Origin of the sequence: Nonomuraea spiralis (assembly GCF_014648435.1) — a bacterium.
Classification (GTDB): domain Bacteria; phylum Actinomycetota; class Actinomycetes; order Streptosporangiales; family Streptosporangiaceae; genus Nonomuraea; species Nonomuraea spiralis.
Genome location: NZ_BMRC01000050.1, coordinates 1 through 51,129, shown reverse-complemented (window position 1 = coordinate 51,129; position 51,129 = coordinate 1). Strand labels below are relative to the sequence as shown.

The following is a 51,129-nucleotide window of genomic DNA, read 5'->3' as shown; positions in this document are numbered from 1 at the left end:
ATCTGCCGGCGGAACTCCGGCGGATAGTTGTTCGGCACAGTGGACTCCTTCCGGGAACCAGGGTTCCCCAGAGGTCAGGTGTCCACCAAACCGGGCCAACTTCATTCACCTTCCCCGGCATGCCCTTGGACACCCGGTTCTTCGCCGCGCCCGGGCTCAGCGGCGACGGCAAAGTGCTGGCTCTGCTCCGGCAGGACCGCACCATCGCCCTGTTCGACACCGCGACCGGACGGCCGCGGCCGGTGACCTTCCGCGCCCCCACGGTGTTCTTCGGCCTGGACACCACAGGCGAACACCTGCTTCTCGCGGAGAGCGACGCCACGGGCCTATCCGGGGCGAAGGCCAGCGAGTTGAGTGAGCTGTCCCCAAGGAGATCTTCCGGGTGGAAGAAGCCGCTGAGCGGGAGCCCGAGGGGCTGGCCGGCAGTGACATCCCACAGCTGGATTTGGTCGGTTGCGTCTGCCACGGCCAACAGGCGTCCGTCGGGTGAGAAAGCCGCAGGGGAGCCGCCGACGCTCCCGCCGTCGCACGCCAAGGCGTGCGACGGAACGCGGGTCACGCGCCGCCTCGGGTAGCCGGACATGCGATTTGCTCACTGGTCCACGAGCTCGCGGGTGACGCCGAGAATACGGACGCGGCTGTCGGTGCTTGGTCGTCTTCCCGTTCAGCATGGCGTCGGTGGCGGAGCTGTCAGGTCACACCCCGGAGGGTCACCCGGCGCGCGACCTTTCTTGATTCACACATGAGCGGCGCCGGTGCCCCTCTTTCCGTTCCAGGGTTCACTCTGCTCGTTCGTCGGGGGACTCGACCGTGGGAGGCAGACTCCTGGCCAGCCCCTTGCTGGTCTGGACCTCGACGTCGGCGGCCTTCTGGACCTCCCAGAAGTTGTATTTGAAGACGCGATGGACCTCGGGGTCCGTGATCCGCAGCATGGTCTCGTCGTTCTCACGGAGCGATGATGAATTGAGATTCATGCTGCCGGTGAAGACAACCTGCTGGTTGATCTTGCCGTTGTACGTGCCGTCGATCAAGAGGTCCTTTTGGTGTGTTCCAGGGGCGTCCCTGAACGTCCGGATTTCCGGACCGTGATAGCCGTTCGGCGGCTTCAGCAGTGCTTGCAGGGCGGCCGTGCCGGCGTGCCGGTACACGATGTCGACGTAGCAGCCCTGCTGGTCCAGGTCCCACAGCCGCCTCGCCACGGCCTCCTGGGCGATGTGCCAGGTGGAGACCCTGATGATCGTGCGATGGTCGCCGGTGGTGCCGCCCTCCGTGTTCCCCTCGCATTTCACGTGGCCGAGGATGTTGTACATGGTGTCGCCGTCCTTGCGGGGCGAGTGATAGACCTTCATGATCGGCGTCTCGACTGGTGGATGCGTCTCGTAGTAGTCGGGGATCAGCTTCATCTGCACCATGTCGTCGAAGTAGGCCAGGTAGGCGTCGTAGACGGCCGTGTCGGAGAGGGTGTACGAGCTGTTCCACTGGCCCGTCCCGGAGCCGCCTTGCTTGAGGTTGGCGCTCGACTGCATGACGACGTTGGAGCTGCCGAGGGTGTTGGAGAACAGGTAGAACTTGTTGTGCATCTTCGAACCGTCGTCGCCAGGGACGTTGCCGATGCAGGCGGTCGAGGAATTGGTGTCGTGCCGGCAGTGGGTCGCCCAAGACGACTTGCCGATCTCACCGCCAAGCGCCGCGGCGAGATCCTTGAATTGAGCGCTGTCCTTGGCGCCGCCGTCGGCCAGAACCTTGACGTTGACGCCCCTGGCATGCGCGGCCTTCAGGGCGGCGAGTACATCGGGATCGGTGAACTCGAACACCGTCATCCGGATGTCCGAGCCCGTCTCCGCGCCGTCGATCAACACGATCAACTGATTTACGATCTTGGTCTTGTCCGCCGTGTTGGGGTTGTTGAACACGGCGCCGAGCGGCGCCTGCCGCACGGCGTGCGCACCGGCCGTGCTCGGCCACAGAAGGGGCAGGGCGATGGCCGTGGCCACGATTTCACGCAAGAGCATGGTGATGAGTCAACTCGGTACCGATATAGACCTGCTTCAGATCAACTTTGTCACGCCGGGTAAGCACGTGCCGCTGCGCAAGGCTGAGCGCCGGTCCTGCCCCACGGAGATCGCGAATTCCCTCTCCGCCAGACCGCTGTGAGATATGGGATGAACGAGTCTTTCTTATGTTAAGCAGGGCGAGACTGGACGATCGAGACAGGTGTAGGTGACCTGCTTGGGCTGGGCCTGGCCGGCCAGGATGTTGACGTACAGCTTGACGCCGGCGGCCACGGCGTAGGCGTGCCAGGCGCCGGTCCGCTTCCACTGCCATGCCTCGAACTCGGGGTGTGGCCAGATCTTGCCCTTGGCGAAGGAGAGTTCGCCGCCGAGGCGCGGAGGAACCCGAAGACCTTCGTCGTGGCCGTGGCCCGCGCCGGCGCGACCGGCATCACCAGCCCGAGGAGGACGGCTGGCAGGACGATTACGTAGCTTCGTGCCCGCCATTCTCTCCCACTCAAGTTCATGCCCCTTCGGTAGATCCATAGTCAAGATTCCGATATACCGTCGCGCGTGTGGACTTACGCCGATTGCAGTACTTTGTGGTCGTCGCGGAAGAGGGCAGCGTGGGACGCGCCGCCCGTCGCCTGCTCATCTCCCAGCCGCCGCTGAGTCAGCGCATTCGCGAACTGGAGGCGGAGCTGGGATGCGCGCTGTTCGTCCGCACCGCGCGCGGGATGATCCTCACTATGGCCGGCGAGGTGCTGCTCAGGGAGGCCCGGGAACTGCTCGCCGCCGCCGCGGGCGCGGTCGAGCGAGTACGGCAGGCGAACGGTGAGCCGGTACTGCGGATCGGTGTGCTGGGCCCGGCCGAGTCGGCCTTGTCGGCCGAGGCTGCCCGGAGCTTCACCCAGCGGTATCCGGCCTCGCGGGTCCAGCTTCGCCAGGGCAACGTGGCCGATCCCACGATCGGGCTCAGGCGCGGCGAGGTCGATGTGGCGATCACGTTCACGCCGTTCGACGAGACCGGGCTGGCGGTTCACGCGGTCCGGGCGGAGCCGATATACGTGGCGCTGCCCATGGACGACCCGCTGGCCGACCGGCTCTCACTCGCCTGCGTCGAGCTGTACGGCCACCGGACCGTCCGGCTGCCCAGCGAGGCGGACCCCACCTGGGTGAAGTTCTGGCAGATTCCGGGCGACGGTCCGGTGGTGCGATCACTCGGCGAGGGGTTACACGCGGTCCTTTGGCAGCAGGCCGCGATCTTCGTTCCCGAGCGGACGACCCGGACGAATCCCGTCCCGGGCGTGCGCTACGTCCCGCTGGCCGATCATCCCTCGACCCACCTCGTCCTGGCCAGGCGAAGCACCGATCACTCGCCCCTGGTGACCGGCTACATCGCCGCGAGCCTCGCCTGGGCCCAGAACTCCGAGTCCGCCTGACGGTTACCGGTCAGTCATCGATCAGCTTGATCCAGCCCGAGACATTCCAGGCCGCGGTCGAGGGGCTGTAGATGGCGAAGTCGGTCGCGCCGCCGATGGTCGTGTAGCCGCTCTTGCCCTTCCAGCTCACCCCGACGCCGGTGTCGGTGCTGTTGGCCCAAGCCCAGGGGTCGACCTGGCCCCGGCAGTTGTAGATGCTGCCTCCGATCGAGAAGCCGAGGAAGCTGACGGAGATGGGCTGCTGCCGGCAGGGCTCGAAGAACTGCGTCCACTTGGGGTCTTGGTCGACGATCGCGTTGCCGGGCGGGACATAGGTCCACTGCCAGGTCTGCTTGATCTCCGTGCCCTTCGCCAGGTCGTTGGCGCTGTGCCAGATCTGGCCGAGGACTCCCCAGTTCCCGGCTCCGTCGTTGTGGACCAGCCAGTAGCCGTACCAGCCGTAGATGTGGGCGTTGCCGAACCAGTAGTCGGCGACCAGGGCCCAGTCCGGGTTCCGGTCCACCGGGGTGCTCAGGGCGGCGGCGGTTCCGCTGGTCGCCGGATCGGGGACGGAACCGGCGTACTTCAGCAGTTCGGACTTGCTGAGGTTCGGGCCGGTGATGGACAGGCCGACCGCTCGGCCGCCGGCGAGCTGCGCGGAAGGGTTCACACCGGGGACCTGAGACGCCGCGTGGACGACCCGGACGGTGCTGCCGGGCAGCACTCCCTGAAGCCTGAGCTTCGCGCCGGTGTTCGAGGTCCAGGTGATGGTCCGGACTCCGATGGCATCCGCCGCGCTGACGGACTCGGTGAAGGTTTCGCCCGCCTGATCGGAGACGATGGTGACCGGCTTGTCTCGGCCGGGCGGCGGCGACTGAGCCGCTGCCGGACTCGTCGTCAGGGCCAGCGTCACGGTGACCGCGGCCAGGATGTGCAACGACCTCATGGTTCTCCTTCCGGTGCCGGAGCGGGGTGACGAGGGGAGGTGCGGCTCCAGCTCTTCCAGAAAACGATTTCAGTAACCGCTCGTCCAAGACTTTTTTGGGATCACCGGGACAGTTCTCGATATGGCTGACTTCCGCGTAACTGTCAATCCCTCAAGCCGTGGAGACGGTCCTATGCCACAGCGGCCCTCAGCAGGACCGTTGATGCCTGCCGCTTCTTGATCATCAGGCGCTCGAATGTGACAGGCGGCACCCCGTCGTTGGCACTGTGCCTGCGCTTGACCATGTCGCCATTGAAGCGATCGGGACGAGGAGGGCATTCGCGCAGCGCGGGCCGGGCGGGTTCTTGCCGCTGCCCGGCGCCGCCCACTACGCCGCATCCAAGGCCGTCCTCGAACATCTCACCCGCAGCTGGGCGCTGGAACTGGCCGGCGACGGCATCCGCGCCAACGCCCTGGCCCCCCGGCCCCACCGAGAGCCAGGCTCAGACCGGCGCCGGCCTGCCCGAGACCGTCGTCCAGCAGATCAAGCGCGAGGAGGCCGCCCGCATCCCGCTCGGCCGCCGCGGCGAACCCGAAGAGGTCGCCACCTGGATCCTGCGCCTGGCCGACCCCGCCACGACCTGGCTGACCGGCCAGGTGCCGGCCATCGACGGCGGCCTGAACCTCACCTAGCCCACCCAGCCCGGCACAGCCTCTCCAGCCGCTCGGCGCCGGTCAGCCCCACAGATCGGCCGCTGCTGACGAATCCCCGCCCAGCAGAGCGCACGCGGCGTCGCCCGCACCTTGGCGCGCTGACAGGGCGTGAGCCTGGCCTTGCTCTCACGGTCCGGGCCGGGAATCAAGCACGGCGCCCATCCGCGGTGGTGGGCCCCGCCCTGATCTGACTGTCGAAGTGTCTGGCCAGGGTCGCCTGGCGTCGGCGAGGTCGGCGAGCGCCCTGTCTCGGCCGAGCAGGGCGATGGTGCGGTCGATGGCTGAGGCGTAGGCGCGGTGCATGTTGGGAGTGGCGGTGGGGCCGTGGCGAGGAAAGCGTCGAGGGCCGGATGGCCGGTGCCTCAAGGCGACAAGCAGCCTACTTGCCTTACGTGCCTGACAAGATCACATCTCCCTGACCTGTGAGAAGGCGTCAACCACCCAAGATGACGATGGAGGGCACTGGTGATCAACGCGTCTTACCCGCATCACCTCCACGACGACATGGGCCGGGAGTATCCTCCGGGCTCATGTCGTGTGCAGGGGTTGTTCGCCCGGGCGGTGGCGAGGTCAGGAAGAGACGTGGCCGACCCAGTCGATGTGCCAGCCGAGCCGCTCGGCCTCGTCGAGCGTCATGGGCACGCCGTCGCGCCATCTGAGGACAACACTGAAGCCGGTGGCAGTGGCGTTGTAGATGGCAGTGGTACGGAGGTCATGCTCGCCGTAGAAGTCACCTCCGAGAGCGATGAGGTAAATGGGGCAGCTGGTGAACCCGGCCGCGGAGGTGTCGACGGTGATGTCGTAGTAGTTCCCTCCTGTCGGCCTCCAGCCATACCGTGGGGTGCTCCGTCCTGAGGCCGCTCCGTTAACGTTGCGGGCGTACAGGGTGCCCGGGTCGTTGGAGCCGAGTGCGCTCCAGAGTTTCATTCCGCCTGTGAGGAACCTGATGTCTCCGTCGCCGTCGTTGGGTCCGCTCACGTAGTCGGTTCTGATGCCGCTGACGTACAGGGTGCCCAGGTCGCTGGAGCCGCCTGCGCTCCAGACTTTCACCCCGCCCTGGGGGAAGGTGATGACTCCCTCGCCGGTATTGGGCCCCTCCACATATCTGGCCTGCATGCCGTCGGCGTACAGGGTGCCTAGGTCGTTGGAGCCGCGTGTGCTCCAGACTTTCACCCCGCCCGAAGCGAAGGTGATGTCTCCCTCGCCGGCGTTGAGCCCCTTCACATACTCGGTGGCCACGCCGCTGAGGGTGGCATCGCCGGCCGTCAACGTCCCCTTCACGCCGGAGGTGTCGGAGATCGCCGCCCCTGTGCCGTTGATGGTGAGGCCCCAGTTGGTCGTGGTCCCCTGGACCCGGGGTGTCTTGATCTCGGTGGTGGCGGTGAGGGTGTCGAGTTCGGGGTTGCGCACGTGAACGGTCGTGGTGAGGAAGTGCTGCTGCTGCGTGGCGGGGTCGGTGGCGATGAGGATGTAGGTGGTGGCCCGCTTCGGGGCGGGCGGTGACCAGCTGCCTCCGGAGACGGGGACGGGCTGCGGCGCGCCCGGGTACATGATCTGGTAGCTGAAGCCGGCGGAGCCCTGCCAGTTCAGCGTTACGTTGGTGCCGGCATCCACCATGGCGTTGTTCGGATGGAAGCTGTGCGGCGGGAGCTCTTTCGCAGCGGTCTTCGCCAGCGCCACCGCCGCGAAGCGGTCGACCTTCTTGGCGCTCTTGGATCCGCCGTTCTCGGTCACCGTCAGCACGACCGGCCCGGCGGTGGGGGCGACGGTGACGTTCTCCAGCGTCAGCACCATGGAGTCGCCGGGGGCGAAGGCCCTTTTGCCGACCGGGGCGGTGGCCTGGAAGCTGTTGGAGCCCTGGACCCGCTGAAGGGGCACCGGCGTCCGGGTGCCTGGCGGCGTGCCCGGCGGGGTGCCCGGTCCTGTGCGGTGCTCGCCCTTGGGCTTGATCTTGTTGAGGTCCGAGGCGGGGGTGAGGTCGCCGGCGCCGTTGCCGACGGGCACGTCCACCTTGATCGTGGACCAGTTCACCTGCTGCTGCCCGCTGTTGGTGATGACCAGGTACACCGTTCCCGTGGACTTGGGCTGCTGTCCGGCCGCTGACGCTTCCAGGGGCGCCGGGTCGGTGAGGACGGTGTAGGTCAGCAGGGTCATGGTCACCATTCCTTTTCGTGGAGGACGGCGCGGGCCGATGGCCTGCCCGCGGCAAGAGGACCGGGCCTGGCAGGGCAGGCGGTGACATGGGTGACGCCTCGGCAACCCGCCTTGACGCACCGGAGAAGATCACCTCTTGATCCAATCGCCCAGCGTTGGAGCGTGACAATGCCACTCAAGGCGGCCATAACAGGACGGTCCGGCAACATCATCAGCGTCTTGACGAGCATGGAGCTCGGGCATGTTTTGCACCACGGCAAACGCCTTACCTTCCTGGATGACGACCCGGCCAAGGACGCTGGTCAATCCGCCGAAGAAGATGAGGCCAACCGTTTCGCCGCCGACACGCTGATCCCCCTGCATCTCAACGCGGACTACCAGCGCTTGCGCGCCCGCCCCACGCCGTTCACCAATATCGAGGCGTTCGCTGCGCGAGCCGGCATCGCCGAGGGCATCGTCGTCGGCCGGCTGCAGTATGACCGCGCCCTGCCTCCCAGCCAAGGCCATCGCTACCTCAAGCGCTTCGAGTTCCTCGCATACACGGGCCGAGCGCAAGCCAGGTACCTGCAGTGGTGCGCCGCAAGCAGCGGAAAGAGCGCGTCTGGCACGTGCATGGATCGGGCGTCGTGCGCAGCCCGTCGCGACGCCGACCATGCCGCCGCGCTCCAGTCCGCGCGCCCGCCGCTACCGGCCGTCCCGACGCAAGAGGGCCCGAATGGGACAGCACCACCAGGCACACCCCCGAACGGACCGGACGACGGCTCCCGCACCGCTCGCAAGGCCCCTGTCAGCGCCAGAAAACCACCGGTACGCGCCGCACCCGGATGGCTACCCTGACGGGATGCAGATCCGCAGCCAGGTCCTGAAGCTGTTAGCCACCCCGGGCACCGCCCCCCGATGCTTCGACGCCTACCTGCCAAAGGCGATCCGCGCCGCCACCGGCTGCCGTCCACACCAGGCATGGGGGGCCTGTACGGGCTGCTCGCCGACGGGCTGGTCTACATCGACCCCGAACAGCAGGCCCCCGACAACTGGCGCTGGAAGCTGTCTGAGCGCGGCCTGAAGGTCGTCAGTGGCGGCCCGTGGGAGCTGGTGAGTCGAGACCAGCCTCGGGGAACAATGCGCGTCCTGGCCGACCCGGGCTGGGTGAAGGGCCGCAGCAGGCGAATCAGGTCCTTTCGTTCACTTCTGGGTCGGCTGGAGAGGTGTGCGGGCGCAAGGTCTGGGTCGAACGATCAGCAATCCAGTCGCTGACCTGACCATCAGCGTCAGTGACCCGGACCGACATGCGCTCTCCTGCAGGGGAATCGGAGAAAATCACCAAGGCGCGGTTATCGCCAACATGTCCCGCGCCGACAGCGTAGGCCGTCCCTTGGAGCTCCGCCGCCGCCAGCAGCACCGGCCGCGCCTCGACCCGTGCGCCGAGTACGGCGTCGAAGTCGGTCAAGCGTAGTAATTGCCCGTCCCGGGTGCCGATGAACACCTCGATTGGATCGCCGCCCTCGTCACGGCGAAGCACGAAATCGGACACCTGTACGCGCAACTCCACGGATTGGCCGGGAGCCTGAGCCACCACTTCCCGCAGGTCCGCGCCATCCAGAAAGATCCCCACCAACTCGGCGACACTGCACAGCGCGATGCCCTCAGCGTCGAAGACCGCAGCGCCCGCAGGCAAGGGAATGGTCTGACTGTCCCCATTCCGGCTGACCTGGCCGGAGACGGAGATCAGACGTTCTCGAATCAGGTCGCGAAATTCTAGGTGCGGCTGCCCCAGCCGACCGAGAGGCCCGTCCGCGGGGATCGGCCTTTCCGGCGTCACCAGCTCAATGCCGTAGTAACGGGCTTTGGCGACCGCGCCCGCAGTGAAACCGCTGGAAGAGACCATCACCATCTGATCCAGCTCCAAGTCCGCCTGCTTGGTGACCACCTGCTCGACCCAGGTAATGTCCGGCTTCTGGGCGTGGTCACGGCACTCGACCCCGATCCGCACCTGCCTGCCATCACGAGCACGGCTGGTGATGAGGACGTCGACTTCACGCAGGCCCGCCCCTGTGCGGTCGGGCAGCATCGCTGACTCGGTGACCACGGCGTCGGCATCGACATGTGATCGGATGAAGTAGACGACCGCCTGAAAGTCATTCGACCGTGCGGGCATGCGAACACGGTAGCGGTGGAGGCCGACGGTTTCTGGTCGCCACGGTGCGCGCAGTCGCGAGGGGCGAGAATGACCGCCGCGATCAGTGCCGGCGGCGGGGTGGAGCAAGGTGCTCGGTGACCTTGGCGATGGCTTCGGCTCCGGGTTTGACGTAGCGCATGGCGGTGCGGGGGTTCTTGTGCCGGGTCTTGCCCATGATGAGCTGCAGCGGGATCTCGGCGTCGCCGAGGTGGGAGGCGGCGCTGTGGCGTTGCTGGTGCAGGTCGAGTCCGGCGTGCTTGTCCGGCAGGACGCGGGCGCGGTCGTAGCCGAGGCGGGCGCGGCTGGTGTGCAGGCAGATGTCAAGGCCCGGTGCTCGGGTCCGTGTCACCAGGGGCAAGGTAGAGCGTTGCCGCAGGCCACACAGGGTGATGGTCGCGGTGCCCGACTGTGGGTTTCGGTCCGGACGTTCGGGGATGAGTCCGACGCCCGCCGCCCCGATAACGGCGGCGGGCGCGTTTCCGCAGGTCGCGTTGCTCGCTAACGGGTCTTATGTCAACCCGCCCGGGAGCTCCCGGTTACTCACAGCTACTTTGCGTCTGGTGACACGGACCCGAGCGCCCGGCCCCCGAGCGTCGCATCGCAGCCACCGCCGGCACCGTCGCTGAGGACTACCGACAGCTCGGCGCCGAGATCCTGCAGCTCCTGGCCGCCGCAGAGCAGCAGTCATGAACCAGCCCAACATCGACACCCTCGGCAGCCTCGGCAACGTCTTCGGAGCCAGCGCCGCCGGCGGACTCGGCGGCCTCCCGCCCACCCGTCAACAGCCGGGTAAGGACACCAGTACACCCGCCGCCGACCCCACCCCCTCAATGCCTTACAGCAACATTCCACTTACAAAAAGTGACTGACCCCTTGGGCGATGAGACCATCGCGTTGACGTTCCGTAGTCGCTCAGTTACACAAGGAGGATGTGTTGTTGACGACACACCGAAGCCGCACCGCGCGCGGCCTCATCAGGACCGCCCTGGCCGCAGCCCTGCTGCTCTGCTCCTGGGCGATGAGCGGCCTGACCGCCGCAGCCACCGCCAACAGCGCCCAAGCCGCGGCCTTGGTACCGGGCATCTACCAGATCATCAATGTGGCCTCGCACAGCACGCTGCGGGCCTACAACGCAGGTGAAGCGGCCTTCGTCTCCAGTACCCGGGAGTACCCAGGCCCGTTCGCGCACTGGAAAATCACCCGCAGCGGAGACGGATACACGATCCAGAACGTCGGCATCAACGGCTACGCCGCAGTGCGGTGGACAGAGGAGGGGGCATCGGTCATCACCAACAACGACGCCATGGTCTGGACCATCGCGCCGGCCGGCGGCTACACCTGGGTCATCCAGGCTCCCTACCGTGACCTGCTCTGGAACGTCGAGCCTCCGGTGATCCCGCGGGGCGACGTGAAACTGCGCCCTGCAGATGGATCCGTCACCCAGCTCTGGCGCTTCGAGTACGTGTCTGAATGAACCATCCACGCACCCTGCCCTGACCACCCGGGACATGCGCTCCCCAGCGGGGAGCCCCGCGCGTAACTCCCTCCCGAAAGTCCCCGAAACTCTCCCCGCGTACGCGCGCGTGGACCTGTCGGGAAAGTCCGGAAACCTCGGTCCTGATGGGGAGAGCCGCGCACGGAGAGAGCCCCCGGCCCCCTCGCAGTTCAAGGGGGGCCGGGGGCTCTCGGCGGTGCAGGTGGTTGGATGCTGGAGGCGTCCGGGGCCGGTAAGGACGGTCCCGGACGCTCTACTTCGTCAGGTCCCGGGGCAGGTGCGCGTGCCGGTGGTCGACGTCGACCGCCTGGCCGTGCTCGCGCAGGCGGGCGGCCAGAGATGACGGCCTGCCCCACCTCCAGGACCTCGCGGTACTTCTCCCCGCCCTGGCGCAGTGCCCGGGCACACAGAGAGCCCCCTGTCCCTCACAGTTGCCTGGGGCCGGATGGCCGGCCCCAGACAATCGGCCCGGCCGAGCTGGCTACGCCCCGGCACCTGGTCGACGAAGGCGTGAGCGTTACCGAGGCCGCCCGCACGTTGCAGATCGGCCGATCCACCGCTTTACCACGCCCTCCGGCGCGGTGTCGCCTGACGCTGTCTTCCGTCGCGCGAAGGCGAACCGGACGGCGCCTGGGCTCGCTGGACGCGAGGGACTCGACCGGTAAGACTGGGCCGCCACCGGGTACAACGCGCTCAGCCGACCTTGCCGCCATTGGCCGTACGGTTGCTGCTCAGCCCCGGAGTCTTCCTGTCGCGGCCGATGCCCCAGTCGACCTCGGTTGCGGCAGGGCCCGGTGCCGCTGCCCCCTTTCCTGGAATTCTCTTCGGCGCGGATGTCGAGACTGACACTGTTGTTACGACTCCGCTGTGAAGCGCTCCCATCAGGGGAGCGGCCGATGGCAAGGAGTTGACATGGGAACGTTGGAGAAGAAGAAGGCACTGGTGACCGGCGGGTCGCGGGGGATTGGGCGAGCGATCGTGGTGAGGCTGGCTCGTGAGGGCGCGACAGTGATGTTCAGCTTCAACCGGGACCAGGCGGCGGCTGAGGACGTGGTGGCTGAAGTGGCGGCTTTTGGCGGGCAGGCGATCGCGGTACGAGCGGACCAGGGGCGCCTGGAGGACCTGAAGCACCTCTTCGGTGAGGTCGACCGGAGCCTGACCGGTTTGGACGTGGTGGTCAACAACGCGGCGATCAATCCGATGGGGAACATCTGCGACGCCACCGAGAGCGACTTCGACGAGGTGATGGCCGTCAACACCAAGGGGCCGTTCTTCGTTATCCAAGCCGCCGCCGAAAGGCTCGGCGAGGGTGGGCGGATCATCAACATCTCCTCTTCCGGTGCGGTGCCGGGTCTGGCCTTGTACTTCGCCAGCAAGGCGGCGCTGGAGTCGATCACCGCGGTCGCCGCCCGCGAGTTCGGCCCCAGGGGCATCACGGTCAACAGCGTGACGCCCGGTGCCACCGACACAGATACGATGCGCGCCGCAGCCGGGGAGAATCTGGAGCAGGCCATCGCGCATGTTGTGGGCCTGACGCCACTGCAACGGCTGGGACGCCCGGAGGACATCGCCAACGTCGTTGCCTTCTTGGCCGGGCCCGACTCGCAGTGGATCACAGGTCAGAACCTGCGTGTCTCCGGTGGCCTGATGATCTGACCGGCGGTCGGCGGCGAGCCGGACGCATCACGGGGCCACTGCGCCTTGAACAAGCCCGGCCGGTATCGGCTCCGAATCTGCCTGGTCAGTACACGTAGAAGGCCGCTGAAACCCTTGCTGGCGGAGGGGTATCTCGGAGCTGGGATGCCCCTCGCCGCTACGCCCATGCACCGGCAGAGGTGATCACCCAAGTGCCGTTCATACGGGTCAGTCCGAGGTTGATCAGGGTGCGGAGGTTGAGGGCGGCGGCGCGGGTGTGGAGCCAGGCGTCGTTCTTGATGGCACCGATGTAGCGCAGCCTACGGCTACCGCGCGCCACGATCCAGGCGACGCCGCGTTCGACCGGTGGTCTTCAGCGGCGGTAGTCGGCTCGCCAGGTCGCATCGGTGGCGGCCCGGCGGCGGGCGTCGGCCATCAGGTCGTGATGCGGGCGGATGGTCAGGGTGCGCCAGGCCTTGGCCGTGGTGCACCGCTCGCGCAACGGGCAGCGGGTGCACCTGCCGCCGAACAGCGCTTCGCGCTGGTCCGGATGATGTAACCGGATACATACCGGAGTCGCGCAACATCCTGGCGAGAGGTTCTCCTGGTCGGCGCGCCGCCATGATCGCTCATGTACGCGATAATGGGCAATTATCCCGTACATGAGCAGGTGGACTGCGCTCGCACGTCTTTGCGCGGACAGGGTCGATCCGTGCCTGCGGTGCCCTCCAGTGTCTGGCTGCGCTGATCACCCAGCCCCTCACCCTGCACACAGACACACCAAGATCGGCGGCGCCCCGGTCAGGTCCAGGCGGGTGGCTTCAGCTCTGCGCTCGGGCGGATGAGCGGAGAGCGGCGGCGTCGCGTGAGGCCATCGCATCGAGGAGGTAGGTGCCGCGCTGGTGGAGCAGGCGTACGGAGCGCCAGCTCGTTCAGTACCCGCTGCGGCGAGGGGCGGCGGTCGGGCGGCGGGAGAGATTGGTCCGGCCGGTGGGCTTGAGGTCGCGCGCCGGTTGGTCGTGCCGGTGCGGCGATCGGGCCTGATGCTCGGCCTTGGCCTGGGTGATCGTGGCGGGGAATTTGATATGCATGCTTCCTCCTTGGGTGCTAAGCCCTGGTGAGCCAGGTGACCTGGGCGCCGTTGTCGAAGGTCTCGCGCCGGGTGGGGGCGAACGGGGTGGGGCGGAACTGCCCGGAGAACATGGGGATGCCTGCGCCCGCCACCACGGGGTAGCTCTTGAGGATGATCTCGTCGATCTCCGGGAGCAGGGTGGCGGCGAGCTTGCCGCCACCGCACAGGTAGATGTCCATGCCGGTGTCCTCGGCTTTCAGCCGCCGGATGAGCTCGATCGGGTCGCCCGTCTCCACCTGCACGGTGGGGTCGTCGATCGTCAGCGTGCTGGAGACGACGTACTGGCGCAAATGGGCGTACGGGCTGGTGATGGGAGTGCCCAGGACCGGCTCGTAGGTGCCGCGGCCCATCACCAGGGTGTCGAAGACCTTGTTGGGCACGCCCTCGAGGCCGACAAGCTTGCGGATGTGGGTGGGGACCGTATCGGGGTAACGGTCATTCATCCAGGCGGCCATCTGGTCCGACACGGGGTAGAAGTCGAACTCGGCGTTGGGGCCCGCGATGTAGCCGTCGAGCGAGACGCCGACGTAGTAGACAAGCTTTCGCATTTGATAACTCCCGATGTAGTACTCTGTTTGGAGTGGTCAAAACGTAGTACTACAGACGGAGTGGTGTCAAGTGCGGAGAAATCCCGAGCGGCGGCAGGCGCTGATCGACGCGGCCATCGAGGTGCTGGCCAGGGAAGGAGCACGGGGGCTGACCTTCCGGGCCGTCGACACGGAGGCGACGGTGCCCCCGGGCACGGCCTCCAACTACTTCGCCAACCGCGACGACCTGTTCACCCAGGTCGGCGGGCGGATCTATGAGCGGTTGCTACCCGACGAGGCCACGATCGCCCGCGGCCGGGAGGGCGTGCAGGACGAAACCCGTTACGCCGAGCTCATGCACGAGCTGGTGGATCGGGTCTCCGCCTTCAGCTCCGGCTACCTGGCCCTGCTCGAGCTCCGGCTTGAGTCCACTCGCCGCCCTGAGCTGCGCGCCGTGCTGACCAAGCGCATCCGCGAGGACATCGACGCCAACATCGGTTACCACGCCGCCTCGGGTCTGCCCGGCGACTCGACCGCGGTGGTGCTCCTCTATCTCACTCTGAACTGGCTCATCGTGGAGCGGCTGACACTGCCCGACATCTTCACCGAGCAGGAGATCCACGAGCTAGTGGACGCCGCCGTGCAAAGATCGCTGAATGTCTGACTGCTGAGGCCGCCCGGCGAATCGCGGTTCCCGGGATCGAGGAACGCGGGGACAGCCATGAGCGGTACGGGCTGTTCGAGCAGGTCAGGACGGTACACGGCCAACAGGGTCGACCTCCCGACGGATGCAGTCGGTCGTCGACCGGCGAGAGCATCAGCGGCGCCAGGGCCGGGGACGCTGAGCGTTCTTCGCACCGTTGACACCCCGGTGACCGGCTATGGGGCGTTCGTGCCGTCGCGCGCCTCGATGGCCGCGGCCATGAAGTCCTGGAAACGCGCGAACTGCTGCTGATCCATCTTCAGCTGCACCCCGTTGACGATCCGGTCCTTGTACCGGGTGCCGATCGTGACCTTGAAGCCGTCACCGTGTGGTTTCGCGTCCACTCCGAGGAACGCCACGTGGTAACGCCTGGCCTCCGCCAGGCAATGGAAGATTTCGAAGGTCCTGCCGTCTTGCACCAGGATGTACTCGCCGATCGCGAACTCCGCTGCCATGACTTCCCATTCATGTCGCTTGATGTGTCTGGGGTCAGGGGTCATCCCAGGGCACTGTCGCCAATCTACGAGCCCCCACCCGTCCTCTGAGGGGCGGGCAGGGGCTTCTTCACGTACGGCTACCTCACGCGCGCTTCCACCGCCATTGGTGGTTGCTGTACTCGCTGCACTTGTACCTGCGGTTCGTACCCTTGGCATACCCGTTCTTGTTGCGTGCCGCCTTGGGGCAGTAAGCGCCGGGCGTGACACAGGCCCAGTGCGTCCCGACCTGCCTGTAACAGGACGTAGCGGCGTTGACGTGCACGGCTGCCGAGGCGGGCACGGCGGCCACCGCAGGGCTGACCAGAGCAGAGCCGACAAGGGCAGCGGACACGAGCAGGCGTCTGAGCACAAAGACTCCTAGGCGAGGAGCGCGCCCACGAGCATGCCCGGCGCCTACGCCCTGCTGACCAGGACCTACAACGGGATCACGCTGTGCGCGACGTTCAACAGGCGCGAGGAGTCAGGCTCCCCCGACTTCGACGCCTTCCTCGACGAGCTCTACGAGGCTGCTCAGACGATCAGGTCCTGGCCCGCCGGCGACCTGTCCGGGCAGTACTTCTGACCCGGGAAGGCCGGCACCGGCGAGGCCGCTGAGGTTCGTCCGTCAACCCCGTGTCAACCGGCTGTCGATCATCGGGTTCTTGGATCGGGTGATCGTAACGACCTGGGGGATGACTCGTGCAAGAACCACCGCGGCTTCCGTTTCCCGGACTCCATCCGTTCGAACTGGCCGCCGGATACCTGGAAGGTCCGGCCGTCCGCAGGGTGACGACCCAGGCAGGGGACCCTGCCTGGCTGGTGACGGGCTACGCCGAGGTTCGCGACCTGCTGTCGGACCGGCGGCTGGGCAGGTCGCACCCGTGCCCCGAACGTGCCGCCCGCCTGTCCGGCTCGATCAGGCTGGGCGGCCCGGCGGGCGGCCACGCGAGCGAGCGGGCGGATCACGCCGCCATGCGGCGGCTGCTCAATCCGGCCTTCTCCGCCAGGAGGACGGCCGCCCTCCGCGGATTCGTCCGGCACACCGCTGAGGAGGTACTGGACGGCCTGGCCGCCCACGGTCCACCGGCGGACCTGCGGGTCTGCTTCTCCCGTCCGCTGGCCGGGCGGGTCATCTGCGAGCTGCTCGGCGTGCCGTACGCCGACCGTGACGACTTCGCCGCCTGGGCCGACGAGGCGAGCCTGCTGAGCGAGCCGGAGCGGAGCTGGGCGGCCTGGGGCAGGCTCGTCGCGTACGTGGAGGAGCTGCTCCGCGGCAAGCGCCGCCGGCCGGCACGGGACCTGCTGAGCGATCTGGCCGTCGCCGAGAGCCCGTTCTCCGTCGCCGAGCTCGCCCGCCTCGGCGCGGCGGTGCTCTTCGGCGGGTACGCCACCACGGCCCTGCGCGTCGACTTCGTGACGGCCTTCCTGCTGGCCTGCCCCGACCAGCGGGCGCTGGTCCAGCGAAGTCCGGATCTCGTCGGGGCCGCGGTAGAGGAGGGGCTGCGGCTGGCGTCCGCCAACACCCACGGGATACCTCGCTACGCGCACGCCGACCTCAGGATCGGCGGGGTGACGATCAGGGAGGGGGACGCGATCCTGCTCAACGTGCCGGCGGCCAACCGCGATCCCGGCGTCTTCCCCGACGCGGGCCGTTTCGTGGTCACGCGAAGCTCTCCGGCCGCGCATCTCGCCTTCGGCCGCGGGCCGCGCCACTGCGTGGGCGCCGGGCTGGCCAGGGTGGAGCTCGCCGAGGCGGTGAGCGCGATCCTGCGCCGCCTGCCCGGCCTCCGGCTGGCCGTTCCGGTGGCCGAGCTCCGCCAGGTGGCGGGCACCACGACCGAGGACTTCGAGCAGCTGCCCGTGATGTGGGACGAGCACCGATGTCCGAGCTGAGCGACGAGGCCGTGCAGATCTATCTGCACGTGGTCCGGCACGGCGGGACCACCCTGGCCGAACTGCGGGAGGGCCTCCGGCTCCGGGAGCCCCCCGCGCGGGCCACCACCTGGCTCACCGGCATGGGCCTGTTGCGTGCGGACGCCGGAGGCCGCCTGCACGCGATCGGGCCGGCCCTGGTGGCGGCCGGAACCCTGCAGGAGGAGGCCCGGCTCCGCCTCGAACAGCTGCGGCTGGAACGTACCCGCAGCGTGCTGGCCGAGTTCGGGCCGCTGTACGTGCAGGCGCTCGACGGCTGGCGGGAGCGGGCCGTCACCGCCGTCCCCATGGCCGAGGCGGAGGCGCTGCTCGACAGCGAGCTGTCCGCCTGCGCCGAGGAGGTGGCCGTGGCGCAGCCGGGGGAGGAACCGGTCGCCCCCGGGCTGCGCCGCGCGCTGGAGCGCGGCGTCGCGGTCCGGCTGCTGTGCCCGCACGCGCACCGGCGCATCGCGAGGTCGCGGCAGGACGTGCTCGACCTGTCCGGGATGGGCGCGCAGGTGCGCAGCGTCGCCGAGGTGCCCGCGCGCGTCTTCGTCCTGGACGCCAGGGTCGCGCTCGTCCCGGCGTCCGGCGAGCCGGCGACGATGCTGGTGGTCCGGGAGCCGACGCTGGTGGCATTCGTGCACCGGGTCTTCGAGTCGTACTGGACGTCGGGGGAGCAGTTCGCCGCGGAGTACAGCGCGCCGGTGCTGGACGACCTGCGGTCGACCATCCTGGCCATGCTCGCGGAGGGCGCCAAGGACGAGTTCATCGCCCGCGCGATCGGGCTGTCGGTCAGGTCGTGCCGCCGGCACATCGCCGAGATCATGAAGACGCTGGGCGCACAGAGCCGGTTCCAGGCCGGATACCTGGCCAAGGAGCTGGCTCCGTCAGCCGAGGAGTAACTGCTCGGCGATCAGCGCCTCCTCCAGCACGTTCAGGCCGAGCCGGTTGTTCGTGGTGTGGACGAAGTGGAACAGCAGGTGCGGGGCCGTCCGAGGCCCCTCGGCCAGGGCCCGTTCCAGGTGGTGCCCGTACAGGTCGGACGCGGGGCCGCTCAGGGGGGCCGGCTGCACCGGGCGGCGGCCGGCGAGCAGGCGGATCCTGGTCCGCCGCTCCCGGTCGTGGCCGGTCCAGTACCACGCCATGTGGTACAGGAAGGATCTGCGGCCCGCCGGCGGCAGCAGCTCGACCGCCGTCCGCGTGACGGTCAGCGCGGTGGCCAGTCGCCCTTCCCGCCGGCCGGGCCCGGCCAGGGACAGGGCGAGCTCGCTGGAGGCCTGGAAGACCCGTTCGGCGCTCGCCACGCCGGCGACGCCGCCGTACCTGGCCAGCTCGGGCTCGTAGAGGGACAGTGCCGCACCGCGCCAGGACCCGGTCAGGCGGTTCGGCCAGGCGTCCCGGGCCTCGAACACCTGCCGGGCGAGCCGCCGTACCTCGCGGACGCGCTCCGGCGTCGCCGCCAGGCGCAGCCGGACGTGCGGGCCCCACCGGTCGGTGAACCGGAGGAAGAACCAGCGCTCGATCCCTTCGGCCGCCTCGATCAGCCGGCTCAGCGGGTGCTCAACCACGTCCTGGAGGTGGTCCGCCGACTGGACGACCAGCCGGTAGTAGAGCCAGTCCCGCCTCATGCGCCGCCGTCCAGCCGGACGAGGGCGACGAACTCGGCGGCCCGGGCGCGGCCGGAGCCGTCGCGCACCCAGTGCTGCTCACGGGTGGGCAGAGCCTCGGTCAGTTCGATCTCCCCGCCGGTCAGCTCATGGTCGAGCAGCGCCACGGTGTGCGGCGCGTGGAAGTCCACCCAGAACGGTTTGCGCCCGCCGCGTCGTACGAACACCTGGCGCGGGACGGCGTGAGCGGCCCGCCAGACGGCGAGGTCCGCCAGGTGCCGGGCCCACGAGCCGGTACGCCGCGGGACGGCGGCGGCGGGCAGGCGCCACCGCGCCCGGCTCATCACCACCCTGCCCTCCCGCACCCTGGCGCCCGGCGTTCCCGAGGTCTGCGGGGACGTCGGGATCCAGGGGTGCGTCAGCGTGGCCAGCAGCCGCACCGGCCCGTGGAGCAGGGGCAGCGGCACGGCGCCCAGATAGACGAAGGCGGCATGGGCGCCCGCCGGGTCACGGACCTGCAGCGTGCCGGTCCGGCGGTCGTGGGTCACTGCGAAACCGCGCAGGTCGCGGCCTTGCGCAGGGCCGAGATCAGCAGGCCAGGCGACGCGCTCGAAGAGCCGGGCGGCCGGCATCTGCACGGCGGCGAAGTCGGCTCCGGCGAGCAGCTCGTACACCGTGCTGCCCGGATGCAGCGAGGAGATCCAGGCCCGCAGCGTGTCCGCCGTGCCGTGGGCGCCGTCCCATCGCGCGGCCTGCCCGCCCGGCTCGACGCAGACCTGGTTGACCACCAGGGTGTAGTCGCCCCGGTCGAGGGCCGCGCGGCCGTCCGCGGCGAGCTGGTAGAACACCGTGGCGGCGGGGCGGCCCAGCGTGCCGCCGGGCCGCGGCGGGTGCGCCGGGGCGGGGGCGGGGGTCCACGGGTAGGTGTAGAGGAACTCCAGCAGGTCGTCGCAGCGTCCGCCGGGGCCGTACCGGGCGACGAAGTGCCGGACCAGGCCGTCGTACAGGCGCGTCCGGCCGAGCCCGGCCCGGATCCGCGCCGCCACGACGGCCAGATCCTCGCTCACCTGTGGGGGGAGGGCGGGCAGCGGCACGTCGTCGGCGGGCAGGGTCTCGTGGAACAGGGGCGCGTTCCGGAGCCAGGCGGGCGGGGAGGTCTCCAGGCGTTCGAAGGCGTCGGCGGCGGCCTGCCGCGCCCGGGCGTCGAGCCGTACCCGTTCGGCGGCGTCGGCGGCCGGCATCCGCTGTTCGGCCCGCCTCAACTCGGCGAGGGCGCCGGACACGGGTCCGGCGGGCACGCGGTCGGCGATCCGGGCCAGACAGTCGCGTTCGCCGGACCGCCACGGGACGTCGGGGAGGAGGAGCCCCATCTCCACCCATCTGCCGGCCAGCTCCGCCCCGGCCCCGGGCCAGGCGTCGAGAGGCCGGGCGGTGTCCGGGCCGTCAGGGGTGAGGTGTCCGGGCACGTAGAGGGAGGTGTCCGTCACCTCGTCCCAGCGGTGCGGCAGGAGCCCGGCGGGCACGTCGTAGCAGGGCAGCATCGCGTACCAGGTTCCCGCGACGTCGCGCAGGCTCGGGTTGACCCGGGACGGGAACCGCGACGACAGGCTCGGGTGCTGCGCGCAGGCCCGGACGAGGGCGACCGCCAGATGAAGGGGAGAGCTCACCGCCGCGGCCGAGGGGACGGTACGGCCCAGCGCCCCGAACGGGCTCGGCTTCAGCGCCGCCCTGGTGGCGTACGACACGGCGGTCCTGCACGTCCTGCTGTCCGGCGGGCTCGTCCGGGCGGAATCGGGGCCGAGCAGGACGCGCGTGAAGGCGGGGCTCGCCAGCGCGAGCGTGCTCATGATGTCGGGCCGGGTCAGCAGGCCGAACACCTGGCGGCCGGCCGCCGCGACGTGCGAGTCCGCCGCCCGGTCCGTCTCGGCCAGGCGTTCGCGCAGCGCGGTGACCGAGCGGAGCCAGGAGCCGACGAGATCGCGAAGCTCGCGATCGAGGTGCCGTTCCACCGCGTCGGCGGCGGCGCGCGTGCGGTCGGTGCAGCGGCCGTTGTGGGCGTCACGCCGCAGCCTGAGCGCCTCCCGCCGCTCCTCCTCCGCCAGGCGGGGGACGACGTCGTGCAGGGCGTCGGCGACCCGGCGGCCGAGCTCCGCGGAGCGGCCGCGCTCTGTGGCGGCCCGCTCCAGCAGGCCGCCGAGCCCGGGGGCGACCAGGACGTCGAGATCCCGCACCGGAAGGCCGGCCACCCTCATCAGCACCACGGCCACGACCGGCGTCATGAGGGACGGCTCCCCAGCATGAACTCGCCCACGGCCGACTCCTCAAGAGGGTCGAGGCCGAGCACCCGGGCCGACAGGTCGGAGTCGCCCGACCCGAGCGCGCACGGCGCGAGCCCCATGGCGGTCGCCACCAGGTACATCGTCTGGTAGAGCACCCCGACGTTCTTGAGCGTGGCCGCGTACGCCAGGCCCCGGTACTTCCAGGACAGGCGCTGGAAACGCGAGGTGATCACGAACATGACGTCGGGGGAGCGGGCCAGCCCGGCGGCCGAGCGGGCGTCGCCCAGTATCCTCGCCAGGTCGGCGGGGCCGGCTTCGACGCCGGTCAGCCGGTGACCCAGCGGGTCGTAGTGGTAGATCCCGGGGGCCAGGCCGTCGCACCTCTCGACGAGCGGGTAGAGCTCCAGGTCGTAGCAGGCGCCGCCGGACGGGTAGGGCCGCGAGCTGGCCTGGTAGGGCAGCCCCTCGGCCGCCGAGAGCGAACGCACCCGCGCCACCCGGTACAGGAACTCCGCCACCTGGTCCGCCCGCAGCGGCCGCTGTCCGTACTCGCGGATCGAGTGCCGCTGCTCCAGTACGTCGGTGAAAGCCGGGTCGCGCTCGGAGACGGCGTCCAGGTCGGGTGCGGGGAGTTCGACGACCGGCCCCGCGGGCGGCCCTTTCACGGCGGGCCGCGGCGGGATCTCCCCCCTGAACGGGTACGTGGCGCCGAACGGCTCGCCGTGCCGTCCCAGCCTGCTGCGCGAGTGGAAGAGCAGGTCGTGGAACTCCCACTGGCGCAGGACGTCCGGCTCGCGGAATCCGCTGCCGGTGTCGAGCTCCAGCAGCCCGGCGGCGTGCAGGAAGGCGTCGCTCAGCCCGGACGCCGCCCGCCCGGCCGACAGACCCGCCATGAACCGCCAGCCCTCGTCCGAGTGCCAGCGCAGGCGGACCATCGACAGCGGCGACTCCAGGACGAGCTCTCCCTGGTGCAGGCGGGACATCGCGAACCGGGAGAGCCGGACCCGCGTTCCGGCGGCGAGGGGCGCCGGCGCGAACGTCGCGGTGCGCGTCAGCCGTTCGACGCTCAGCACGGGACGCTCCTGCGCGTCGACGAGGAAGCTGGTGACCAGCGGCGACAGCCGGGCGCACAGCCGGTCGAGCTCCGGGTCGCAGGCGACGCGCTCGCCGACGAGGCGGTGGAGCGCGGCCCGCAGCGCAGGCGGCACACCACGGAGGCGGAAGGCCGCCATGGCGTGCCGTACCTGCGTGACCGGGCCTTCCGGCAGCACCTGCACGCCGTCCCTGAAGGCGAGGCGCGGTGACAGCTCCGGGTTCATCTCACCACTCCTCAGACGAAGACGCCGATGGGGTTCAGTTGATCCTCGGTGCGCGGCTCCGGCAGCCAGCCCAGCTGCACGGGCACGTCGTAGAGGCGTCCGGGCGCGTAGCGGGGCCAGAAATGCCGCATCCCGGGCACGATGACCTTCACCACGGGCAGCCCGGTGTCCGGCCGGGTCTGGTCGAGCACCAGCATCTCCATCCCCTTGCCCTCCACGATCCGCTGCGCCTCCAGCAGGTCGTCGCGGAGGTTGGGACGGAAGACGCAGGGATGGTCGGCGGCCGTCCGCGCGGGCAGGCTCGCGTGGGGCAGCAGGTAGGGCTGGTTCGCGACGGTCGCCGTACGCCACCACCGCACCTGGTACGGATCGTCGTAGGCGTAGGAACCCGTGCCGTCGGCCCGCATGGGCAGCACCGCGGGCAGGAACTGGTTCATCTCGGTCATGGCCCGCGAAATTGCGATGCGCATGTCGAAATGCGCGCCGAACGCGACGAGAATGTCCTCCGCCGGTTTGTCATATCGCCGGGAAACGGCCGCGGCGACCGGGACGCCAAGATCGGTGGTGAGGTCGAGAATCCACGTCTCGCGATTCATCCGGTGGTACTCGTGCTGCCATCGGGTGAAATAGTCGTCGCCGAATCCGGCCAGCTCCACGCCCGGCCGGGAAATTCGGTTGTACCACCAGATGGCGACGCTGTCGCGCTCGACGAGTTCCAGGAATCCCTGCAGCGCGGCGTCCTCCGTGCTCGATCCCGCGGCGGCGCCGTTGGAGTCGGCCTTCACCAGGCCGCCGCCGTCGGGATATTGGTAGTACAGCGAGCCGGTCGGCAGATATTTGTGACGCTGTTCAGTCAGCGACCACACCGGGCTCCATTCCATCCTGGCGTTCTCGTCGAACGCCTCGGGCACCCAATGGAATGGGCATTCCCCGGCGTTCCAGGAATCGCGTTCGCCGATCTGCCGGTCGCTGTAGCGGCAGACGGCATTGGGGTGGACGGCCCGATCCCCGAGCGAGCGCAACGAGCCGGTGAGGCGGGGCTCGTCACCCTGGAAGACCCCCGAGTAGCGTTCGATGGCTTCGGCCAGTGCGCCGGCCTTGGCCTGCACGTCGCTGCGGCCCTTGCCGCCGCTGCTCATGCGCAGGCCGGTGCGCAGCCCGTCCAGGTCGCGCGCGCGGGCGGCGAAGTTGTGCCCGGCGGTGTAGGTGTGCAGCAGGTCCGTGTCGTTCTCCTGCTTCACCAGGCGGGGCACGAGGCCGGTGACCGGGCTGACCAGATGCTGGTGGTCGGCGAGGAACCGCTCGGGATCCCGGGCCCGGTGCCCTCCGTCCGACGTGGCCGCCTTGACGCGGTCGGTGAACCGCACGGCATCGGGGACGCGCTCGGGCCTGGTGTCGGCGGTGCCGCATTCGGGGCACTGCGGTCTCGCCTGCACCGCGTGCCGCTCCGGCGTCAACGTGAGGGTGTCGAGCGTGATCACGGCGTCTTCCTCCGTACGCGCGCCGGCCAGCCACTTCTGCGCCTCCAGCGCGGCCAGCCGGACCGCGACGGCCACGCCGGCGGGGACGTCCGTGACCGCCAGCGGCAACTCGGGCAGGCCGCCGGCCCGTCGGACGAAGGAGGCGACCGGGTGGTGGCCGCGCAGGCGGTGCTCCAGGCAGGCCCAGCACGCGGACCGTCCGGGCCGGAACAGCGGGCCGATCCAGATCGTCGTGCCCGTCGGCTTGGCCAGCAGCCACGGGCGGCCCTCGCGCAGGCAGGCCCGGTTGATGCCGGCCAGCTCGGAGTGCAGGTAGTGGTCGGTCAGCACGACGGTGAGCCCGGCCTCGGCGCCGCCCAGGCGCAGGCCCGCCTCGTCGGCCGCGCCGGTGAACCACTCGCGCCGGGTGCCGCCCAGCGCCAGCAGCCGCACACTCCCGGCGCGCACCGACTCGCAGGCCGCGTCGCCGTTCAGCCCGGCACGCTCCCAGTAACCCGCCGCCCGCCGATCGGTGCCCGGATCCATCTCGACGACGTGCCCGGCCTCGGCCAGCAGCCCGAGCGCCCGCTCCACGGCGTCCGCCCCGTACGCCGCGGCCAGCTCGCCGACGACCTCGGCGCGGGTGCGGGATCCGTCCAGCAGAGGCGCCAGCTTCTCGATCAACGCGCCGCGCAGAAGGAGCTGACGGTGTTCGGACATGAGAAACACGCCGTGCTCCGGCACCACATGCGCCGCGGCGAACCTGGTGAATCCAATGGCGACCGGCAATTTCGCTCCTTCGGGGGAAAAGAGATTCGGCCCCCCGCGTGGGGGGCCGAATCGACTGTCGTTCAGATCAACAGCTGTTTACGTCGGCGGAAGGGTGAAGCACAGGACGGTGCTGGTACAGCCCCGTGCGATTCCTTCGACATCCGAGAGTTCCTCGATGGTGATGTCCATCGCGGCGATCCTGGTGTCTTCCATGTCCGTCCTTTCGATAATCAGTCGCAGCCCACGCAGAAAACGGAGCTGATTGACGACGGCGCCGTGTCGACGTCCTGGCTCAGGTCCTCGATCGTCAGTTCCGGGGCCGTGCCCATGGAGTGGTCCATGGTTTCCTCCTTTCGGTGATTCCGGGGAACGGGAGCCACTCTGCCCGGCATTCCAGGAATTCGCCATGAAAGCAGACGACAGGAACCTGCCACGGCAACAACCTGAGGCATGGGACGGCGATCGACGGGTCGTCGATGCTTCGTTTACGAAACGTCTACCGGCCGCCCGCACCATTGCCTGCGTTCAGATCGGAACCGTTGGGGGGTCAACGATGCGGTCGATGGGTTTCGGCGTGCTCGGAACTGTCGAGGTGTGGCGGGGGAACGAACGCCTGGAGGTGGGCACGCCACGCAACAGGGCGGTGCTCGCCCGGCTACTGCTGTCGCCCGGGAGGGTCATCCCGGTCGACCAGCTGCTGGACGACCTGTGGGAAGGGGCCCCGCCACCGCAGGCGCTGTCCTCGTTGCGGACGTTCGTCTGCCGGCTGCGTCGCGTGGTCGAGCCGCCCGCCCAGGAACCCGGCAGGCCGTCCGTGCTGATCACCGAGCCGCGCGGCTACGTCCTGCGCGTGGAGGAGGCGGCACTCGACTCGGCCCGGTTCGAGCGGCTGCTGCAGCAGGCCAGAGCGGCCGCCGAGCCACGTACCGCCCTCGACCTGGTCGACGAGGCACTCGGCCTGTGGCGGGGTCCGGCCTACGCCGAGTTCGCGCACACTTTGTGGGCGCGGGGAGAGGCGACCAGGCTGCAGGAGCTCCAGCTCGGGGCGACGGAACGCAGGCTCGACACCCTGCTCGCCCTGGGCCGGCACGCCGAGGCCGTGCCCGCGCTGGAGGCGCACGCGCGCGCCCAGCCCACCCGCGAGGAGGGCTGGCGGTTGCTCGCTCTGGGCCTCTACCGCTCCTCCAGGCAGGGCGACGCCCTTGCCGTACTGGCCGAGGCGCGTCGCTATCTGGCCGATGAGCTCGGCGTCGATCCGGGGCCTGAGCTGCGCAAACTTGAGGCTGACATCCTCGCGCAGACCTCCGAGCTCGACCTGCCGCCGGAGCCGGTGACGATCAGGAAGCCGGTCACCCGCCTGCGCTGCCTCGGCCGGGACGACCAGCTCGCCGCCGCCGGGGCGGCCATGGCCGCCGCCGAGTCCGGCACCGGCGGCAGCCTGCTGTTCGACGGCGTGCCGGGCGCCGGCAGGACCCAGCTCCTGAGGGGGGTGGAGGCCCTGGCCGACATGCGCGGATTCCAGGTGGCGCAGGCGCAGGCGCATCCGCTGGAGAGCGAGTACGACTACGGCGTGGCCCGGCAGATCTTCGAGCCCATCCTGTACGCGCTGCCGGCGCAGGAACGGCAGCGACTGCTCAGCGGGACGGTCGAGCCCGCGGCCGACATCGTCTGGCACAACCGGCCGTCGTCGGGTGGCCCCGGCGCGTTGCACGCGCTCTACCGGCTGGCCGTGCGGCTGGCGGAGCGGGTGCCGCTGCTGATCCTCATCGATGACCTTCAGTGGTGCGACCCCGGCTCGTTGCGCTGGCTGGCCTACCTGGCCAGGCGCATCGAACGGGTGCCGCTCCTGGTCGCCGCGAGCAGGGCGACCGGCGTCCCGGCCGGCGACGGTCAGCTGCTGGAGTCGCTCTGCTCGATCTTCGGCCTCGTGCGCCTGGACGGTCTGCCCCGCGAGGCGGCGGCGGCCCTGGCCGGCGAGCTGTTCGGCGCGGAGCCGGAGCCCGCGTTCGTCTCCTCGTGCCTGCGCGCGACGGGCGGCAACACGTTCCTGCTCACCGAGCACATGCGGGCGCGGGGGGCGGGGGAGCGGTCCACCTCCATCGAGCGGTGGGTGGCCGGCCAGCTCCGCCACGCGGGGCCCGGGGCCGCCGCGCTGGCCGAGGCGGTCGCGGCACTCGACGACGACGCGGAGTTCCACGCTGTGGCCGACCTGGCCGGTCTGCCGGACAGCCAGGCGGCCGCCGCCCTGTCGGCGCTGGTCGGCATGGGGATCCTGGGCGACGGGTCGCCGCTGCGGTTCACCCAGCCCGTCGTACGGCAGGCCGTGCTGGAAGGCGTGCGGGCCGGTGTCCCGCAGTTCGCCCTCAGTCCTTGATGTGCGGCTCCAGCAGCTTCGTCCAGGAGTTGGCGAGCTTCTCGTACTCGGCCGGGCACTTCGCGGCGCGGCCTTCCGGCAAGCCGTCCTCCCCGACCCAGTCGGCGTAGGCCTTGGGGTCGGAGCCGTAGATCCAGCACATGTAGTTGAAGGCCCGCTGCTCGTCCATCGAGTGCTCGTCGTAGAACGGGAGCGCGGCCCGGTCCTGGTCGCCGGCCGACGAGAAGTAGTAGTTGATCGTCTGGACGCTCGCAGAGTCGTCGTCGTTCTGGGACATCATGAACGCGGACAACTGGTCGGCCGCGTCGTCCTCCTTGCCGAGGGCGGGCAGGTCGTAGAGGTCGATCACGGCGTGGCCGAGCTCGTGGTACAGCGTGTCGACGAGGTTGGCCTGGCCGTGCTCGTCGTTCTCCTCCTCGGTCCCGGCCTTGTCGCGATACCGGCTGAAGCCGTCGGCCACGAGCTCGTAGCACATGGTGATCTTCTTCTCGTCCGGGCTGTAGTAGGCGTTCACCTCGCCGCACTGCTCACCGGCCAGGGTGACGTCGTACGGCAGGACGAGCATGCCGTTGAGGCTGGCGGCGAAGCCTTCGAGCACCTTGCCCGGCTTCAGCAGCCGCAGCCCCTCGGCGGCGAGGTCGGTGTCGGCCTCGCCGTACTCGGCGACGAACTTCCCCCCGGCGGCTTGGGTCGCCTTGGGGGCCTCCTCCTTGGCCGCCACCGGCTGCTCCGTGCCGCCGCAGGCGGACAGCATGGTGGTGAGGAGCAGCGCGCCGGCGCCCATCGTGAGCTGATTCCACTTCATCATGTCTCCAGGTCTGAGTTGACCCTCGGATCCTGCAGCCACGATCTTGGCGTCCGATGGACGGATGGTCTCCGCGGTCGGAGTGCGCCACCGGCGTTCCGTCAATGTGCCGTCGATCGGCCGTCGTCGGCGAGGAGGCGCCGCCGCGCTGCCGATCGCTCACCGGCAGGATCCTGAGCCGTCCCGGGATCGCCTGACCGGAGGGGTTCACCGGTTGATGACCGGCTGTCCATGGCCGCGGCGAAGGCTGTCGTGACCCATAACGACAGTACGGAGGAGAAGACATGTCCTGCCACAGACTCGCACTGAGCGTCGCCGCCCTGGCCTTCCTCGCCCTGGGTACGGCGGCCTGCGGCGGCGGGAGCGCCGCCGTGGCCGACACCAAGGGGTGCAAGGAACTGCGAGCCGTCATGACGACCACGCTGACCGAGTTGCAGAGCAAGGCCGGGGACCTTGAGGCGATGAAACAGCTCTACAGCGAGAGCGCGCGGAAGCTCAAGGAGCTGAACGTGGACGAGAAGGTCAAGGAGGCCCAGGACGCGGCCGTCTCCCTGTACGAGGAGCTGGCGGCGATCGGCGCGCCGGAGGAGGCGGACCAGTACACCGCCCAGGCCAGTGAGACCGTGTCGAAGCTCAACTCCGCCTGCGCCGCCTGACGGACGCCGGGCGCCGCCGTGGCCCGCTGCGCCTGCGGCGGGAGCCCCGCGTGGACGGACCGTCCATCAGCCGTCAAGGTGGGTCTCGCAGGATCTGGCGCCATGAAGATCGTGATGACCATCGCCCTGATGACCGCCGTGCCCTTCCTGACCGGTTGCGGCTCCACCTCCGCCGACGCCTGCGACGCGGCGGCGGCGGCCAGTGCGACCTGGGAGAAGGAACTCGGCTCCGCGCAGGGTGCGGAGGCGGTCAAGGGGGTCAACGCCGCGTACGAGGCGGTGCTGACCCAGCAGGCGGGCAAGGCGGACGGCGCGGTCAGGTCGGCCATGAACGACATGGCCGCCGCGCTCGACGCCGCCAACGCCGCCATCGACGCAGGTGACGAGGCGGGCATCGACGCCGCGCAGAAGGGCACGGACGCCAGGACGACGGCGCTGAACTCCGCCTGCCGGGCCGGCTGAGCCAGGCACGTCAGCACCTCCGGACACACGGCCGGCGGCAGATCGTATCTGCCGCCGGCCGTTCTCGTGTGTCCCGCAGGCACCTCCCCGTCCCGCCGGACGCGCACGGACCCGACTACGGCCACCCGCGTGGACGCCCGATGGACGAAGACGTATATCTCCCGTCAACCAGGTGTAGAGGTGCACGACCCATTCTCTCCTCTCATGACTTATCAGCCTTTTCCGCCAGAGCAGACCCTGGCTCCTCCGCTCCCGGCACCTCCCGCACCTCCCGCACCCCCCACACCCGAGCAGGCGACGGCCAAGGGCAGCGTGCTCGAGGTCTTCGAGAAGATCGGATCGGTCGCCGTGCCGGTCGCCGTGGGCATGTACGCCATGCTGTACCTGGGCCTGGCCCAGGTCTACGTGGTGTTCGGCATCACCCCCGAGCAGGCCGGCCTCGACCAGGCGACGATCTTCGGCCGGCTCATCGGCACGCTGATCGAGCTCTTCCTGGTGGCCCTGCCCGGAGTGGGGTTGCTCGTCGCGCTGGGCTGGCTGCTCAACCTGGCCACCCGCGGATCCATCGGCCGGCTGACGCGCCGGCTCCGGGAACAACCCTGGATCGCGGCCACGGCGGGCGCTCTGGTCTCGGTCGTCGCCTACTGGGCCTACTTCGGCACGCTGTGGGACCTGTCCGGCGGCCGGCTCCTGGTGGCCGTCGTACTCGTCGCGGTCCTCGGGCTGCTGGTGCCGTTCCGCCTGATGCGGACCCGCAACGCGGGCCGGGCCGGCATGAAGGTGCTCACCGGCGCGCTGTTCGGCATCGGGCTGGGGCTGATCCTGGTCGCCCAGATGGTCCACGGGGCCGTCGACATCGCCGCCAACGGCAACGGCAACGCCCTGCTGCAGACCGTCGGCTTCCAGAACCAGTGGGCCACCGTGGGCGACGGCGACGGCAAGCCGCTGAACAAGGACAACCCGGACGAGAGGTTCCTGCTCCTGGGCGAGAAGGAGGGCGCCTACGTGCTCTACGACTGCGGCAAGCAGGAGACCTTCCGCCGCTCCATCGAGGGCACCACGCTGGGAAAGATCGAGTTCGACCCGGACTTCGCCGACCCCGATACCGGCGAGGTCAAGGCCTGCGGCTACGCCCTGGAGGCGCAGGACCCCGCAACCGGGGAGCAGTAGCCGTGTCCCGTGAGCGACTGCGTTACTGGTTCGACAACACGATGTCCAAGGGCACGCCCGCCCTGATCGGCTGGCTGGCCGTGGCGTCGGCGGTGCTCGTCGGCGTCGTCACCGTGATCGCCGCGCCCATCGCGGGCGAGAACGGGCCCTGGTGGAACGTCGCCTGGATGAGCCTGCTGCGCACCCTCGATCCGGGCACCATGGGCGGCGACGAGGGCAGCCCGTTCTTCGTCTTCATGATGCTCTTCGTCACCATCGGCGGGATCTTCATCGTCAGCGCCCTGGTCGGCGTGCTCACCGCGGGCCTGGACGCGAAGCTGGAGAACCTGCGCAAGGGCCGGTCCCGCGTGGTCGAGAGCGGGCACAGCGTCGTCCTCGGCTGGTCGGAGGAGGTCTTCGCGATCGTCTCCGAGCTGGCCAAGGCCAAGGAGAGCGAGAAGCGCCCGGTCGTGGCCGTCCTGGCGGACCGGGACAAGGTCGAGATGGAGGAAGAGCTGCGCGACCGGCTCGGTGACGTGGGGCGTACCCGGATCGTGGCGCGCAGCGGCGATCCGGCGGAGCCCACGGCCCTGGAACTGGTGAGCCCGGACACGGCGCACTCGATCCTGGTGCTGCCCACCGACGACGCCGAGCTGATCAAGATCCTGCTCGCGCTGGGCAACCGCCCCTGGGCCGGCACGCGTCCGCCGACCGTGGCCGCCGTGACCGAGAGCGGCAACCTGCCCGCCGCCCGGCTGGCGGGCGGGGCGCACGTCGAGATCGTCGACTCCCAGGACCTCGGCGCCCGCCTGGTCGCGCAGTCCTGCCGTCAGCCAGGACTGTCCACCGTCTACAGCGACCTGCTGGACTTCGACGGCGAGGAGATCTACATCCAGGCCGAGCCCGCCCTCGTCGGCCGGATGTACGGCGAGGCGCTGTTCGCCTACGCCAGCGCCGTGCCGATCGGCCTGCGCCACGGCGACGGCTCCGTGGTGCTCAACCCGCCGAGCCAGAGCGTGATCCGGCACAGCGACCAGCTCATCCTCATCGCCCCCGACGACTCGGCCATCCGCCTGGCGGCGGCGCCGGCCGTGGTGCGTCAGGAGGCGATCGCCCGCCCCGGCGCCCCGCGGCGGGAGCCGACCAGGACGTTGATCATGGGTTCGAACCACCGGCGGTCCAGGATCCTGCGCGACCTGGCGCCCTACCTGCTGACCGGTTCCGAGATCCATCTCGCCGGGCCCGACCTGACCGACCAGCCGCTGCCACCCGGGGTGCTCGTCTCCGCCAAGGAAGCCGACGTCACCAGCCGCACCGCGCTGGAGTCGCTCGGCATCGGCGGCTACGACCATGCGATCGTGCTCTCCGACGGCGCCTACGACGCTCAGAAGGCCGACGCCAGGACCCTGGTGACCCTGCTGCACCTGCGGGACATGCGGACCGGCGTGGCGATCGTCAGCGAGATGAACGACGAGCGCAACAGGAAGCTCGCCGAGATCGCCGAGGCCGACGACTTCGTGGTCGGCGGCAAGCTGGTCAGCCTGCTGCTCACCCAGCTCGCCGAGAACCGGCACCTGGGCCAGGTCTTCGAGCAGCTCTTCTCCCACGAGGGCTCGGAGATCTACCTCAAGCCGGCGAGCGACTACATCGTCCCGGGCGCCACCGCCACGTTCGCCACCGTGATCGAGGCGGCCAGGCGCCGCGGCGAGAGCGCGATCGGCTACCGCCTGACGGCCGCCGCCGGTCAGGCACGTCAGCACGGAGTCACCCTCAACCCGGACAAATCGGCCCCGCTGACGTTCCGGCCGGGCGACAGAGTGATCGTCCTCTCCGAGGACTGACAGCGGACCGACAGCGGACTGACGGAGGAACGGACGACATGGCGCAGGACCTGAGATTCTCCGTGCTGGGCCCGGTGCGCGCCTGGCGCGGCGACCAGGAGCTGGATCTGGGCTCGCCGCAGCAGCGTCTGGTCCTGGCCATGCTCCTGCTGGCCGGAGGCCGGGCGGTCGGCAACGACCAGCTCGTGGACGCCGTCTGGGGCCGGGAACAGCCGCGCACCGCGCTCAGCACGCTGCGCGCCTACATCTCCAGGCTCCGCCGTGTGCTCGGCGACGGTGTCGTGTTCTCCATCGGGGACAGCTACGCCCTGCACGGCGGCCTGCGTGACGTCGCGGAGGTGGACGACCACGAAACTGAGCCGGACGGGTCTGAACGGTTGTATGAATGACGACCAGCGTGCCGAACGAGTCTGAACGATCCTGCACATCGTTTGGGGATCTTCGTCATGGGCGGGGGCGCAGTCTCGCCATCGGGCTCCCACGCGGGAGGTGGGCAACAGGAGCAGAACGGCAAGCACCAAGGGGCTCTTCAGAGGGGGCCCCGCCAACGTGGTGAGCACGGTCGCGGTCGATCCCCGCCCGAGAATCGACATCGTTCACCAGGTCAAGGAAGACGCCGTAGAGCTGGATCCAGTCACCGGGAGCGTGTCGGGCACCGGCCAACCGGCGCATGGTGCGTTCTTCCTCTCATCGTACGGAGCCCGCGCGGACAGTAGCTTCGGCCTGGCGGAACCCTCCTGCCATGAGAATCCTCCTGCTCAAGGCTCTTGGCCAGGGGCGATCCACACCCTTTGAGGAACGCAGCACTAGGCGTTCAGCTTCGTCAGGAGGGCGCGGACGTCGGCCGCCTCGGATAGCGAGAGCCGCTCGAAGAGGGACAGCGCCTCTGTCAGGCAGGCTTGGGAGCGGCCCGGCTGCCCCAGTTCCCGCAGCGCCTGACCCAGGACGGTCAGTGCCATGCCCTGCCCCCACTCATCGCCCGACTCCACGAGCATCGTCAGCGCCTCTTCCGCGCATTCCAGCGCCCGCTCGGCCATCCCAGCCGCCAGGTACGCCTCCCCAGTCCGGAACAGCGCACCTCCCTGAAGGGCGGGCATCCTCATCCGCGCGTACTCGGTGACCGCCGTCCGCAGCTTGAGCACCGCCTCCTGCGGCCGCCCTGCGCCGCACAGCACGATGCCGTATTGGTAGGCGGCGTGGGCGTCGTCCTGCCCGTCCCTGAGGTCGAGCATGATCCGCTCGGCCTCGCCAGCGGCTTCGAGCGCCTCGTCGTGACGGCCCACGGCGGACAGAGCGCGGGCCAGGTTGCCGAGCCCGGTGGAGAGGTAGGCCAGGTCGCCGATCGATCGCGATGTCTCGACCGCCTGCTGGTAGCAGGTCACCGCGGTGGACCTGTCGCGTCGTTCGTTCGCGCACAGCGCCAGCAGGTTGAGCGCTCTGGCGTAGGTTGCCAGGTCGCCGTGCTCGAGGCTGAGGTCGCGGCTGGCCATGCCGTCGGCCGTGGCGGCGTCGTGGTGGTTGCGATCCACCCGGGTCAGGCCGCGCGTGACTCGGGCGATGGCGAGCGAAACCTGGTCGCCGCGTTCCTCTGCCGCGCCCACGAGCAGATCGGCGATCCGATCGATGCGGGCGTGGTCGGCGTCGAAGCCGACGCCGTCGATGCCCATGTCGAACAGGACCACGGCCTGGCGCAAGTCGCACCCGGGGGTGCGGGCGGCCTGCTCGACGTAGCCGAGCAGGCTCTGTTCCTCCTCGTTGATCCAGCCGATGGCGGCGGCGTCGTCGGCGAAGGACATTCCCGCCGAGCGGGTGGCCGCCGACGCCGAGCGGGTGTCCCCGGGCATGATCATTTCCATCGCCGCGCACACCGAGGCCAAGGAGAAGTCGAGCAGCCGGTCGAGGGCGGCCCGCCGCACCTCTGGATCGTCACAGCGGGAACGGGCGTAGATCTTCAGCAGGTCGTGGAAGCGGTAGCGGCCGAGCGAGGGTGACTGGAGCATGCTGACGTCGACCAGCCCCTCGCAGACGTCCTCCGCGGCGTGCTCGGGCAGGCCGAGGAGCGCCGCGGCTGCCGCGATCGGCAGATCCCCTCCATCCGGTACGGCCAGCAGCCGAAAGGCCCGCGCGTGGGTGTCGTCGAGCTGCTCGTATCCCAATGTGAACGTGGCCTCGATTGCCAGATCGCCCGCACGCAGCTCAGCCAGCCTGCGCCGCTCGTCGGAGAGCCGGTCGCGCATGCCGGCCACGCTCCAGTTCGGCCTGGCGGCGAGTCTGGCGGCGGCGATCCTGATGGCCAGCGGCAGGAAGCCGCAGGCGGCGACAAGGTCCATGGCGGCGGGCCGCTCAGCCGCCACACGTGCTTCCCCGGCGATCCTGCCCAGCAGACGCAGCGCCTCGACGGGGTCGAGCACCTCCAGGTTCATCTGGCGGGCGCCGCTGAGGTCGGTCAGCCTGGCCCGGCTGGTGACGATCACGCCGCAGAGTGACGAGCCCGGCATCAGCGGCCGGACCTGTCCGGCGTCCGAGGCGTTGTCGAGCACGACCAGAACCCGCCGGTCGGCGAGCACCGAGCGGTAGAGCGCGGCCCGCTCGGCGAGGTCCTCCGGCGCCTCATCCAGACCGAGCGCGCGCAGGAACGAGCCGAGCGCCGTCCCGGGTTCCAGCGGCTCGGCTCCCCAACCACGCAGGTCCACGAAGAGCTGCCCGTCGGGGTAGTAGCCGGCGAGCTGGTGGGCGACGTGCACGGCCAGGGTGGTCTTGCCGACCCCGCCCGCCCCGGCGACCGCCGTGACGACCAGGGCGGAGGTCTCGCCGGAGCGCAGCGCGGTCACCATGTCCTCTATCTCGCACGCGCGGCCGGTGAAGTCGGCCGAGTCGGCAGGTAACTGCCGTGGCGCGTGCGTGATCGGCGCGTGGGCGGCGGCGGGGCGGGCAGGGGCGCGGCCGAGCTCGGGGTCGGCGCTGATGATGCGCTGGTACAGCTCGGCCAACTCCGGCGAGGGGTCCACACCGAGTTCGTCGGCCAGCAGCCTGCGGGTGTCGGTGTAGACGCCGATCGCCTCGGCCTGCCGTCCGGCGCGATACAGCGCCAGCATGAGCAGGCCGCGCAGGCGCTCCCTGGTTGGATGTTCCGCGCACAGGGCGGTCAGCTCGCTGACGACCTCAGCGTGCCTGCCTTCGTCGAGGTCGGCGTCGAGGCGGTGTTGAAGCGCGGCGAGCCGTTGCTCGCTCAGGCGGGCGCGCTGGGAGTCGGCAAACAGTCCGGAGAGCCCTGCCAGTGGCTCGCCCTGCCACAGGGCCAGCGCCTCGGCGTAGCGGCCTTCGCCGTACAACTCGTGAAGCTCGGCGAGGTCGCTCGCCCCGCCCCGCAGCGCGTAGCCGTCGCCGATGGACCTCAGCGCGTCCGTGCCGAGCACCGCGCGCAGCCGCGAGACGTAGGTGCGCAAGATCTGGAGCGCGGTACGCGGCCGCGTCTGATCCCACACCGCGTCCATGACCTGCTCGTTGCTCACGGCCCTGCCCCGTGCCAGGAGAAGTACGGCCAGCACCAGGCGCTGTTGCGGCGAGCCGAGCTCCAGCTCCTGCCCGCCGCGCCAGGCCCGCACCGGGCCGAGCAACGAATAACGCAGGTCTTCGGCCATGCCCATCCATTTCCGGTCAATCCACAGCAGAGACGATCACTCTACCTAGCTGAACAGCTCGGTAGAGTGATGAGCAGCTCGGCCGAGTGCTGCGTTCCTCAAGGGGTGTAGGTGAACCGTCGGCGTAGCTGCCGCGGTGGCGGTGGTGGACGTCCCTGAACTGAGGTGCCCTGATGATTCCGGACAGCCGTCCAATGGGCGTAGCCTATGCGGCCGTTGGTGTCGAAAGGGACTCGTTGAGCACTTCGAAGGGTGGCTGGTAGCCGAGCGCCGAATGCAGGAGCCGCTGGTTGTAGAACCCTTCGATATAGCGGATGACCTGCCGTCTTGCCTTGGCTCGGGTGGTGAAGACGAAGCGGTGCAGCCACTCGTTCTTGATCGCGGACAAGAACGATTCGGCCATCGCGTTGTCGTAGCAGACACCGGTCCGGCCGACCGAGCGGCGGATCCGCCTGCCGCTCGGGGAAGTGACCGCCCTCAGGGAAGGGACCGCCTTGCCTGGCCGGCCGCCCATGCGGCAGGACGACCAGGCCTACGCTCAGCCGGGCTGGGACTACGGCCAGTCGAAGATCGGTGTCGTGTTCGCGCGGCTGCGTACGCAGGACGGCCGGCATCTGTTCACGGTGAAACAGCCTGTCGCCAACGAGCAGGCGTGCCTGGAGTACGAGAGCACGGTCGCTGACCGGGAGCAGATGCACCAGGCCATCGTGATGATGGGGTGGCGGCCGACCGTGCGGATCGTCAAGACTCGGCGTACGGCCGCGCTCGAAGGGCTGAACGTCTGTGTGGACGAGGTCGAGTACGCCGGGATCTTCATGGAGCTGGAGCGCACCGTGAGCGCGCAGGAGTCCGGCGCCGATGTGCAGGCCGAGCTGGACGCGTGGGCGCGCTCGCTCGGGGTCGCTCTGGAGCGCACCGGCGACACCTACGACTCGCTGGTGCGCTCGGCTGTGGCCGCGGCCTAGCGAGTGCCGCATCAGGCGATGTTCGCCCTGCTTCCGCGGGCACGGAGTAGTGAGTCTGGCAGGGTTCGGGCATGAGCGATCATGAGTTGGACGATGGGGTGGTTCGGCTTCGCGAGTGGGCCGATGAGGATGCCGGCTGGTATGCCGAGAGCGTGCGTGACACGCGGATTCAGCGGTTCACGACGGACTCGCCAACTCTGGATGCTGCGGAGGTGGTGGCGGCGATCGTCCGGTTGCGCGGGTCTGGCGCCGAGGAGGGCTTCCTTATCTGCGACTCGGTCACCGGGCAGCGGTTGGGCAACATCGCGCTGCGGCATGACGGGAAGGCCGGGGAGATCTCCTACTGGGTGGCAGCCGAGGTGCGTGGGCGCGGGGTGGCGACCCGGGCCGTGACCTTGTTCAGTGCCTGGACATTCCAGACCGTGGGTCTGAGCGAGCTGTGGCTTCGTGCTCATCGCGACAACGTCGTCCCACAGCGGGTGGCCTCGCGTGCAGGGGTCCATCGTGATCCTCAGCGCGACAAGACGCAGGAGGTGAAGGGCGAGATGTGGCCGATGCTCGGCTATGCGCTGTCCCGGCCCGGTGCGTCATCGGGGGACGATCTCAGGAAACGTTCGCTTTGAGGACGACCTCGGGCTGGATCGCGGTGCCCACCCGCCCCCTCATCACGGGGCGGGGAACTCCTGGGCAAGGTCGCCGGTCGGGAGGCCATGGTGAATGTCTGCGGCGTAGCCGTGGCGAGATCGCAGGGGTAGAGCTGGCCACCTCACCCGACGATCAGTTCATGGTGAACGTGGGAACCACCTCGGGGTTCCCGTCTGGGCCCGGCCATCCAGGCCGGGTGCAGCGGGTTGGCGCGTTGTTCGCCGACGACCGCGGGGTGGGGCGGTGGAGCCGGGTTCGGCGTCGGAGACCCACAGCGGGGTACTGTCACGAGCGGCCAGAAACTGTACGTTGCCGCCGAACGCCTTGTGCTTCTGGCTGAACCAGAGGTCGTTGCCGTTCTCACGGAGACCCGCGACGTGGTCGGAGGCGATCAGCGTGCCGTCGAGGATCACGTGGGTCATGCCCTCGCCTCGGCAGCGGCCGAGAACCTCGTGCAGGTCCGGCGCCTGGCCGGCGAGGACGTCGATGCGTTCGTGGAGGTAGCGGTGGCCGGTTGCCTGGGAGACGCCGGCGTCACGGGCGAGGCGCAGTGGACGATCTTGTGAGAGAGAACCGTCCTACCAAGGGTCCAATGCCTGTCTGCAGCCTGGGCTTCCCCGACCCGGCCGACCCAACTGGCGCCTTCCACAAGCCCGTTGGTCACGTCGCTGAGAAAACGTCACTTACTGACCTCGAACCTTGCGCCTGCCGAAGATTCCATCCACGCAGGTCAAGCCGCTTGTGAGTATTCGTGGAGAACGCCGCCGAGGCTTCCTCAACGAGTCGATCACGGCCGCGATCGGGGTGCGCGTCGGCCCAGGCGCGGATCTTGCCCACCGCCGTCGCTGGATCCCAGGGGGCGCGACGTCGTCCACGACGGCGCGAGGGATCTCGTGCAGCCGATTCAGCGAGGTCAGCGTGGATCTCCAGCGGCGAGGCCCGGTTCCGGCCGGGACGGCTGGCGGTGGGAACGTGTCAGACGGCCGGGCGGCCGCAGGTGACGTCCTTACCGGGCAGGACACCGTCGACCAGGTAGCTGGTGACCTTGGTGTCGACGCAGGCGTTGCCCGCCGCGAGGTAGACGCCGTGGCGGAAGGCGCCGTTCAATGTGATCATGCGGGAGCCGGTCAGCGCCCGGTGCATGGCCTGCTGGCCCGGATAGGGCGTCGCGGGGTCGCCGGCCGCGCCGACGATCAACGCCGGTACGGAGTTGCCGACCCTCGTGGGCGCTTCAAGCGGCTTGACCGGCCAGAACGCGCACGGGGTGATGTTGTGGACGAGCGGTCCGAACAGTGGTTCGGCGGCGCGGTGCCGCTGGATGTCGCGGTAGTAGGTCGCCGGGTCGCGGGGTGCGGCCCGGTCACCGCACAGGATCGCCGTGCCCGCCCGGTCCGACGCCTCTCCGGCACCGGTGAACAGGCCGTCGAGGAATTCCTTCAGCGAGGCGGGCGGCGGTGTCTCGCCGCCGCGGCTCAGCGCCCGCGCCTCCTCGGCGAGGACGGCATAGGACTGCGGGCCGTCGCTGTAGAGGCGTGCGAACAGCCAGTACGGCACGACATGGGCATCGACGCGGTATCCGCCGATCTCCACGGGATGCCGGTTGATCTTCTCTACGGTCGCCAGGACGGCGTCACGTGTCCCGCCCAGCCCGTACTCCTTGTCATGTGATGCGGTCCAGGACGCCCAGCGCCGCAGCGCGGCGTCGATCGCGGGGGCGGCGCGTGAGAACATGCGCGGGCCGTACACCCGCGGGTCGACGGCGCTGTCGAGCACCACCCGGTCGGCCCGCGAGCCGAACATCTGCAGGTAGGTCGCACCCAGGTAGGTGCCGTAGGAGTAGCCGAGGTAGGACAGCTTCTGCTCGCCGAGCGCGGCCCGGATCACGTCCATGTCGCGTGCGGTGTTCCTGGTCGTGGCGTACGGCAGGGTCTGGAGATTGCCCTTGGCGCAGCCCGCAGCCAACTGTTCGGCGAGGCGCACCCCCTCATCGAAGGTACGCCGGTCGGGTCCCGCCGAGCGGAGGAAGGTGTCGGTCTGCCATCGGCAGCTGATCGGTGTGCTGCGGCCGACGAATCGGGGGTCCATGCCCACCAGGTCGTAACGGGCCGCGACCTCGGGCATCTCCTTGCCCAGGAGCGTCATCGAGAGGCCGGAGCCTCCCGGCCCGCCGGGGTTGAGCAGCAAGACGCCGCGGCGCCGGGAGGAATCGGTGGCCTTGATCCGGGAGAGCGCGATGGTAAGGGTCCGCCCCTGCGGTCTGCGGTAGTCCATCGGGACCAGAACGGTGGCGCATCGAGCACCGGCGGCGTCCATCTGTTCGCCCATCTGATCGCCGGGTCCGGTTGCGCAGGCGCGCCAGGTGATCGTCTGATGGTGGAAGCGGTCCAGGGGGGTGGCCGCCTGCGCCGGTCCGGCGGCGCCCAATCCGATTCCGGCCGTGAGTGCTACTGCGGCAGCCGTTCCACTCTTGATGAGGAGCATGCGTCATTCCTTGGTGAAGGGGTTGTTTCCTGCGGATCCAGCACGCGTCGAATTTCGACGCTCCGGTAATGATGTGTCCGGTCTCAGGGGTGCCCCCTGTTGATCATTGATCACCGGCTGTATCCAAACTAGGGGCCTGAGCAGCCCCTGGACATCGTGCGGAAGGTCGATCCGGGCCCTGCCACCGGCACACCAACCGCCCGCTTCTCTGCAACCGCTGCCCTAACGACGACTCCTCCCAAAGGAGGACAAAGCGGGTCAGGCTGGCGGCTACCTTCGTCTCATGAACGTCGTGCGACGATGGGGCCGCTGGTGGCGCGGCTTGCCGGTGATGGTCGCCGACAGCCTGCTGGCCGGTGTGTCGACCGCGCTGGCGGTGACGCAGGCCGCCTTGTCCGCCCATGACCCGGTCGTGCTGGCGTACCTGCTGGCGGTGCTCACCAGCGCGCCGCTGGTGCTGCGCAGGCGTCACCCCATCCCCGTCCTTGCGGTGATCACGGCGGGCCTGATCGGCTGCGGCCTGGCCGGCTACCCCAACGGATTCCAGGCCCCGCCGGTGCTGGTCAGCCTCTACACCGTCGCGGCCTACCGTCGGGAGGGCTACCGCGACGGCGTCCTGGCCCTGGTGTTGATGGCGGGCATCCTCGTTCCCGACCTCATCAGGTCCGGGCTGACCTTCGCGATCGTCAAAAGCCTGGTCGAGAACGCGCTTCAGCTCGGCGCGGCCTGGGCCATCGGGGAGGGGGTGCGCAGCCGCCGGCTGCGCCACCAGGACCTCATCGAGCACGCCCGCCACCTGGAGATCGAACGCGAGGAGAAAGCCCTGCGAGCGGTCGCCGAAGAACGCGTGCGCATCGCCAGGGAACTGCACGACGTGGTCGCCCACCACCTGTCGGTCGTCTCGATCCAGTCCGGTGCCGGCGGCCGCCTGATCGACACCGAGCCCGACGCCGCACGCGAAGCGTTCACCGCGATCGCCGCCACCACCCGCGAGGCACTGGCCGAACTCCGGAACATGCTGTCGGTCCTGCGCCTCACGTCCGACACCGGCGAGGACTCCTACGCCCCGCAGCCGGGGCTGGCCCAGCTGGACACGCTGCTGGAACGCTCCCGCCTGTCCGGCCTGTCGATCCGGCGGGAAACCTCCGGTCAGGTACGCCCGCTGCCGCCCGGCGTGGACCGGTGCCTGTACCGCATCACCCAGGAATCATTGACCAACGTGCTCAAACACGCCCCACACGCCGACGTGACCCTTACCCTGACCTACCAGCCCGCCGCAGTCACGCTGCAGGTCGGCAACAACGGCCCGGCCACCACCGGGCACAGCGCCGACGGGCACGGCCTGATCGGCATGCACGAACGAGCCACCCTCTACGGCGGCACCCTCACCGCCGGCCCACGTACGGACGGCGGCTTCACCGTGACCGCGCACCTGCCCGCCTCCCCACTCGCCGAGCCCGCTTTCGCCACGGCCCACCCGCAGCAGAGCGCACCACGACCCGGGGCACCCCGATGACCGGCCCCGGCACCGACCGCGGGACCATCCGCGTCCTGGTCGTCGACGACCAGGCCCTGGTCCGCGCGGGCCTGGTCGCCCTCCTCCGCACCGACGCCGCTCTCGCGGTCGTCGGCGAGGCCGCCGACGGCCACGAAGCCATCGCCCAGGCCGCGGCGACCGCCCCGGATGTCATCTTGATGGACATCCGCATGCCCAACCTGGACGGCGTCGCCGCCACGCGCCACATCCTCGCCCACGCCGCCGGCCCGGCACCGAAGATCCTCATCCTGACCACCTTCGACCTGGACGAACACGTCTTCGCCGCCCTGCGCGCCGGCGCCTCGGGATTTCTGCTCAAGGACACCCCCGCCGACCAGATGCTGGCCGCGATCGCCACGGTCGCCCGCGGCGAGGTGCTGCTGGCGCCCAGCGTCACCCGGCGCCTGGTCCACCATTTCGTCACCGCGCCCGAACCCAACCGGCGCCGGCCCGAGGAACTCGCCCGGCTCACCAGCCAGGAAACCGCCGTGCTCCACCTGGTCGGCCAGGGCCTGACCAACCAGCAGATCGCCACCCGCCTGAACATCGCCGAGGCCACCGTCAAATCCCACCTGGGCCGCCTCATGACCAAGCTCAAGCTGTCCAGCCGCGCCCAAGCCGTGGTCATCGCATACGAGACCGGCTTGATCGTCCCTGGAGCCGGAGACCGCACCTGATGCCCAGCAACTCACCGGTTCGGGAGCATCGGCGGCACCGACTACGACGGCCCGTACGACGGCAAGGAGCTCGACTCCATCGAGGTCGCCGGTGACCACAAGATCGCCTTCCGGCTGAAGCGTCCGTTCGGCAACTGGCCGTGGATCGTCAGCATGCCGGCCTTCGCGCCGGTGCCGGCCGCGGCCGACACCAAGCCGGAGACGTACGGCGAGCACCCGGTCGCCAGCGGCCCGTACCAGGTGACGAGCTTCCGCAAGGGGTCGCAGGCGGTGCTGGACCGCAACCCGAACTGGACGGCCGACAGCGACCAGGTGCGGTTCGCCGGCCCGGACAAGATCGTCCTTGACATGGGCCTGAACAACGACACGATCGTGCAGCGCCTCATCGACGACAAGGGCGAGGACCAGACCGCGATCAGCAACGCGCTCATCTCGCCGTAGCAGTTCCAGTCGGATCGAGTCCGACCCGTCGATCTTCGACCGCATGGCCAACAGCCCGTCGGGCTACTTCCGCTACGGCGGCGGCTGTCGTGGGTGGACCGGGTGATGCCGGTGGCTGTGACGAGGGCGCCGCCGAGTGGCGACGTAGCCGGCCGAGGTTGATCGGCTCCCCGCGCACGCTCCTCCGCCGGCACGCCGACAGAGCGCGCCGGCAGGCCATCACCTTCCGGAACGTGACATCCGGTGGCGCAGGGCCTCAGCCGGCGACGAGCCGGACCTGGTCCGCCTGCTCACGGTGGCGACGCAGCTCGCAGGCGCCGGGTGCGATGCCGGTGAAGGCGTGTTCCGGGCGCGCGAGATAGGCGGTCGCGTTCTCCTCGACGGTCAGCACGCCGAGCACCAGTGTGCCGCTGGACCGGTCAGGGGTGGAGAACGCCACGGTGCCACTGCGGTCGGCCATCGGAGCTGGTGCCGGAGCACCAGTAGCTCAACGTCCTTGGACAGACCAGAGCGCATGAGCACCGTCAGCAGACCGATCAGACCTCTTACCGGCCGGTGGACAAGCGAGAGCTACACCCTGCGATGGTCCCAGTTGTCGCTCTGGTCGCACGGCGAATCCCCGCTCCCACTCGAAACCATGTTTCGAGTGGGACGGGTGTCGTCGAATCGTTCTATGTCAGTTCTACGAAGGTGGGATTGGTGTAGCACCAGAGGTCGTGCCAGGGGTTCTCGTTGCGGCCTGTGTCCGCCGCCGGCTCCATCCCGCCGGGAGCGCTGCGCCTGCCGTCGGTGCCACGCAGCCGGAAGTAGAACGGCTCGCGCACGTCGCGGAACTTGTAGTGGAACTGGGCGACCCGGCCCTTGCCCTTCGGCATGAACGACTCGACCACACTCACGTCCGGGGCGGTGAAGACGTCGGGGTCGGCGGCCGGCCCGGTGATCGCACCACGGATCAGATCCAGGCGGGCGAGCCGGGGGATCTCTTCATTGGCGTTAGGACGGCCGGCGAGATCGACGGAAATGGTGACGGTGACGTCGTCGCCGCGCCGCACCGACAGCCGTCCGCCGAATGTGGCCGGGGCATTGCCGGGGGCGTGCGCGTCGACGTGCAGCCCGTCGATGAGGCCGCCCATCGACACCCAGGATCGCCCGGCCTTGATCGCCTCCATGACCGCGCCATAGCTGCGTGAGGTCGTCCCTACAACCGTGCGGCTGAACTGACCGGGCCAGAAGTCGGCGTGCCGCAGCGGGACGCCGCCGTCGATGGGATCGGGGTATCTACCGTGCTGGTCGTACCAGTCAGCAGGTCGGGAGGGCTCGACGATCGTGTCACCGTTGTAGAAGTGGCCGTCGGAGTTGGCAGTGATCCACCAGCCCTTGCCCTCGGCGAGCATCGAGTCCCACATGCCGCCCAGGATTCCGGTCATGGAGTCGAAGCCGCCGTACGTCGGGAAGTGTTCCGGCCGCCAGCCGGCCCAGGAGTCGGCGTCGGCGGTGTTGTTGAAGTCGCCGCGGGCCCTGGGTTCGTTCTGGGCGCCAGGCGCGCCCTCCATGCCGACTGCGATGTTCGGCGCCTTGTCGCGATAGGTGCGCAGGTCACGCGGGGAGTACCTGCCGCGCCGCATCACGTGGTTGATCAGGAACAGCGCGGAACTCGCCGAACCCGTGCGCAGCGCGGTCTCGAGCCAGGCGAGCGCCTCCAGCGCCTTGGCCTCGTTCGCCGGGCTGCTGGCGCCGGTGCCGTTGATCCTGGAGTCGAAGAGCCGCTCGAACGCGCGCAGCAGTTGGATCTCATCGCGAGCACCGTCGAAGAACACCGTGGCGTGCTCGCCTCCGGGAACGTTCCATTCGAGTCCCTGCCACAACAGCAGCCCAGGGTGCTTGGCCCGGGAGGTGAGGATGTCGGCAAAAGTGGACTCGACCGCGAACTTCTCGTGCGCGGCGTGCCCGTGGTCGGTGATGACCAGCCAGTCCAGGCCGTGCTTGAGAGCGCCCGCAGCCTGCTGCTCAATGGTGTACATGCCGTCGTAGCTGTACTGCGTATGAACGTGATGGTCGCCGGCCAGCCAGTGAAGCGCGCGGGAGCCTCTGCTGGTTGCGGCGGCGGGACGCGTGGTCAGCCCTCCCAGAGCGGTGACGCCGAGACTGCTGATGCCGAGCAGCCCACTGTTCAGCAGAAAGCGGCGCCGACCGAGGTCGGCGGGCGACAGCTCGGTCTCTGAGACGGACAAGTCGGCGAACGCAGCCGTTCCTTCCGGTGCGCTGTGGGAGTGTGCATGGGTGCGGCACATGGGACATACCTTTCATCTGGAATACCTGGTGCGTCGTTCTCGGGTGGCCCATGAGCTTGCGCACGAAGTGGGGCGGAGCAGGTGAACCTGCGGCCCTTCGTCACGCTCGCAGAGGAGCGTGACGGCTTGCATGGGGAGGAAGCGAATGCCGGGCGACTTCTTGCCGAACGGCGGAAGGCTCCGGCGAGCCATCTGTGGCGCTGTTCGGGGCGCCTCTGCGCTGCCAGGCCTCCCCAGCGTCTCCAACAGGTCAGGTGGTTCCCGGCGCTGCGGTTCAGTGCGGTGGCGTGGGTTGGCTGCGCTTGATCCAACAGCGGCTGCCGACTGGGAGAAGGCCCCAGCCGCGATCTTGCATGTGACTGTCGGCCTGCTGGTACGGCAATGGGGCGGTCAGTCTGTCTGACATCCGTGCGTGACGCCCGAGAAGGCGGTGGTGCTGTGCGTGGACGAGAAGAGCCAGATCCAGGCGCTGGACCGCTCCCAGCCGGTGCTGCCGATGATGCCCGGCATGCCTGAGCGGCGTACCCACGACTATCTGCGGCACGGCATCACCAGCCTGTTCGCCGCGTTCAACATTGCCGACGGGACCGTGATCGGCCAACTGCACCGCCGCCACCGGGCGATCGAGTTCAAGAAGTTCCTGACCTCGATCGACAAAGCGGTGCCGGCCGGACTCGACGTGCACCTCGTGTGTGACAACTATGCCACCCACAACACTGCCGAGATCAAGGCGTGGCTGGGCAAGCACCCCCGCTTCCACGTCCACTTCACCCCGACCGGATCCTCCTGGGTCAACCAGGTCGAGCGATGGTTCGGCCTGCTGACCGACAAGCTGATCCGCCGTGGCGTCCACACCTCCGTGAAGGCTCTCGAGAACGACATCAAGGCATGGATCGACACCTGGAACGAGGACCCGCGGCCGTTCACCTGGACCAAGACCGCCGACGAGATCCTCAAAACCCTCGCCGACTACCTCGCCAAGACTAAGCCGCTGACCACCGAAAACCAGCAAGATACTTAAGTGTGAAACTTCCGGCGCATGACACTAGTGAGCCGGGTTTGAGATTCGGTCGCAGTAGCGGCAGATGCGGTCGAGGATCTGGTCGGCGGTCTTGGTCCACCTGAACGGCCTGGCGTCCTCGTTCCAGACCTTGATCCACTCCTCCAACGCGGCCTTGAGAGCCTCCAGAGAGCAGAAGTTGCCCCGCTCCAGGCAGCGGCGTTCCAGTTCGGCGAACCAGCGCTCGACCTGGTTGATCCAGGAGGAGTAGGTCGGGGTGAAATGCTGCGTGAAGCGCGGGTGGGCCAGCAGCCAGGCGTGCACCACCGGCGCCTTGTGGGTGGACAGGTTGTCGCAGATGAGGTGGACCGCCAGGCCTGGGTCGACCTGGCGGTCGATCTCGTCCAGGAAGTCGCGGAAGTCGACGGCACGGTGACGGGCCGACAGCTTGCCGATCACTTTGCCGGTGGCGGTGTTGAGCGCGGCGAACAGGCTGGTGATGCCGTGCCGGACGTAGTCGAAGCTGCGCCGCTTGGGCACGCCGGGCAGCATCGGCAGTACCGGAGCGCTCCGCTGCAACGCTTGGATCTGCGGTTTCTCGTCAACGGCGAACACCGCGGCATGGGCCGGCGGGGCCAGATGCAGCCCGACCACATCCCGGATCTTGTCGATCAGCAGCGGATCAGTGGAGATCTTGAAGTTCTGGGTGCGCCAGGGTTGCAGCCCGAACGCCCGCCAGATGCCGGCCACGCTGGTCGGCGAGATGCCCACCTGGCGGGCGAGTTCTCGTTTGGACCAGTGCGTGGATCCGGCCGGCACCTCCTCCAGCGTGCGCACCACCACCTCCTCCACCTGGGCGTCGGTGATGGTGCGCGGCACGCCCGGCCGCGGCTCGTCGGACAGCCCGTCCAGCCGATGGGCCAGGAACCGGCTGCGCCAGCGGGCCACCGTCTTACGGTCCAGCCGCAGCCGCAGCCGCAGCCGCAGCCGCAGCCGCAGCCGGGCCGCCACCGCCACGTTGCCACCGCCCTCGGCGCAGGCCAGCACGATCCGGGCCCGCATCGCCAGCCCCTGAGCAGTCGAGCGACGCCGGGCCCAGCCCGTCAACGTCCGCCACTCGTCCTCGGATAACACCACCGGCTCGAGCCTGCTGTCTGCCATCTCTCCAGCAGACCTCAACAGACAGACATCGTCACCACCGCTCAGGCGAATTGAAACGGAACGCACCTCACGTGGCGTCCCTGATACTCACGACCGGCTCACTAGCTGGATGAGTTCGCCGACCTGCTCGGGGACGAGCCTGTCCAGGTCGGCGACACTGACACGGTGGAAGGTGTGAGCCTGCACGGTGAGCGCGCCTGCAGGAGGGTGACCGCCCATCGGACCATGTCCGGCAGGGGTGAGGCGCGCACTTCGGATTCCTCCGGTCGCCAGAGCGAGATGATGGGGCGACCGCCGCGCACCGCGACGACGATGCCGGTGGCAGATGGAAGGTCGGCTACCAGCTGTATCGCCGACAGCACGTCGGCGGGGGTCTTGCCGACGCCGGAGGACAGGGCCATGTTGACCCGGTTGTGCTCAGGTCCGTTGAGCCGAACCTGGAATTTCAGGACGCCGGAGCGGTCGGTGCCTGACAGCCACCCGCCAGGCCCGTCCACGCCGCGTGCAGCCTGCACGTCGACCAGGTCAAGCATGTCTGCCACCGTGTCGTCCGAGGTCATGAGCCGGATCTCCAGGTCGGGCCGGTCGGCGTCAGGGTCGGTGGCGACCATGAAGCTGAACCGGCCCGGCCCGGTGGAGGTATGCCGATGATTGCTGTTCGGCGATTGTGCGGAGCTCGCGCTGCAGGTGCCAGGTGGCGAAGCGTTCGAGTAGGCGACGGTGCTCGACATCGTCGATGCCGGCGAGCCACTCAGTCACCCACCGCTGAAACAGCAGCAGATGTCGGTCGACGACCGGTAGCACGCCGTGCGGCCTTCTACCGTCGGGAGCATGCCCGGCACCGGCCCGACAGATGGTCCTCGGAATCGGAGCTCAGCGGCCGGTCGGCGGAGCGCCGCTACACTCGGCCGGGTGTCCAGACGACAGGAGATCGCCGACGTGGCGATCGGGCTCCTCGCCGCGGAAGGCATGCGCGGCCTGACCCACCGCGCCGTCGATCGGGCGGCAGGCCTGCCGGAAGGCTCCACGTCGTACTATTTCCGCACGCGGCAGGGGCTGCTCCAGGCCGCGGTCGAACGCCTGGCCGAGCACACCGCCACCGAGATCGCCGCGCTGAAGCAGCGACTGCAGGTGTCCGCGACCGGACGGGAGGGCCTGGTCGAGGCGGTGGCCTGGCTCGTCGGGCAGTGGCTCACGGCCAGCCGCGACCGCCAACTGGCCAGGTACGAGCTCTCGCTGGAGGCCACCCGGCGTCCAGAACTGCGCGAGGTGCTCGCGGCCAACCGCGCCCACCTGCGCGACCTGGTCACCGGATTGCTGGACGCGTCAGGCATCCCCGATGCCGACCTCTGGGCCGGCGACCTGATCGCCTACGCCGACGGCCTGCTTCTGGACCGGCTGTTCACCGGGGACCCCGGAGCGGCGGTCCCGGACCTGCGTCCCAAGATCCGCGCGCTGCTCGCCACCGTCGGCGAGCGCTGACCCGCTCACCGGGCATCCCCCGAGGGACTGACACACGCCTACGCTACTCTACGGATGTAGAGCCTCTATAGGTGTAGAGGGTGTCCTGCCTGTAAGGAGTCGATCATGGCCGTTGTCTTCCCCGTCGTCCGCTCGTCGCCGTTCGACCCGCCGGATGACCTGCGGCGCTGGCAAGAACAGGCGCCGATTCACTCCCTGACCTATCCGGGGGGCCACGAGGGCTGGCTCGTGACCGGCTACGCGGCCGCGCGCGCCGTGCTGGCCGACCCCCGCTTCAGCAGCCGGTTGGAGAACCTGCGCTGGCCGATCGCCTGGGAGGGGCTCGACCCTGCCGGTTTCGTCCAGCCGCCGGGCTTCTTCATGCAGCTCGACCCGCCTGACCACACCCGCCTGCGCCGCCACCTGTCTGCCCAGTTCACCGTACGCAGGCTGAAGGCGCTGGAACCCGGGATCGAACGGATCACCGCCCAGGCCCTTGACGCCATGGAAGCCAAGGGCGCGCCCGCTGAGCTGGTACGGGAGTTCGCTCTGCCCGTGCCGTCCCTGGTCATCTGCGAGCTGCTCGGCGTCCCGTACGCCGACCGCGACCGCTTCCAGCACGACTCCGCCACCGCGCTGCGCGTCGGATCCACCGCGGAGGAAGTCACTGCGGCGATGGCCTCCTTGTTCGGCTACCTGTACGAGCTCGTCGGCGCCAAACGCGCCCAGCCGGCGGACGACCTGCTCAGCGGCCTGGTCTCGGGCGGCGAGCTGCCCGTCGAGGAGATCACGGGCATGGCGATGCTGCTCCTGGTCGCCGGCCACGAGACCACGGCCTCCATGCTCGGCCTGGGCGCGTACGCGCTGCTGGAGCACCCGGGCCAGCTCGCCGCCCTGCGCGCGGACCCGTCCCTGTGGGACGGCGCGGTCGAGGAGCTGCTGCGTCACCTGTCCGTCGCCCATCTCGGGCCGCTGCGGGCCGCGCAGGAGGACGTCGAGATCGCCGGACGGACGATCAGGAAGGGCCAGGTGGTGACGCTCTCCATCCCTGCCGCCAACCGCGACCCCGAACGCTTCGACGACCCCGAGACGCTCGACGTCACCAAACCCGCCAAAGCCGGGCACCTGGCCTTCGGCCACGGCATCCACCAGTGCCTGGGCCATCAGCTCGCCAGGATCGAGATGCGCATCGCGTACCGGGCGCTGTTCGACCGTTTCCCGCACCTGCGGCTGGCCGTGCCGTCACAGGAGGTGCCCATGCGTACGGACATGACGATCTACGGCGTGCACCGCCTGCCCGTATCCTGGTGACCGAGGGCAAAACCTGCCACGAGCACTCCTGAGCTTCCCCCAGTTCTCCGGACACTTGACCTGAGGTCACCCTTGATCATCAGGAAGGATGTCCTTCATGCCCGCACCTCACCCTCCCGAGTTCCGGCGCCGCGCGGTCGAGCTTGCGCGCCAAGGTGACAAACCGCTTCTCCAACTCGCCAAGGATCTGGGTGTCAGCCGGTCGTGTCTGCAGAACTGGCTCAGACAGACCGAGGTCGAGGAAAATGGCGGCGTCGGCGAACAGCTGACCAGCGCGGAGAAGAAGGAACTCGCCGAGCTACGGCGCCGCAATAAACAGCTGGAGCTGGAGAACGACATCCTCAAGCGGGCGGCGGCGTACTTCGCCCGGGAGAACGTCCTCCCAAAGTAATCTACTCGCTGGTCCGTGAGCTTGCCGATGACCATATTCCGGTCGCGGTGGCCTGCCGAGTACTCCGGGTGTCGACATCGGGATATTACGACTGGCTCGGTCGGCCCGAGCCGCCACGTGCGCTCCGCAACAAAGAACTCACCAAAAAAATCCGTCAGGTACACGCGGACTCGCGTGGCAGTTACGGCTCGCCGCGGGTGCATGCCGAGCTCACGCTCGGGCTGGGCGAGAAGGTCAACCGCAAGCGCGTGGAGCGGCTCATGCGCGAGGCCGGCCTGCAGGGCGTGTACCGGCGCAAGGGCCGCCGCAACCTGGTCAACCAGGCTACCGAGGAGGACCTGGTGCAACGCAGCTTCGACGTCGAGGCGCCCGATCGGCTGTGGCTGACCGACATCACCGAGCATCCCACCGGCGAAGGGAAGCTGTATTGCGCCGCCGTGATGGACGCCTATTCGCGCCGGATCATCGGCTGGTCCATCGACGCTCGTCAGAATACCGACCTGGTGGTGAACGCGTTAGCGATGGCGATGGCCGTGGCCCGGCGAAAACCGGACGCGCGCTCGACCATTCTGCACTCCGACCACGGTACGCAATACACGTCTTGGGCCTTCGGCAAGCGTTTGCGAGATGCCGGCCCGCTCGGATCGATGGGAACGGTTGGTGACTGCCATGACAATGCGATGATGGAGTCGTTCTGGGGAACGATGCAGCTCGAACTTCTCGACACCAGAATCTGGAAAAACGCGACGAACTCGCTAACGCCATCTTCGAATGGATTGAATGCTGGTACGATCCCTACCGATGCCATTCCAGCATCGAAATGCACAGTCCCGTCACGTTCGAGAGCCTCTACCGGCCCTCAGACACCACTGAGTGACCTCACCTCGGATGTCCGTGCTACTGGGGGAACCTCATTTCGGCGTTGAATCCGGCCTTCCAGCGGGACCACGTCGTGCTCGACTTGATCAGGTTGGCGTTGTTGGCGGGACTGGTGTGGGCGGTGCGCGTTGTCGTGCTCGGCGTACTCGTTCAGGACGGATCGCAGGTGGCGTTCGTCGTAGATCAGCAGGCGGTCAGTGCATTCGGCTCGGACGGTTCGGACCCAGCGTTCGGCGTAGCAGTTGGCTGGAGGTGTCCGTGG

The 51,129-nt window shown here is 69.2% G+C and carries 51 protein-coding genes and 2 pseudogenes; 29 read left to right on the top strand and 24 right to left on the bottom strand.

What is annotated here, in order from left to right; all coding sequences use genetic code 11:
- Positions 1 to 119 precede the first annotated feature (119 nt).
- Entirely contained in the window at positions 120 to 575 is a 456-nt protein-coding gene (locus IEZ27_RS50960) for a hypothetical protein (RefSeq protein WP_189653886.1), read from the top strand.
- A 204-nt stretch (positions 576 to 779) separates the two neighbouring features.
- On the opposite strand, the gene IEZ27_RS50955 is transcribed toward IEZ27_RS50960, so the two are convergent.
- A complete protein-coding gene (locus IEZ27_RS50955) occupies positions 780 to 2,012 on the bottom strand; it encodes a phospholipase D-like domain-containing protein (protein WP_189653885.1) in 1,233 nt (410 codons plus the stop codon).
- A 165-nt stretch (positions 2,013 to 2,177) separates the two neighbouring features.
- The gene (locus IEZ27_RS50950; protein ID WP_189653884.1) at positions 2,178 to 2,537 is read right to left on the bottom strand and encodes a hypothetical protein; all 360 of its coding nucleotides are present in this window, start codon (positions 2,535 to 2,537) and stop codon (positions 2,178 to 2,180) included.
- A 29-nt stretch (positions 2,538 to 2,566) separates the two neighbouring features.
- On the opposite strand from IEZ27_RS50950, the gene IEZ27_RS50945 reads away from it, so the two are divergent.
- A complete protein-coding gene (locus IEZ27_RS50945; protein WP_189653883.1) occupies positions 2,567 to 3,433 on the top strand; it encodes a LysR family transcriptional regulator in 867 nt (288 codons plus the stop codon).
- Between the two features lie 10 nt (positions 3,434 to 3,443).
- Here IEZ27_RS50945 and IEZ27_RS50940 read toward each other — a convergent pair whose 3' ends face one another.
- Complete coding sequence (locus IEZ27_RS50940; RefSeq protein ID WP_189653882.1) at positions 3,444 to 4,358, bottom strand: hypothetical protein; 915 nt, start codon at positions 4,356 to 4,358, stop codon at positions 3,444 to 3,446.
- A 266-nt stretch (positions 4,359 to 4,624) separates the two neighbouring features.
- Here IEZ27_RS50940 and IEZ27_RS54635 point away from each other — a divergent pair.
- Both IEZ27_RS54635 and IEZ27_RS50935 read left to right on the top strand, forming a co-directional pair.
- Positions 4,625 to 4,786, top strand: a pseudogene (locus tag IEZ27_RS54635) (hypothetical protein); the annotation flags it as partial.
- Entirely contained in the window at positions 4,755 to 5,030 is a 276-nt protein-coding gene (locus tag IEZ27_RS50935) for an SDR family oxidoreductase (protein WP_229825090.1), read from the top strand. The pseudogene IEZ27_RS54635 and the gene IEZ27_RS50935, both read left to right, overlap by 32 nt.
- Positions 5,031 to 5,621: 591 nt before the next feature.
- Here the strand turns inward: IEZ27_RS50935 and IEZ27_RS50930 are convergent.
- A complete protein-coding gene (locus tag IEZ27_RS50930) occupies positions 5,622 to 7,205 on the bottom strand; it encodes a hypothetical protein (protein ID WP_189653881.1) in 1,584 nt (527 codons plus the stop codon).
- Positions 7,206 to 7,373: 168 nt separating this feature from the next.
- Here IEZ27_RS50930 and IEZ27_RS50925 point away from each other — a divergent pair, with 168 nt between their 5' ends.
- Positions 7,374 to 8,042 (top strand): ImmA/IrrE family metallo-endopeptidase, encoded by a 669-nt coding sequence (locus IEZ27_RS50925; protein ID WP_189653880.1) that lies wholly within the window; start codon positions 7,374 to 7,376, stop codon positions 8,040 to 8,042.
- Between the two features lie 331 nt (positions 8,043 to 8,373).
- Here the strand turns inward: IEZ27_RS50925 and IEZ27_RS50920 are convergent, their stop codons facing one another.
- On the bottom strand, positions 8,374 to 9,360 hold the full coding sequence (locus IEZ27_RS50920; protein WP_189653879.1) for a restriction endonuclease: 987 nt from the start codon (positions 9,358 to 9,360) through the stop codon (positions 8,374 to 8,376).
- An 82-nt stretch (positions 9,361 to 9,442) separates the two neighbouring features.
- A complete protein-coding gene (locus IEZ27_RS50915) occupies positions 9,443 to 9,730 on the bottom strand; it encodes a hypothetical protein (protein ID WP_229825087.1) in 288 nt (95 codons plus the stop codon).
- 337 nt (positions 9,731 to 10,067) lie between these two features.
- Between IEZ27_RS50915 and IEZ27_RS50910 the strand changes: the two genes are divergently transcribed.
- From IEZ27_RS50910 to IEZ27_RS50900, 3 genes are all read left to right on the top strand, one after another.
- Entirely contained in the window at positions 10,068 to 10,250 is a 183-nt protein-coding gene (locus IEZ27_RS50910; protein WP_189653878.1) for a hypothetical protein, read from the top strand.
- A gap of 65 nt (positions 10,251 to 10,315) precedes the next feature.
- Entirely contained in the window at positions 10,316 to 10,855 is a 540-nt protein-coding gene (locus tag IEZ27_RS50905; protein ID WP_189653877.1) for an RICIN domain-containing protein, read from the top strand.
- Between the two features lie 933 nt (positions 10,856 to 11,788).
- Positions 11,789 to 12,532: an SDR family NAD(P)-dependent oxidoreductase gene (locus IEZ27_RS50900; RefSeq protein ID WP_189653876.1), complete on the top strand. Its 744-nt coding sequence runs from the start codon at positions 11,789 to 11,791 to the stop codon at positions 12,530 to 12,532.
- A gap of 352 nt (positions 12,533 to 12,884) precedes the next feature.
- Here IEZ27_RS50900 and IEZ27_RS55205 read toward each other — a convergent pair whose 3' ends face one another.
- The 3 genes from IEZ27_RS55205 to IEZ27_RS50885 form a co-directional block, all read right to left on the bottom strand.
- Positions 12,885 to 13,175, bottom strand: a complete 291-nt coding sequence (locus tag IEZ27_RS55205; protein WP_189653875.1) for a transposase — start codon at positions 13,173 to 13,175, stop codon at positions 12,885 to 12,887.
- A gap of 268 nt (positions 13,176 to 13,443) precedes the next feature.
- Entirely contained in the window at positions 13,444 to 13,602 is a 159-nt protein-coding gene (locus tag IEZ27_RS50890) for a hypothetical protein (protein ID WP_189653874.1), read from the bottom strand.
- Positions 13,603 to 13,618: 16 nt separating this feature from the next.
- Positions 13,619 to 14,191 carry a dihydrofolate reductase family protein gene (locus IEZ27_RS50885; RefSeq protein ID WP_189653873.1) on the bottom strand — a complete coding sequence of 191 codons (573 nt, stop codon included), beginning with the start codon at positions 14,189 to 14,191 and terminating at the stop codon, positions 13,619 to 13,621.
- A gap of 70 nt (positions 14,192 to 14,261) precedes the next feature.
- On the opposite strand from IEZ27_RS50885, the gene IEZ27_RS50880 reads away from it, so the two are divergent.
- The gene (locus IEZ27_RS50880) at positions 14,262 to 14,834 is read left to right on the top strand and encodes a TetR/AcrR family transcriptional regulator (protein WP_189653872.1); all 573 of its coding nucleotides are present in this window, start codon (positions 14,262 to 14,264) and stop codon (positions 14,832 to 14,834) included.
- A gap of 215 nt (positions 14,835 to 15,049) precedes the next feature.
- Here IEZ27_RS50880 and IEZ27_RS50875 read toward each other — a convergent pair whose 3' ends face one another.
- Entirely contained in the window at positions 15,050 to 15,373 is a 324-nt protein-coding gene (locus IEZ27_RS50875) for a hypothetical protein (protein ID WP_189653871.1), read from the bottom strand.
- Positions 15,374 to 15,752: 379 nt separating this feature from the next.
- Between IEZ27_RS50875 and IEZ27_RS50870 the strand changes: the two genes are divergently transcribed.
- From IEZ27_RS50870 to IEZ27_RS50860, 3 genes are all read left to right on the top strand, one after another.
- On the top strand, positions 15,753 to 15,932 hold the full coding sequence (locus tag IEZ27_RS50870) for a hypothetical protein (RefSeq protein WP_189653870.1): 180 nt from the start codon (positions 15,753 to 15,755) through the stop codon (positions 15,930 to 15,932).
- 203 nt (positions 15,933 to 16,135) lie between these two features.
- Positions 16,136 to 17,242 carry a cytochrome P450 gene (locus IEZ27_RS50865; RefSeq protein WP_189653869.1) on the top strand — a complete coding sequence of 369 codons (1,107 nt, stop codon included), beginning with the start codon at positions 16,136 to 16,138 and terminating at the stop codon, positions 17,240 to 17,242.
- Positions 17,230 to 18,165, top strand: coding sequence for a LuxR C-terminal-related transcriptional regulator (locus tag IEZ27_RS50860; protein ID WP_189653868.1), 936 nt, complete (start codon positions 17,230 to 17,232; stop codon positions 18,163 to 18,165). Before IEZ27_RS50865 ends, IEZ27_RS50860 begins: the two co-directional genes overlap by 13 nt.
- On the opposite strand, the gene IEZ27_RS50855 is transcribed toward IEZ27_RS50860, so the two are convergent.
- From IEZ27_RS50855 to IEZ27_RS50840, 4 genes are read right to left on the bottom strand one after another with little or no spacing between them, the layout of a single operon-like run.
- A complete protein-coding gene (locus IEZ27_RS50855; protein ID WP_189653867.1) occupies positions 18,151 to 18,891 on the bottom strand; it encodes a thiopeptide-type bacteriocin biosynthesis protein in 741 nt (246 codons plus the stop codon). The genes IEZ27_RS50860 and IEZ27_RS50855 overlap by 15 nt on opposite strands.
- Entirely contained in the window at positions 18,888 to 21,149 is a 2,262-nt protein-coding gene (locus IEZ27_RS50850) for a lantibiotic dehydratase (protein ID WP_189653866.1), read from the bottom strand. The genes IEZ27_RS50855 and IEZ27_RS50850 overlap by 4 nt, the downstream gene beginning before the upstream one ends.
- Positions 21,146 to 22,468 (bottom strand): SagB/ThcOx family dehydrogenase, encoded by a 1,323-nt coding sequence (locus IEZ27_RS50845; RefSeq protein WP_189653865.1) that lies wholly within the window; start codon positions 22,466 to 22,468, stop codon positions 21,146 to 21,148. Before IEZ27_RS50845 ends, IEZ27_RS50850 begins: the two co-directional genes overlap by 4 nt.
- 11 nt (positions 22,469 to 22,479) lie before the next feature.
- A complete protein-coding gene (locus IEZ27_RS50840; RefSeq protein ID WP_229825085.1) occupies positions 22,480 to 24,717 on the bottom strand; it encodes a TOMM precursor leader peptide-binding protein in 2,238 nt (745 codons plus the stop codon).
- A gap of 544 nt (positions 24,718 to 25,261) precedes the next feature.
- Here IEZ27_RS50840 and IEZ27_RS50835 point away from each other — a divergent pair.
- On the top strand, positions 25,262 to 27,073 hold the full coding sequence (locus tag IEZ27_RS50835; protein ID WP_189653864.1) for a BTAD domain-containing putative transcriptional regulator: 1,812 nt from the start codon (positions 25,262 to 25,264) through the stop codon (positions 27,071 to 27,073).
- Here the strand turns inward: IEZ27_RS50835 and IEZ27_RS50830 are convergent.
- The gene (locus IEZ27_RS50830) at positions 27,063 to 27,881 is read right to left on the bottom strand and encodes a DUF4344 domain-containing metallopeptidase (protein WP_189653863.1); all 819 of its coding nucleotides are present in this window, start codon (positions 27,879 to 27,881) and stop codon (positions 27,063 to 27,065) included. The two genes, IEZ27_RS50835 and IEZ27_RS50830, sit on opposite strands and share 11 nt — an antisense overlap.
- 281 nt (positions 27,882 to 28,162) lie before the next feature.
- Here IEZ27_RS50830 and IEZ27_RS50825 point away from each other — a divergent pair, with 281 nt between their 5' ends.
- The 5 genes from IEZ27_RS50825 (at position 28,163) to IEZ27_RS50805 (ending at position 32,375) form a co-directional block, all read left to right on the top strand.
- Entirely contained in the window at positions 28,163 to 28,534 is a 372-nt protein-coding gene (locus IEZ27_RS50825; protein ID WP_189653862.1) for a hypothetical protein, read from the top strand.
- Between the two features lie 102 nt (positions 28,535 to 28,636).
- On the top strand, positions 28,637 to 28,996 hold the full coding sequence (locus tag IEZ27_RS50820; protein ID WP_189653861.1) for a hypothetical protein: 360 nt from the start codon (positions 28,637 to 28,639) through the stop codon (positions 28,994 to 28,996).
- 312 nt (positions 28,997 to 29,308) lie between these two features.
- On the top strand, positions 29,309 to 30,166 hold the full coding sequence (locus IEZ27_RS50815; RefSeq protein ID WP_189653860.1) for a hypothetical protein: 858 nt from the start codon (positions 29,309 to 29,311) through the stop codon (positions 30,164 to 30,166).
- A 2-nt stretch (positions 30,167 to 30,168) separates the two neighbouring features.
- Positions 30,169 to 31,986 (top strand): CASTOR/POLLUX-related putative ion channel, encoded by a 1,818-nt coding sequence (locus tag IEZ27_RS50810; protein ID WP_308427373.1) that lies wholly within the window; start codon positions 30,169 to 30,171, stop codon positions 31,984 to 31,986.
- A gap of 38 nt (positions 31,987 to 32,024) precedes the next feature.
- Entirely contained in the window at positions 32,025 to 32,375 is a 351-nt protein-coding gene (locus IEZ27_RS50805; protein ID WP_189653859.1) for an AfsR/SARP family transcriptional regulator, read from the top strand.
- Between the two features lie 417 nt (positions 32,376 to 32,792).
- Here the strand turns inward: IEZ27_RS50805 and IEZ27_RS50800 are convergent, their stop codons facing one another.
- Both IEZ27_RS50800 and IEZ27_RS50795 read right to left on the bottom strand, forming a co-directional pair.
- Positions 32,793 to 35,627: an AfsR/SARP family transcriptional regulator gene (locus IEZ27_RS50800; RefSeq protein WP_229825084.1), complete on the bottom strand. Its 2,835-nt coding sequence runs from the start codon at positions 35,625 to 35,627 to the stop codon at positions 32,793 to 32,795.
- A 205-nt stretch (positions 35,628 to 35,832) separates the two neighbouring features.
- On the bottom strand, positions 35,833 to 36,030 hold the full coding sequence (locus IEZ27_RS50795; RefSeq protein WP_379478661.1) for an integrase core domain-containing protein: 198 nt from the start codon (positions 36,028 to 36,030) through the stop codon (positions 35,833 to 35,835).
- 109 nt (positions 36,031 to 36,139) lie between these two features.
- Here IEZ27_RS50795 and IEZ27_RS50790 point away from each other — a divergent pair, with 109 nt between their 5' ends.
- Both IEZ27_RS50790 and IEZ27_RS50785 read left to right on the top strand, forming a co-directional pair.
- Positions 36,140 to 36,592 (top strand): class IV adenylate cyclase, encoded by a 453-nt coding sequence (locus IEZ27_RS50790; protein WP_189653856.1) that lies wholly within the window; start codon positions 36,140 to 36,142, stop codon positions 36,590 to 36,592.
- 71 nt (positions 36,593 to 36,663) lie between these two features.
- A complete protein-coding gene (locus IEZ27_RS50785) occupies positions 36,664 to 37,215 on the top strand; it encodes a GNAT family N-acetyltransferase (protein ID WP_189653855.1) in 552 nt (183 codons plus the stop codon).
- Positions 37,216 to 37,374: 159 nt separating this feature from the next.
- Here IEZ27_RS50785 and IEZ27_RS53515 read toward each other — a convergent pair whose 3' ends face one another.
- Positions 37,375 to 37,659, bottom strand: coding sequence for a hypothetical protein (locus IEZ27_RS53515; RefSeq protein WP_194522015.1), 285 nt, complete (start codon positions 37,657 to 37,659; stop codon positions 37,375 to 37,377).
- Between IEZ27_RS53515 and IEZ27_RS50780 the strand changes: the two genes are divergently transcribed.
- The gene (locus tag IEZ27_RS50780; RefSeq protein WP_194522012.1) at positions 37,651 to 37,803 is read left to right on the top strand and encodes a hypothetical protein; all 153 of its coding nucleotides are present in this window, start codon (positions 37,651 to 37,653) and stop codon (positions 37,801 to 37,803) included. The two genes, IEZ27_RS53515 and IEZ27_RS50780, sit on opposite strands and share 9 nt — an antisense overlap.
- Before the next feature lie 409 nt (positions 37,804 to 38,212).
- Here IEZ27_RS50780 and IEZ27_RS50775 read toward each other — a convergent pair whose 3' ends face one another.
- Positions 38,213 to 39,718: an alpha/beta hydrolase gene (locus IEZ27_RS50775; RefSeq protein ID WP_189653853.1), complete on the bottom strand. Its 1,506-nt coding sequence runs from the start codon at positions 39,716 to 39,718 to the stop codon at positions 38,213 to 38,215.
- 283 nt (positions 39,719 to 40,001) lie between these two features.
- On the opposite strand from IEZ27_RS50775, the gene IEZ27_RS50770 reads away from it, so the two are divergent.
- Genes IEZ27_RS50770 through IEZ27_RS50760 form a run of 3 tightly spaced genes read left to right on the top strand, consistent with a single transcriptional unit; the run spans position 40,002 to position 42,373 of the window.
- Complete coding sequence (locus IEZ27_RS50770; protein ID WP_189653852.1) at positions 40,002 to 41,234, top strand: sensor histidine kinase; 1,233 nt, start codon at positions 40,002 to 40,004, stop codon at positions 41,232 to 41,234.
- On the top strand, positions 41,231 to 41,932 hold the full coding sequence (locus IEZ27_RS50765; RefSeq protein WP_189653851.1) for a response regulator: 702 nt from the start codon (positions 41,231 to 41,233) through the stop codon (positions 41,930 to 41,932). Before IEZ27_RS50770 ends, IEZ27_RS50765 begins: the two co-directional genes overlap by 4 nt.
- A gap of 27 nt (positions 41,933 to 41,959) precedes the next feature.
- Positions 41,960 to 42,373: an ABC transporter substrate-binding protein gene (locus tag IEZ27_RS50760; RefSeq protein ID WP_189653889.1), complete on the top strand. Its 414-nt coding sequence runs from the start codon at positions 41,960 to 41,962 to the stop codon at positions 42,371 to 42,373.
- 256 nt (positions 42,374 to 42,629) lie between these two features.
- On the opposite strand, the gene IEZ27_RS50755 is transcribed toward IEZ27_RS50760, so the two are convergent.
- Positions 42,630 to 42,833, bottom strand: a complete 204-nt coding sequence (locus IEZ27_RS50755) for a hypothetical protein (RefSeq protein WP_189653850.1) — start codon at positions 42,831 to 42,833, stop codon at positions 42,630 to 42,632.
- A gap of 211 nt (positions 42,834 to 43,044) precedes the next feature.
- Positions 43,045 to 44,664: a PHP domain-containing protein gene (locus IEZ27_RS50750; protein WP_229825083.1), complete on the bottom strand. Its 1,620-nt coding sequence runs from the start codon at positions 44,662 to 44,664 to the stop codon at positions 43,045 to 43,047.
- A 418-nt stretch (positions 44,665 to 45,082) separates the two neighbouring features.
- Here IEZ27_RS50750 and IEZ27_RS50745 point away from each other — a divergent pair.
- A pseudogene (locus tag IEZ27_RS50745) lies at positions 45,083 to 45,685 on the top strand (IS630 family transposase); the annotation flags it as partial.
- Positions 45,686 to 45,709: 24 nt separating this feature from the next.
- Here the strand turns inward: IEZ27_RS50745 and IEZ27_RS50740 are convergent.
- Positions 45,710 to 46,825 carry an IS630 family transposase gene (locus tag IEZ27_RS50740; RefSeq protein WP_189653849.1) on the bottom strand — a complete coding sequence of 372 codons (1,116 nt, stop codon included), beginning with the start codon at positions 46,823 to 46,825 and terminating at the stop codon, positions 45,710 to 45,712.
- Between the two features lie 101 nt (positions 46,826 to 46,926).
- Positions 46,927 to 47,556, bottom strand: a complete 630-nt coding sequence (locus IEZ27_RS50735; protein ID WP_189653848.1) for a hypothetical protein — start codon at positions 47,554 to 47,556, stop codon at positions 46,927 to 46,929.
- 181 nt (positions 47,557 to 47,737) lie between these two features.
- On the opposite strand from IEZ27_RS50735, the gene IEZ27_RS50730 reads away from it, so the two are divergent.
- The 4 genes from IEZ27_RS50730 to IEZ27_RS50715 all read left to right on the top strand — a co-directional run bounded on the left by IEZ27_RS50730 (position 47,738) and on the right by IEZ27_RS50715 (position 50,914).
- Positions 47,738 to 48,307 carry a TetR/AcrR family transcriptional regulator gene (locus IEZ27_RS50730; protein ID WP_229825082.1) on the top strand — a complete coding sequence of 190 codons (570 nt, stop codon included), beginning with the start codon at positions 47,738 to 47,740 and terminating at the stop codon, positions 48,305 to 48,307.
- 105 nt (positions 48,308 to 48,412) lie between these two features.
- Positions 48,413 to 49,597 (top strand): cytochrome P450, encoded by a 1,185-nt coding sequence (locus IEZ27_RS50725; RefSeq protein ID WP_189653846.1) that lies wholly within the window; start codon positions 48,413 to 48,415, stop codon positions 49,595 to 49,597.
- 97 nt (positions 49,598 to 49,694) lie between these two features.
- Positions 49,695 to 49,988, top strand: coding sequence for a transposase (locus IEZ27_RS50720; RefSeq protein WP_189653845.1), 294 nt, complete (start codon positions 49,695 to 49,697; stop codon positions 49,986 to 49,988).
- Positions 49,988 to 50,914, top strand: a complete 927-nt coding sequence (locus IEZ27_RS50715) for an IS3 family transposase (protein WP_189653887.1) — start codon at positions 49,988 to 49,990, stop codon at positions 50,912 to 50,914. Before IEZ27_RS50720 ends, IEZ27_RS50715 begins: the two co-directional genes overlap by 1 nt.
- Here the strand turns inward: IEZ27_RS50715 and IEZ27_RS55715 are convergent.
- The coding region (locus IEZ27_RS55715) for an integrase core domain-containing protein (RefSeq protein ID WP_189653844.1) at positions 50,848 to 51,129 on the bottom strand (282 nt) is incomplete at its 5' end. The genes IEZ27_RS50715 and IEZ27_RS55715 overlap by 67 nt on opposite strands.

Excerpts from the sequence above, each read along its gene's own strand:
- IEZ27_RS50960 (WP_189653886.1), top strand. The coding sequence starts at position 120 with ATGCCCTTGGACACCCGGTTCTTCGCCGCGCCCGGGCTCAGCGGCGAC.
- IEZ27_RS50955 (WP_189653885.1), bottom strand. The coding sequence starts at position 2,012 with ATGCTCTTGCGTGAAATCGTGGCCACGGCCATCGCCCTGCCCCTTCTG.
- IEZ27_RS50950 (WP_189653884.1), bottom strand. The coding sequence starts at position 2,537 with ATGGATCTACCGAAGGGGCATGAACTTGAGTGGGAGAGAATGGCGGGC.
- IEZ27_RS50940 (WP_189653882.1), bottom strand. The coding sequence starts at position 4,358 with ATGAGGTCGTTGCACATCCTGGCCGCGGTCACCGTGACGCTGGCCCTG.
- IEZ27_RS50930 (WP_189653881.1), bottom strand. The coding sequence starts at position 7,205 with ATGACCCTGCTGACCTACACCGTCCTCACCGACCCGGCGCCCCTGGAA.
- IEZ27_RS50925 (WP_189653880.1), top strand. The coding sequence starts at position 7,374 with ATGCCACTCAAGGCGGCCATAACAGGACGGTCCGGCAACATCATCAGC.
- IEZ27_RS50920 (WP_189653879.1), bottom strand. The coding sequence starts at position 9,360 with ATGCCCGCACGGTCGAATGACTTTCAGGCGGTCGTCTACTTCATCCGA.
- IEZ27_RS50910 (WP_189653878.1), top strand. The coding sequence starts at position 10,068 with ATGAACCAGCCCAACATCGACACCCTCGGCAGCCTCGGCAACGTCTTC.
- IEZ27_RS50900 (WP_189653876.1), top strand. The coding sequence starts at position 11,789 with ATGGGAACGTTGGAGAAGAAGAAGGCACTGGTGACCGGCGGGTCGCGG.
- IEZ27_RS55205 (WP_189653875.1), bottom strand. The coding sequence starts at position 13,175 with ATGTACGGGATAATTGCCCATTATCGCGTACATGAGCGATCATGGCGG.
- IEZ27_RS50890 (WP_189653874.1), bottom strand. The coding sequence starts at position 13,602 with ATGCATATCAAATTCCCCGCCACGATCACCCAGGCCAAGGCCGAGCAT.
- IEZ27_RS50885 (WP_189653873.1), bottom strand. The coding sequence starts at position 14,191 with ATGCGAAAGCTTGTCTACTACGTCGGCGTCTCGCTCGACGGCTACATC.
- IEZ27_RS50875 (WP_189653871.1), bottom strand. The coding sequence starts at position 15,373 with ATGACCCCTGACCCCAGACACATCAAGCGACATGAATGGGAAGTCATG.
- IEZ27_RS50870 (WP_189653870.1), top strand. The coding sequence starts at position 15,753 with ATGCCCGGCGCCTACGCCCTGCTGACCAGGACCTACAACGGGATCACG.
- IEZ27_RS50860 (WP_189653868.1), top strand. The coding sequence starts at position 17,230 with ATGTCCGAGCTGAGCGACGAGGCCGTGCAGATCTATCTGCACGTGGTC.
- IEZ27_RS50855 (WP_189653867.1), bottom strand. The coding sequence starts at position 18,891 with ATGAGGCGGGACTGGCTCTACTACCGGCTGGTCGTCCAGTCGGCGGAC.
- IEZ27_RS50850 (WP_189653866.1), bottom strand. The coding sequence starts at position 21,149 with ATGACGCCGGTCGTGGCCGTGGTGCTGATGAGGGTGGCCGGCCTTCCG.
- IEZ27_RS50845 (WP_189653865.1), bottom strand. The coding sequence starts at position 22,468 with ATGAACCCGGAGCTGTCACCGCGCCTCGCCTTCAGGGACGGCGTGCAG.
- IEZ27_RS50835 (WP_189653864.1), top strand. The coding sequence starts at position 25,262 with ATGGGTTTCGGCGTGCTCGGAACTGTCGAGGTGTGGCGGGGGAACGAA.
- IEZ27_RS50830 (WP_189653863.1), bottom strand. The coding sequence starts at position 27,881 with ATGATGAAGTGGAATCAGCTCACGATGGGCGCCGGCGCGCTGCTCCTC.
- IEZ27_RS50825 (WP_189653862.1), top strand. The coding sequence starts at position 28,163 with ATGTCCTGCCACAGACTCGCACTGAGCGTCGCCGCCCTGGCCTTCCTC.
- IEZ27_RS50820 (WP_189653861.1), top strand. The coding sequence starts at position 28,637 with ATGAAGATCGTGATGACCATCGCCCTGATGACCGCCGTGCCCTTCCTG.
- IEZ27_RS50805 (WP_189653859.1), top strand. The coding sequence starts at position 32,025 with ATGGCGCAGGACCTGAGATTCTCCGTGCTGGGCCCGGTGCGCGCCTGG.
- IEZ27_RS50800 (WP_229825084.1), bottom strand. The coding sequence starts at position 35,627 with ATGGCCGAAGACCTGCGTTATTCGTTGCTCGGCCCGGTGCGGGCCTGG.
- IEZ27_RS50795 (WP_379478661.1), bottom strand. The coding sequence starts at position 36,030 with ATGGCCGAATCGTTCTTGTCCGCGATCAAGAACGAGTGGCTGCACCGC.
- IEZ27_RS50790 (WP_189653856.1), top strand. The coding sequence starts at position 36,140 with ATGCGGCAGGACGACCAGGCCTACGCTCAGCCGGGCTGGGACTACGGC.
- IEZ27_RS50785 (WP_189653855.1), top strand. The coding sequence starts at position 36,664 with ATGAGCGATCATGAGTTGGACGATGGGGTGGTTCGGCTTCGCGAGTGG.
- IEZ27_RS53515 (WP_194522015.1), bottom strand. The coding sequence starts at position 37,659 with ATGACCCACGTGATCCTCGACGGCACGCTGATCGCCTCCGACCACGTC.
- IEZ27_RS50775 (WP_189653853.1), bottom strand. The coding sequence starts at position 39,718 with ATGCTCCTCATCAAGAGTGGAACGGCTGCCGCAGTAGCACTCACGGCC.
- IEZ27_RS50770 (WP_189653852.1), top strand. The coding sequence starts at position 40,002 with ATGAACGTCGTGCGACGATGGGGCCGCTGGTGGCGCGGCTTGCCGGTG.
- IEZ27_RS50765 (WP_189653851.1), top strand. The coding sequence starts at position 41,231 with ATGACCGGCCCCGGCACCGACCGCGGGACCATCCGCGTCCTGGTCGTC.
- IEZ27_RS50755 (WP_189653850.1), bottom strand. The coding sequence starts at position 42,833 with ATGGCCGACCGCAGTGGCACCGTGGCGTTCTCCACCCCTGACCGGTCC.
- IEZ27_RS50750 (WP_229825083.1), bottom strand. The coding sequence starts at position 44,664 with ATGTGCCGCACCCATGCACACTCCCACAGCGCACCGGAAGGAACGGCT.
- IEZ27_RS50740 (WP_189653849.1), bottom strand. The coding sequence starts at position 46,825 with ATGGCAGACAGCAGGCTCGAGCCGGTGGTGTTATCCGAGGACGAGTGG.
- IEZ27_RS50735 (WP_189653848.1), bottom strand. The coding sequence starts at position 47,556 with ATGTCGAGCACCGTCGCCTACTCGAACGCTTCGCCACCTGGCACCTGC.
- IEZ27_RS50725 (WP_189653846.1), top strand. The coding sequence starts at position 48,413 with ATGGCCGTTGTCTTCCCCGTCGTCCGCTCGTCGCCGTTCGACCCGCCG.
- IEZ27_RS50720 (WP_189653845.1), top strand. The coding sequence starts at position 49,695 with ATGCCCGCACCTCACCCTCCCGAGTTCCGGCGCCGCGCGGTCGAGCTT.